This window comes from Exiguobacterium sp. MMG028 (assembly GCF_027947425.1).
GTDB lineage: Bacteria > Bacillota > Bacilli > Exiguobacteriales > Exiguobacteriaceae > Exiguobacterium > Exiguobacterium aestuarii_A.
In genome coordinates this window covers 57,502-115,172 of sequence record NZ_JAQJIN010000004.1, presented here as the reverse complement: position 1 = coordinate 115,172, position 57,671 = coordinate 57,502, and the positions used below count along the sequence as shown (strand labels likewise).

Annotated in this window: 61 protein-coding genes, 2 tRNA genes and 1 other annotated feature (2 of these 64 only partly in view); of the genes, 42 read left to right on the top strand and 21 right to left on the bottom strand. The window is 46.0% G+C overall.

Annotated elements, in window-relative coordinates; genetic code table 11:
• Positions 1–213, bottom strand: the 5' portion of a protein-coding gene (locus PJK55_RS12865; protein ID WP_214696868.1) for a methyltransferase family protein. It extends 342 nt beyond the left edge of the window; 213 of the gene's 555 nt are visible here — the first part of the coding sequence; its start codon is at positions 211–213; its stop codon lies beyond the left edge, outside the window.
• Between the two features lie 179 nt (positions 214–392).
• Here PJK55_RS12865 and PJK55_RS12860 point away from each other — a divergent pair, with 179 nt between their 5' ends.
• Positions 393–1,439, top strand: coding sequence for an NAD(P)/FAD-dependent oxidoreductase (locus PJK55_RS12860; protein ID WP_271306050.1), 1,047 nt, complete (start codon positions 393–395; stop codon positions 1,437–1,439).
• Positions 1,440–1,451: 12 nt separating this feature from the next.
• On the opposite strand, the gene PJK55_RS12855 is transcribed toward PJK55_RS12860, so the two are convergent.
• The gene (locus PJK55_RS12855) at positions 1,452–1,865 is read right to left on the bottom strand and encodes a VOC family protein (protein WP_371743058.1); all 414 of its coding nucleotides are present in this window, start codon (positions 1,863–1,865) and stop codon (positions 1,452–1,454) included.
• 102 nt (positions 1,866–1,967) lie between these two features.
• On the opposite strand from PJK55_RS12855, the gene PJK55_RS12850 reads away from it, so the two are divergent.
• Complete coding sequence (locus tag PJK55_RS12850; RefSeq protein ID WP_074033021.1) at positions 1,968–2,339, top strand: hypothetical protein; 372 nt, start codon at positions 1,968–1,970, stop codon at positions 2,337–2,339.
• Positions 2,340–2,405: 66 nt separating this feature from the next.
• Here PJK55_RS12850 and PJK55_RS12845 read toward each other — a convergent pair whose 3' ends face one another.
• Complete coding sequence (locus tag PJK55_RS12845) at positions 2,406–3,275, bottom strand: hypothetical protein (RefSeq protein ID WP_271306049.1); 870 nt, start codon at positions 3,273–3,275, stop codon at positions 2,406–2,408.
• Between the two features lie 274 nt (positions 3,276–3,549).
• Here PJK55_RS12845 and PJK55_RS12840 point away from each other — a divergent pair, with 274 nt between their 5' ends.
• Entirely contained in the window at positions 3,550–3,777 is a 228-nt protein-coding gene (locus PJK55_RS12840) for a hypothetical protein (RefSeq protein ID WP_214785729.1), read from the top strand.
• 185 nt (positions 3,778–3,962) lie between these two features.
• Here the strand turns inward: PJK55_RS12840 and PJK55_RS12835 are convergent, their stop codons facing one another.
• Positions 3,963–4,877 (bottom strand): hypothetical protein, encoded by a 915-nt coding sequence (locus PJK55_RS12835; protein WP_074033024.1) that lies wholly within the window; start codon positions 4,875–4,877, stop codon positions 3,963–3,965.
• Positions 4,878–5,073: 196 nt separating this feature from the next.
• On the opposite strand from PJK55_RS12835, the gene PJK55_RS12830 reads away from it, so the two are divergent.
• The 3 genes from PJK55_RS12830 to PJK55_RS12820 all read left to right on the top strand — a co-directional run bounded on the left by PJK55_RS12830 (position 5,074) and on the right by PJK55_RS12820 (position 7,323).
• Complete coding sequence (locus tag PJK55_RS12830) at positions 5,074–6,297, top strand: LCP family protein (protein ID WP_271306048.1); 1,224 nt, start codon at positions 5,074–5,076, stop codon at positions 6,295–6,297.
• 79 nt (positions 6,298–6,376) lie between these two features.
• The gene (locus PJK55_RS12825; protein ID WP_214696467.1) at positions 6,377–7,084 is read left to right on the top strand and encodes an NAD(P)-binding oxidoreductase; all 708 of its coding nucleotides are present in this window, start codon (positions 6,377–6,379) and stop codon (positions 7,082–7,084) included.
• 20 nt (positions 7,085–7,104) lie between these two features.
• Positions 7,105–7,323: a PspC domain-containing protein gene (locus PJK55_RS12820; protein ID WP_074033027.1), complete on the top strand. Its 219-nt coding sequence runs from the start codon at positions 7,105–7,107 to the stop codon at positions 7,321–7,323.
• A 37-nt stretch (positions 7,324–7,360) separates the two neighbouring features.
• Here PJK55_RS12820 and PJK55_RS12815 read toward each other — a convergent pair whose 3' ends face one another.
• Positions 7,361–8,215 (bottom strand): aldose 1-epimerase family protein, encoded by an 855-nt coding sequence (locus PJK55_RS12815; protein ID WP_271306047.1) that lies wholly within the window; start codon positions 8,213–8,215, stop codon positions 7,361–7,363.
• A gap of 74 nt (positions 8,216–8,289) precedes the next feature.
• On the opposite strand from PJK55_RS12815, the gene PJK55_RS12810 reads away from it, so the two are divergent.
• The gene (locus tag PJK55_RS12810; protein WP_271306046.1) at positions 8,290–8,856 is read left to right on the top strand and encodes a TlpA family protein disulfide reductase; all 567 of its coding nucleotides are present in this window, start codon (positions 8,290–8,292) and stop codon (positions 8,854–8,856) included.
• 49 nt (positions 8,857–8,905) lie between these two features.
• On the opposite strand, the gene PJK55_RS12805 is transcribed toward PJK55_RS12810, so the two are convergent.
• The 4 genes from PJK55_RS12805 to PJK55_RS12790 form a co-directional block, all read right to left on the bottom strand.
• On the bottom strand, positions 8,906–9,112 hold the full coding sequence (locus PJK55_RS12805) for a DUF3006 domain-containing protein (protein WP_015880796.1): 207 nt from the start codon (positions 9,110–9,112) through the stop codon (positions 8,906–8,908).
• A gap of 407 nt (positions 9,113–9,519) precedes the next feature.
• Positions 9,520–10,320, bottom strand: a complete 801-nt coding sequence (locus tag PJK55_RS12800; protein ID WP_271306045.1) for an MBL fold metallo-hydrolase — start codon at positions 10,318–10,320, stop codon at positions 9,520–9,522.
• A 156-nt stretch (positions 10,321–10,476) separates the two neighbouring features.
• Positions 10,477–10,550 (bottom strand) — tRNA-Gly (locus PJK55_RS12795).
• Between the two features lie 14 nt (positions 10,551–10,564).
• Positions 10,565–10,638 (bottom strand) — tRNA-Gly (locus PJK55_RS12790).
• A 130-nt stretch (positions 10,639–10,768) separates the two neighbouring features.
• Here PJK55_RS12790 and PJK55_RS12785 point away from each other — a divergent pair.
• The 3 genes from PJK55_RS12785 to PJK55_RS12775 are packed head-to-tail and all read left to right on the top strand — an operon-like array spanning position 10,769 to position 12,095.
• Positions 10,769–11,128: a hypothetical protein gene (locus tag PJK55_RS12785; protein ID WP_271306044.1), complete on the top strand. Its 360-nt coding sequence runs from the start codon at positions 10,769–10,771 to the stop codon at positions 11,126–11,128.
• A gap of 2 nt (positions 11,129–11,130) precedes the next feature.
• Entirely contained in the window at positions 11,131–11,685 is a 555-nt protein-coding gene (locus PJK55_RS12780; protein ID WP_224863319.1) for a hypothetical protein, read from the top strand.
• Positions 11,682–12,095, top strand: a complete 414-nt coding sequence (locus tag PJK55_RS12775) for a DUF3805 domain-containing protein (protein WP_074033032.1) — start codon at positions 11,682–11,684, stop codon at positions 12,093–12,095. The genes PJK55_RS12780 and PJK55_RS12775 overlap by 4 nt, the downstream gene beginning before the upstream one ends.
• A gap of 43 nt (positions 12,096–12,138) precedes the next feature.
• On the opposite strand, the gene PJK55_RS12770 is transcribed toward PJK55_RS12775, so the two are convergent.
• The 3 genes from PJK55_RS12770 to PJK55_RS12760 all read right to left on the bottom strand — a co-directional run bounded on the left by PJK55_RS12770 (position 12,139) and on the right by PJK55_RS12760 (position 17,260).
• Positions 12,139–14,481: an SH3 domain-containing protein gene (locus tag PJK55_RS12770; protein ID WP_271306043.1), complete on the bottom strand. Its 2,343-nt coding sequence runs from the start codon at positions 14,479–14,481 to the stop codon at positions 12,139–12,141.
• Positions 14,482–14,651: 170 nt separating this feature from the next.
• On the bottom strand, positions 14,652–15,560 hold the full coding sequence (locus PJK55_RS12765; RefSeq protein ID WP_271306042.1) for an alpha/beta fold hydrolase: 909 nt from the start codon (positions 15,558–15,560) through the stop codon (positions 14,652–14,654).
• A 14-nt stretch (positions 15,561–15,574) separates the two neighbouring features.
• Positions 15,575–17,260, bottom strand: coding sequence for a formate--tetrahydrofolate ligase (locus tag PJK55_RS12760; protein ID WP_271306041.1), 1,686 nt, complete (start codon positions 17,258–17,260; stop codon positions 15,575–15,577).
• 242 nt (positions 17,261–17,502) lie between these two features.
• Here PJK55_RS12760 and PJK55_RS12755 point away from each other — a divergent pair, with 242 nt between their 5' ends.
• From PJK55_RS12755 to PJK55_RS12655, 21 genes are all read left to right on the top strand, one after another.
• Positions 17,503–18,408 (top strand): carbohydrate ABC transporter permease, encoded by a 906-nt coding sequence (locus tag PJK55_RS12755; protein WP_074033036.1) that lies wholly within the window; start codon positions 17,503–17,505, stop codon positions 18,406–18,408.
• Positions 18,405–19,307: a carbohydrate ABC transporter permease gene (locus PJK55_RS12750; protein ID WP_083600080.1), complete on the top strand. Its 903-nt coding sequence runs from the start codon at positions 18,405–18,407 to the stop codon at positions 19,305–19,307. The genes PJK55_RS12755 and PJK55_RS12750 overlap by 4 nt, the downstream gene beginning before the upstream one ends.
• A 105-nt stretch (positions 19,308–19,412) precedes the next feature.
• Positions 19,413–19,653 (top strand) — a binding site (T-box leader).
• A 69-nt stretch (positions 19,654–19,722) separates the two neighbouring features.
• Positions 19,723–20,703 carry an aspartate--ammonia ligase gene (gene asnA / locus PJK55_RS12745; protein ID WP_271306040.1) on the top strand — a complete coding sequence of 327 codons (981 nt, stop codon included), beginning with the start codon at positions 19,723–19,725 and terminating at the stop codon, positions 20,701–20,703.
• A 161-nt stretch (positions 20,704–20,864) separates the two neighbouring features.
• Positions 20,865–22,157, top strand: coding sequence for an ABC transporter substrate-binding protein (locus PJK55_RS12740; RefSeq protein WP_271306039.1), 1,293 nt, complete (start codon positions 20,865–20,867; stop codon positions 22,155–22,157).
• A 180-nt stretch (positions 22,158–22,337) separates the two neighbouring features.
• Entirely contained in the window at positions 22,338–23,798 is a 1,461-nt protein-coding gene (locus tag PJK55_RS12735; protein WP_271306038.1) for an MDR family MFS transporter, read from the top strand.
• A gap of 37 nt (positions 23,799–23,835) precedes the next feature.
• The gene (locus PJK55_RS12730; RefSeq protein WP_271306037.1) at positions 23,836–24,933 is read left to right on the top strand and encodes a PQQ-dependent sugar dehydrogenase; all 1,098 of its coding nucleotides are present in this window, start codon (positions 23,836–23,838) and stop codon (positions 24,931–24,933) included.
• Positions 24,934–25,031: 98 nt separating this feature from the next.
• The gene (locus PJK55_RS12725; RefSeq protein WP_271306036.1) at positions 25,032–26,249 is read left to right on the top strand and encodes a M48 family metallopeptidase; all 1,218 of its coding nucleotides are present in this window, start codon (positions 25,032–25,034) and stop codon (positions 26,247–26,249) included.
• 100 nt (positions 26,250–26,349) lie between these two features.
• The gene (locus PJK55_RS12720; protein WP_271306035.1) at positions 26,350–28,101 is read left to right on the top strand and encodes a sensor histidine kinase; all 1,752 of its coding nucleotides are present in this window, start codon (positions 26,350–26,352) and stop codon (positions 28,099–28,101) included.
• Positions 28,098–28,808: a response regulator gene (locus PJK55_RS12715; protein ID WP_271306034.1), complete on the top strand. Its 711-nt coding sequence runs from the start codon at positions 28,098–28,100 to the stop codon at positions 28,806–28,808. Before PJK55_RS12720 ends, PJK55_RS12715 begins: the two co-directional genes overlap by 4 nt.
• A gap of 15 nt (positions 28,809–28,823) precedes the next feature.
• Positions 28,824–29,537, top strand: a complete 714-nt coding sequence (gene deoD / locus PJK55_RS12710; protein WP_074033044.1) for a purine-nucleoside phosphorylase — start codon at positions 28,824–28,826, stop codon at positions 29,535–29,537.
• A gap of 121 nt (positions 29,538–29,658) precedes the next feature.
• Positions 29,659–30,804, top strand: coding sequence for an MFS transporter (locus tag PJK55_RS12705; protein ID WP_271306033.1), 1,146 nt, complete (start codon positions 29,659–29,661; stop codon positions 30,802–30,804).
• Between the two features lie 149 nt (positions 30,805–30,953).
• Positions 30,954–32,339: an aldehyde dehydrogenase gene (locus tag PJK55_RS12700; RefSeq protein WP_271306032.1), complete on the top strand. Its 1,386-nt coding sequence runs from the start codon at positions 30,954–30,956 to the stop codon at positions 32,337–32,339.
• Positions 32,340–32,492: 153 nt separating this feature from the next.
• The gene (locus PJK55_RS12695) at positions 32,493–33,203 is read left to right on the top strand and encodes a Crp/Fnr family transcriptional regulator (RefSeq protein ID WP_271306031.1); all 711 of its coding nucleotides are present in this window, start codon (positions 32,493–32,495) and stop codon (positions 33,201–33,203) included.
• A 142-nt stretch (positions 33,204–33,345) separates the two neighbouring features.
• Positions 33,346–33,501, top strand: a complete 156-nt coding sequence (locus PJK55_RS12690; RefSeq protein WP_143406615.1) for a cytochrome c oxidase subunit 2A — start codon at positions 33,346–33,348, stop codon at positions 33,499–33,501.
• A gap of 24 nt (positions 33,502–33,525) precedes the next feature.
• The gene (locus PJK55_RS12685) at positions 33,526–33,996 is read left to right on the top strand and encodes a cytochrome c oxidase subunit II (RefSeq protein ID WP_074033048.1); all 471 of its coding nucleotides are present in this window, start codon (positions 33,526–33,528) and stop codon (positions 33,994–33,996) included.
• On the top strand, positions 33,997–35,682 hold the full coding sequence (locus PJK55_RS12680) for a b(o/a)3-type cytochrome-c oxidase subunit 1 (RefSeq protein ID WP_271306030.1): 1,686 nt from the start codon (positions 33,997–33,999) through the stop codon (positions 35,680–35,682). It abuts the gene before it with no gap.
• A gap of 50 nt (positions 35,683–35,732) precedes the next feature.
• Complete coding sequence (locus tag PJK55_RS12675; protein WP_271306029.1) at positions 35,733–36,323, top strand: kinase; 591 nt, start codon at positions 35,733–35,735, stop codon at positions 36,321–36,323.
• A gap of 139 nt (positions 36,324–36,462) precedes the next feature.
• Positions 36,463–36,855, top strand: a complete 393-nt coding sequence (locus PJK55_RS12670; RefSeq protein WP_214747253.1) for a GntR family transcriptional regulator — start codon at positions 36,463–36,465, stop codon at positions 36,853–36,855.
• Positions 36,833–37,513 carry an ABC transporter ATP-binding protein gene (locus PJK55_RS12665; RefSeq protein ID WP_214747250.1) on the top strand — a complete coding sequence of 227 codons (681 nt, stop codon included), beginning with the start codon at positions 36,833–36,835 and terminating at the stop codon, positions 37,511–37,513. Before PJK55_RS12670 ends, PJK55_RS12665 begins: the two co-directional genes overlap by 23 nt.
• On the top strand, positions 37,510–38,316 hold the full coding sequence (locus tag PJK55_RS12660; RefSeq protein ID WP_271306028.1) for a hypothetical protein: 807 nt from the start codon (positions 37,510–37,512) through the stop codon (positions 38,314–38,316). Before PJK55_RS12665 ends, PJK55_RS12660 begins: the two co-directional genes overlap by 4 nt.
• 9 nt (positions 38,317–38,325) lie before the next feature.
• The gene (locus PJK55_RS12655) at positions 38,326–39,432 is read left to right on the top strand and encodes a hypothetical protein (protein WP_271306027.1); all 1,107 of its coding nucleotides are present in this window, start codon (positions 38,326–38,328) and stop codon (positions 39,430–39,432) included.
• A 22-nt stretch (positions 39,433–39,454) separates the two neighbouring features.
• Here the strand turns inward: PJK55_RS12655 and PJK55_RS12650 are convergent, their stop codons facing one another.
• The 3 genes from PJK55_RS12650 to PJK55_RS12640 are packed head-to-tail and all read right to left on the bottom strand — an operon-like array spanning position 39,455 to position 41,738.
• Positions 39,455–40,099, bottom strand: coding sequence for a hypothetical protein (locus PJK55_RS12650; RefSeq protein ID WP_271306026.1), 645 nt, complete (start codon positions 40,097–40,099; stop codon positions 39,455–39,457).
• Positions 40,096–41,262 carry a DEAD/DEAH box helicase gene (locus PJK55_RS12645; protein ID WP_214790591.1) on the bottom strand — a complete coding sequence of 389 codons (1,167 nt, stop codon included), beginning with the start codon at positions 41,260–41,262 and terminating at the stop codon, positions 40,096–40,098. The genes PJK55_RS12650 and PJK55_RS12645 overlap by 4 nt, the downstream gene beginning before the upstream one ends.
• 53 nt (positions 41,263–41,315) lie before the next feature.
• Positions 41,316–41,738 carry a hypothetical protein gene (locus PJK55_RS12640; RefSeq protein WP_214790589.1) on the bottom strand — a complete coding sequence of 141 codons (423 nt, stop codon included), beginning with the start codon at positions 41,736–41,738 and terminating at the stop codon, positions 41,316–41,318.
• A 361-nt stretch (positions 41,739–42,099) separates the two neighbouring features.
• Here PJK55_RS12640 and pflB point away from each other — a divergent pair, with 361 nt between their 5' ends.
• A complete protein-coding gene (pflB, locus tag PJK55_RS12635) occupies positions 42,100–44,346 on the top strand; it encodes a formate C-acetyltransferase (RefSeq protein ID WP_271306025.1) in 2,247 nt (748 codons plus the stop codon).
• A 56-nt stretch (positions 44,347–44,402) separates the two neighbouring features.
• Complete coding sequence (pflA, locus tag PJK55_RS12630; protein WP_026826768.1) at positions 44,403–45,119, top strand: pyruvate formate-lyase-activating protein; 717 nt, start codon at positions 44,403–44,405, stop codon at positions 45,117–45,119.
• A gap of 38 nt (positions 45,120–45,157) precedes the next feature.
• Here pflA and rsgA read toward each other — a convergent pair whose 3' ends face one another.
• Positions 45,158–46,123, bottom strand: coding sequence for a ribosome small subunit-dependent GTPase A (gene rsgA, locus PJK55_RS12625; protein WP_271306024.1), 966 nt, complete (start codon positions 46,121–46,123; stop codon positions 45,158–45,160).
• Between the two features lie 245 nt (positions 46,124–46,368).
• Between rsgA and PJK55_RS12620 the strand changes: the two genes are divergently transcribed.
• The 7 genes from PJK55_RS12620 to PJK55_RS12590 all read left to right on the top strand — a co-directional run bounded on the left by PJK55_RS12620 (position 46,369) and on the right by PJK55_RS12590 (position 51,413).
• A complete protein-coding gene (locus PJK55_RS12620; protein WP_214696396.1) occupies positions 46,369–46,758 on the top strand; it encodes a lmo0954 family membrane protein in 390 nt (129 codons plus the stop codon).
• 22 nt (positions 46,759–46,780) lie between these two features.
• On the top strand, positions 46,781–47,425 hold the full coding sequence (locus tag PJK55_RS12615) for a PspA/IM30 family protein (RefSeq protein ID WP_271306023.1): 645 nt from the start codon (positions 46,781–46,783) through the stop codon (positions 47,423–47,425).
• A 78-nt stretch (positions 47,426–47,503) separates the two neighbouring features.
• Positions 47,504–48,193, top strand: coding sequence for a cell wall-active antibiotics response protein LiaF (gene liaF, locus PJK55_RS12610; RefSeq protein WP_015880836.1), 690 nt, complete (start codon positions 47,504–47,506; stop codon positions 48,191–48,193).
• Entirely contained in the window at positions 48,190–49,212 is a 1,023-nt protein-coding gene (locus PJK55_RS12605; RefSeq protein ID WP_074033063.1) for a sensor histidine kinase, read from the top strand. Before liaF ends, PJK55_RS12605 begins: the two co-directional genes overlap by 4 nt.
• Positions 49,213–49,214: 2 nt before the next feature.
• A complete protein-coding gene (locus tag PJK55_RS12600; RefSeq protein ID WP_015880838.1) occupies positions 49,215–49,850 on the top strand; it encodes a response regulator in 636 nt (211 codons plus the stop codon).
• Positions 49,847–50,386: a GNAT family N-acetyltransferase gene (locus tag PJK55_RS12595; RefSeq protein WP_271306022.1), complete on the top strand. Its 540-nt coding sequence runs from the start codon at positions 49,847–49,849 to the stop codon at positions 50,384–50,386. Before PJK55_RS12600 ends, PJK55_RS12595 begins: the two co-directional genes overlap by 4 nt.
• Before the next feature lie 97 nt (positions 50,387–50,483).
• Entirely contained in the window at positions 50,484–51,413 is a 930-nt protein-coding gene (locus PJK55_RS12590; protein ID WP_271306021.1) for an NADP-dependent oxidoreductase, read from the top strand.
• Positions 51,414–51,496: 83 nt separating this feature from the next.
• On the opposite strand, the gene PJK55_RS12585 is transcribed toward PJK55_RS12590, so the two are convergent.
• The 5 genes from PJK55_RS12585 to PJK55_RS12565 form a co-directional block, all read right to left on the bottom strand.
• Entirely contained in the window at positions 51,497–53,395 is a 1,899-nt protein-coding gene (locus tag PJK55_RS12585; protein ID WP_271306020.1) for an ABC-F family ATP-binding cassette domain-containing protein, read from the bottom strand.
• A complete protein-coding gene (locus tag PJK55_RS12580) occupies positions 53,392–54,093 on the bottom strand; it encodes a lysophospholipid acyltransferase family protein (RefSeq protein ID WP_271306019.1) in 702 nt (233 codons plus the stop codon). The genes PJK55_RS12585 and PJK55_RS12580 overlap by 4 nt, the downstream gene beginning before the upstream one ends.
• Positions 54,094–54,171: 78 nt before the next feature.
• Positions 54,172–54,432, bottom strand: a complete 261-nt coding sequence (locus PJK55_RS12575; RefSeq protein ID WP_026826759.1) for a hypothetical protein — start codon at positions 54,430–54,432, stop codon at positions 54,172–54,174.
• An 87-nt stretch (positions 54,433–54,519) separates the two neighbouring features.
• Positions 54,520–54,762 (bottom strand): hypothetical protein, encoded by a 243-nt coding sequence (locus PJK55_RS12570; protein ID WP_271306018.1) that lies wholly within the window; start codon positions 54,760–54,762, stop codon positions 54,520–54,522.
• A 129-nt stretch (positions 54,763–54,891) separates the two neighbouring features.
• Positions 54,892–55,044, bottom strand: coding sequence for a hypothetical protein (locus PJK55_RS12565; protein WP_015880844.1), 153 nt, complete (start codon positions 55,042–55,044; stop codon positions 54,892–54,894).
• Positions 55,045–55,332: 288 nt separating this feature from the next.
• On the opposite strand from PJK55_RS12565, the gene PJK55_RS12560 reads away from it, so the two are divergent.
• Together PJK55_RS12560 and PJK55_RS12555 are read left to right on the top strand one after the other, a co-directional pair.
• Positions 55,333–56,184: a CvfB family protein gene (locus tag PJK55_RS12560; protein ID WP_271306017.1), complete on the top strand. Its 852-nt coding sequence runs from the start codon at positions 55,333–55,335 to the stop codon at positions 56,182–56,184.
• Between the two features lie 170 nt (positions 56,185–56,354).
• Positions 56,355–57,671: the 5' portion of a DEAD/DEAH box helicase gene (locus PJK55_RS12555; RefSeq protein WP_251126649.1), read on the top strand. Its footprint extends 213 nt past the window's final position; only the first 1,317 of its 1,530 coding nucleotides appear in the window; its start codon is at positions 56,355–56,357; its stop codon lies off the right edge, out of view.

Genomic DNA, 57,671 nt, shown 5'->3' with positions numbered 1-57,671 from the left:
AGCAAGTATGCGTTGAGCCATTGATGGACGCGCCTCAACAAAGATTGAATAGATGATAGACAAAGAGAACATGACAATCATCGTCGACGCTACGAAATAAAAGCTTTTTCGCTCGACGGAACCGTCCGTTGCCTCTTTTCGATTACGAAATTTCCATGTCTCCACAAGCCAAAAACAGGACACGATGATCAATGCAAGATCCATCCACTCCATAGCGCACATCCTTCCTTTTGATTCATCTTTCCTTACCCGACCTTTGATGAAGAAAAACCAAAGGCGAATGGTGTTGGGAAAAAGTTTGTAAAAGACAAAGAAACGAGTTATCATCTAATGAGAATGATTATCATTTTTAAGGTGAGTAGATCATCTACATAGAAGGGAAGGATACGACGATGGGCGAAGAACAATTCGACGTGACGATTATCGGTGGGGGTCCGGCAGGATTATATGCTGCTTTTTATAGTGGATTACGAGGCATGAAAACAAAAATAATCGAATTTCAACCTCAACTAGGTGGAAAGCTGCACGTTTATCCAGAAAAAATGGTGTGGGATGTAGGGGGGCTCCTTCCGACGGCGGGAGCAAATCTGATCGATCAACTCGTCCAACAAGGCCTCACCTTTTCGCCGACAGTCATCCTAGGGGAGAAAGTGGAGTCGATTTCAAAACGTCAGGATGGATTATTCGGAATCGATACGTCGAATGGTCATCACGTATCCAAAACGGTGATCGTCGCAACCGGGAGCGGTATTCTGAAACCACATAAGATCGAAATCAGCGGAGCAGAGCGATTTGAATTGTCAAACCTTCATTATACGGTGAAGTCACTAGAACGATTTAAAGGGAAGCGAGTCTTGATTTCAGGTGGTGGAAATAGTGCCGTCGATTGGGCCAATGCACTCGAACCGATTGCGGAGCAAGTCATTTTGGTTTATCGAAAAGAAGAGCTCGGAGGTCATGAAGCGCAAGTCGAGAAGATTAAAGAAAGCCGAGTCGATTGTTGCCCCCAGTCAAAAGTCACGGACTTGATTTCTCATGATGGGCAATCGATTCAGCAAGTGCTGTTAACACAGATTGACACGGGAGAAACAAGTGTGGTCGATGTCGATGAGGTCGTCATCAATCACGGGTATGAACAAGATGCGGAACTCCTTCGGGACAGTGAATTGAACGTCGAAATGGTCAATGGATTTTATGTGAAAGGAAACGCGGGGAGTGAATCGTCCGTTCCGGGATTATATGCTGCAGGTGATATTCTGACGCATGAAGGAAAGGTCCATTTGATTGCAGGGGCATTCCAAGATGCGGCGAATGCGGTGAATCGGGCCAAAACGTATATTGACCCGAATGCGACCGCTACGGCAATGGTCTCTTCTCATAACGAACGTCTAAAAGAAAAGAACCGTCAAATCATAGAAAATACTTTCTTGAAGCAGTAAGAGCGACGTCTCTTACTGCTTTTGCGTAGGATAATCACAAAGCTCGGTGATGACACCGCCCGAATGACGTGGGTCCATATAGATCAAACGGCGACCCTTTGCGGTCGTACGTAGTGTGTCTTCTAAAAAAGTGATGCCATTTTGTTTGTGTGTAGCGATGGCGATGTCTAAATCTTCTACACGATATGCGATATGATGGACGCCTTTTCCTCGTGCTTTCATGAAACGAGCGATCGGACTCGTATTACTTGTTGGGCGCAACAATTCGATGACATCCTCGCCGATGTGAATGACAGCTAGCTCGGTTTCCACCCCAATGGCTGTATTCGTATAACGGTCAATCAGTTCTCCACCAAGCACAGTTGTATAAAATGTGATCGCTTCGTCTAAATCACGGACGGCGATTCCAGTATGATCGATTTGCATAAACATTCCTCCTCAACCTTCAGTTTGCCTAAAGTTGAACAAAATGTCACTTCACAACGTTTCGACCATATCCGATATAATAAGAGAGGGAGGGACAGCGAAATGAACGGAAAAATCACAATGGGATTGGTGGGCATGTTCGCCCTAGTATCATTTGTGTTTGGACTCTCGCTTGCGACGTTTGTCGATTATCGCATCAATGAAGAGCAAGTTGTGCTCGAACGGTTAACCACCCATAAACAGATTGGTCCGACGGAGTTGCTGTCTACCGAGGTCGATTTTCATTTGAATGGATCGAATTATGCGATTCGTTTCAAGGATGAACCGAACATCACGTATTGGTTCAGTGTCGTAGATCGCCAAATCAAATTTGATCGGATTGAATCGCTCGATTTGAGAGACACGGGACTTCGGACAGAACTGTTTAAGGAAATGCCGCCTTTGGCGATGGAGTCGACAACTGCTGCAGAATAAAAGACGTCGAATGAACAACTTTTTCGTGTGAGAACGAGTTGATACAATCGACGTCTTTTTTATTGATCAATAGAGTGGAGTCGGTAGCACTTGTTGTGTAAGCATATATATCCCGCCTGACGATACTTGAGCACCTTGCTTTCGAAGTGCAAAATTCAAGTCAGATTGCAGGTTGGTCGTAGAAATACGAGCCTCGTCGATATATCTGAATGCATCGTAAAACTTTTGTTGAAGAAAGGAAAGGGCATCCCGCAACATAGACTCGTCACAATCTAATTGAATTTCTTGGACGCACACGTGATACATATGTAGTCGTACTTTCATGATTCCGATTGGTTGGTGACACCAGTTTAATGTGTAGAACAGTGTTTGTTGCCGAGTTTCATGTGCGAATTGTTCATCCGTCATCGGGATGGCGCCCGGTAAGACATGACAATGCGCATTACGAAAAGTGAGCCAATCCGCTCTTCGTGAGTAATCCATCAATTCAAGTGTCCAGTACGTATGCGATACTTTCTCACAAGGAATGAATGGCAAGTGATACGTATTCGTTTGATGGAATACTTGAAACCCAGTTGCCTCATATATTCGAAGCTTATCTTGATTATGATAGTCCTCTTCCTGAAGATAATACGTAATCGGGTGTGTGGTTTCTCGACTTCGTTCATACATGACTCGGTCAAGTAACCCGCGAAACATATGACGATCAATATATGACACCTTTGAGAGTTGAATGATTTGGAACGCTTCTAGATGTTCGTCGTTCGCAAAGAATGCAGCTAACGGTATATCTTTATTTAAGGCGCTATACACGTGATGATGGGGAGGCAAGGAAAGAAGCGGGGGTGTCTTTGATAAAGGGTATAATGTTTGAATAGAGATACGTTTCTGAATAGGTAATTGCCTACATTCTACAAAGCGTAGTGCTCGTTTCAAGGAGAATCCTTCTTTCTGAATGAGTTAATAAGTACAATTAAATTGTAAGCGCTATCTCACTTGAAGTTGTATGGCATTCTCATGAAACCTGATTGATGAAAATAATCAACAACTTTCATAAAAACATGAAATTAAATAGATTGTAAGCATCCGATTCAGAAAAACTGATTAGTTACGCTGATGGATCTGTGAGTTTCGTCAAATGTCAGACGTGACGTGCGTCGAAGACATGATATACTTAATCACAATGAAACCAATCAATTAGGAGTTTATGATGAAATATATTTATCAACTGATTCTCGTATCTATGTTGTTCATGATTGGTGCGCCCACGACGGTTATGGCCGAAACAGAACCAGTAGTGATTCATGAGAACATCATTGTCGAAGAAGAGGTAGAAATTCACGAAGGATTTCAATCACCCAATGAGATGGTGTATGTCTTCGTATTAATCGTATTATTATCAGTCGTCGGTTTAGGAATTATGAATACGATCGAATAACGTGAAAACGTTCACAAAAATGCAATAAGTCATTTGGTAACGGTTACAATCGTTACTTTATACTTATATGTGTAGGAAGAAAGTTCTGCACCAACTTTCTGTCCTCCTTTTCAAATGAACACCCCTCGTTCATATCATGTATTGGAGTCAACCGATGTCATCGATTGACTCCCTTTTTTGTCTATCTAAAATCGAATACGTTTTTCTTTTGCTAATCGTTTTAATCGTTTTGTTTCATCCGTATGGCCATGGCTCTCTAAGAAATCGACGTAGACACGGAACGGTTCGGAACGATGTGAAAAGAAAGGGATATACTCTGAAAATAGCTTCTGTTCGGCTTCTTGTAAATTTCCTTCGGCGACGAGGAGGCGGAGCTCTAACATTTTAAGAGCTTGATAGTTTTCAAGTGCGGTATCTTCTGTCTGGGATTTTTCCAACATCCGCTCACACAGTTTGAGAATGCGTGCGTGAAGAATCTTTCTCGTGTTGGCTTGGCTGTGTTCAATCGGCAAGGTTGATAATAAGTCGATTCGTGTGGAATCCACGTCTTTTGGCACGTGGAGGGCAGTATATAAAGCGCGGTCAATCCAGACGGTATCAATGGGTGCGTCTAGTTGGTAGTAGTGGATGAGTTTTTGGAGCATCGTGACTTGTGAGATTTTCAATAGGCGAAACGGGTCGCTCGTTGAAAAGAGAGGTTCTTCTCCGGCTGACGTTGACAGAAGATAAAACATCTCTTCATACATCGTGCGTGCCTCAGTATATTCTTCGGCATAGTGGGCTAAATCACGGATGATTTTTTTGGCGTGGATATACCAATTTTTTTGATCACGGTCGGACATGACTTGATTGGGACGAATATATAAATGTTCATATGCTGAATCGACAAAACGTTCAGCTAACGTAATCGTTTGTGAGAGCGAATGACGCTCTTCCGAATGTTTTTTTTCTTTATAGCGTGTGAACTGGCTGATCATAAAATCAAAGTCTTGATCATCAATCACATCTTTTGGAGTATGACGATACATCTCGACCAATAAATCACGTAACGTCGCCTCACCATATTGCTCCAACAGCATGCGTAATTTTCCGATGCGCATCAGCTCTCCTCCTTTCATTCATACTTGTTGTATGCATCTCTGATTTGGGCAGACACCAATTAATATTCCTTTCCCGGATTTCATCTGAAACAATCATATGGTCTCATGCTTAAGACGGATTTTCCTCAGAAACGTTGTCAGATCAATGCGGGTTCGGGATAATAGAGAAAAATTGATAAAGTTGAGGATTGAAAATATGAAAGATGATCAACGTTTATCGCGTGTAGAACGTAGAAAGCGCGAACTCGAACAACAAGAACGTGAAGCGTCTCGTTTGAATGATGAGCAATCATCGAACGAGCGACCAAATATAAATGAAGTTTCCGAACGAAATCGACAACACGAAGGAACACCTCCTCAATCGGAGCATCCTTTCTTAAACGAAAAATCGTCAGAGTCGTCGAAACCAAATCAGGGAACATCGAAAAACCGGCGAAAACGGATGCCTCGAATGCTGTCATTCTCAAAACCAAAGCGCAAAACGTCTCGACCTAAGTCAAATCATGCTGCGCAGCAATCGAGACCGTCCAATCCGTCAAAACCATCAAAACGTGAAGTCGACCAATCACCAAAACCAACAAATAAACGAAAGCGTAAATGGAAAGGGAAAGTGGCCGTTTTTCTCATTTTGATGCTACTTGTTGGAGGATATGTGGCGACTTCCCCGTTCACGTTCCTCATTATGGGAAGTGACGCACGGGTGGGGGAATCCCTCTCGGGGTCCCGCACAGATTCTCTACAATTGATGGAATTTGTCCCTCGTTCACGTACTGTTCAAAACGTGTCGATTCCACGCGATACGTATACGGCCATTCCATGTGAGCCAGACCGGGATGGCGATAAAATCACCCATGCTTTCGCTTATGGTGGTGCAACGTGTACGGTAGGTGCTGTTGAAGGACTGACCGATGCGTCAGTTGACGGACAAGTCGTGATCACATTTGAGTCGTTCATGGAATTGATCGATTTGATTGGTGGTGTCAATGTGACAGCAACGCATTCATTCAGTGAGAAAGGGTTCAACCAGACGTATGAGTATACGGAAGGTGTCTCTTACGCGATGGATGGAGACATGGCACTTGCCTATGCGAGACACCGTAAGTCGGATACGGACGGTGCCCGTTCGAATCGTCAAACCGAAGTCATGACAGCCGTCGCTGAGAAATTGGCTAGTCCTTCGGGCTGGACGAAGATTCCGGCAACGTATCGTTTCATGAAAGAGGAAATGGGTCTTGAGATGAATGTCTTACAAATGGCGTCTGTCGGTCTGACGATGATCTCGAACCCGGACGTGAATAAGATGCAAGTTGAAGGACAAGATGCCTACATCAACAATGTCTATTACTACGAACCTTTAGAAGAGAGTGTGCAATCCATTCGGGACGCCCTCGATTTATCGATGTGGGGCACGGTCAGATAATTTTAAGAAAAGGGTTTGATTCTGACTTGAAAGAGGAATTTTAAACAAATGAACTACTCTTTTGAGGAGGGAAATTTGAATGAAAGTATTAGTCATTGGAGCAACAGGAAAGATCGGGAAACGTGTATTGAAAAGTCTAGCGAAAACCCATCAAGTGACCGCTTTAATTCGTTATCCTGAACTACAAGCAGAGTACGAGAAAATGGGTGCGCACGTATTGACGGTTGATGTCGAGAAAGAACTTGAGAAAAAAGTTCATGAGGCGACAAGTGGACAAGATGCAGTCATCATTGCGGCGACTGCCGGCGCAGACGGATCGAGTACCGAGATTGAACTGCTCGACCGAAACGTCGCGATGAACGCGATTGATGCTGCTAAAAAAGAACGAGTACGTCACGTCGTCTTGCTCAGTGCATATGGCGCGGACCAACCGAATGCCGCACCAAAAGAACTCTTTAACTTTCTGTCAGCAAACAACGCCGCCGACGAATACATCGAACATAGCGGTTTGAACTATACGATCATTTGCCCAGTGACCATTGTCGATGAACCGAGTAAAGGTTCCATCGAAGCATCTGAAGACTTGAACGATGCGGACGGTGCGACGATTTCCGAGACAGATGTCGCGACTGTCATCTCTGCATCTCTTGACAACCGTGGATTATACGGTCGCCGAATCGAAATCAAGTCGGGTAGTACGCCGATTAATGAAGCGCTTGATTTTGAAGGCCGTGGAGAAGTGGCAAACGGAGGTAGAACGACGTTACGCCGACCACAACGATCATAACGAGTTGAGGAGAAGATGACATGGAACGAAAATTGTATAAAGATCAGAATAATAAAATGATTGCCGGAGTCTGTTCGGGGCTCGGGAACTATTTAGGAGTGGACGTCACAATCATGCGTGTTCTGTTTGTGGCAATGGCACTATTAGGTGGTCCAGGGCTTCTGATTTATATCGTTCTGGCCATCATCATGAAAAAGCCGCCATCAGAATATGAGGCGGAACAAGAAGATCGTTTTTAACGAAAAAAAGCAATCCGACATGACTGTCGGATTGCTTTTATTTTTCGATGTATAAGGTGTAGCTTGCTTCGAACGTCTCGTCTGGGGCAAGGAGTTGAACTCCTTCTTTGTGTAGAAAATCTTTTCGGTGTCCTTTATAATCTGCGTGACCGAACCACGGTTCAAGACAAACGAATGGAGCATCCTTATGGGGTGGTGACCAAATGCCAAAGTGAGTAAATGAAGGGCTTTCCATCACGATTGCCGTGCCTGACGGCTGATGACGTAGTGCAGCGTACTCCACATTTTCGAAAATCAATGCATCGTCGTCAAATAGGGAATGGGTAAGCGGAATGTATTGCCGATCACCTAGTGGTTGATAGGCCCCTGTCAAATACGGTCCCTCTAATAGATAGCGGTCAAGTGTACGTACTTCTCCGAAGTCGATCGTATAGTCCTCGAACGCACCACCCTTGAAAGGGATGTTGAATGCGGGATGACCACCGATACTGAACGGTAACATGGTTTCACCCGGGTTATGGACACGATAGGTGACAATGACTTCTTCTCCTACAAGTTGATACGATACGTTCAGAGTAAACGGGAAAGGGTAATGTTGACGTGATTCAGGCGTATCTCTCAAGGTGAAACGAACGGAAGTTTCAGTCGATGATTCGATGTCGAAAATCGCATCACGAGCAAAGCCGTGTTGACTCATCGTATACGTGTTGCCTTCATATACATATTGATCATCCAATAATCGCCCGACAATCGGGAAAAGAATGGGGGCCTGTCGTCCCCAGTACGTAGGATCACCTTGCCATAAGTATTCCGTTTCGTCTACTTTCCAACTAGTCATCTCAGCACCCTGTGCCTTTAACGTAATCTGAACATTTTTGTTTTGAAGTTGCACAATACATACGCTCCTTTACGGTTTGTGATAAGTTAAGTGTAGAAATCTTAAGTAAAACAAACAAGGGGTAAATGATGCGCTTACAAAGAATCGTAATCGGAACGCTCATCCTTCTATTGATTGCTGGGCTTGCCTACAAGGGCTACGAAGAATATATGACGACACAAAAGAAAGAAGAAGCGGTTCCAATCGTCCAAAATGAATCGGTATTAGGAGGGCTCGAAGTGGGGCAACAAGCTCCGGAATTCACCTTGAATACGCTAGAGGGGGAGAGTCTGACCCTTTCACAGTTCCAAGGACAGCCGGTAGTCATTAATTTTTGGGCTTCTTGGTGCCCGCCTTGTCGAGATGAGTTCCCTGAACTGGTTTCGTTTGAAGAAGCGACAGGCATTCCGGTTCTCGGTGTGAATGTCACCAAAAATGAACGACGAGGAAAAGCGGACGTCGAGGCTTTTTTACAGGAGTACCCGGTTGATTTTCCAATCTTGTTAGATGAAGAAGCGGTCGTAGAGCAACAGTATCGTGTCGTCGCGCTACCGACAACGTACGTGTTAGATGAACAAGGAGTCATTGTGGCGAAGCAGACGGGTCCCGTCGACGAAGCGTGGATTCAGCAACAGATTGAAAAGACGTCAATGTGATATTTCAAAAAAAGCTGAACGATCTGCCCTTAATGGGAGGGCAGATCGTTCAGCTTTTATAGTGTTGCTTGATCAATGCATCAAAATTTGGGGTCATATCTTCTTCAAGATAATAATGATGATTGTCTCGAATGATTGTATCACCAACACGTGCTTCGGAAGGTAAGAATCGTCTAGGAATGAAACTTGAGCCGTTATTCCATCTCAATACGGCATATTTTCCCTCGATTCGCACCAATGTACCGTACTTAATCATGCCTCTTCCTCCTCGACGAGCAGCTTCTGTCTCTTTTTATCCTTACATCATGTATTCCCACATTCCACAAAAGCTACACATTTTTACGAGTGTCTGTCCAATCGGACAAGGGAAGTTATTCCAAGAAACGCAAGAGGATAAATTTGATAAATGTGAAGGAAGTTTGAAGAAAACGCTTTCTTTTTTTAAAATGGTCTTCTATAATGAAAGCACGGGGTGATTATGACGAAACTGTGAACAATGGGGGGATGGTCATGTTTTCTTCTGCAATGATTGGGTTACTCGCTCTGACGGGAGTAACGATCTATGGGGTTGACCGTATGTTCACGGTCCGCTCAGAACGCGTCACAAAGAAATAGGTCTACATAGGGGGAGATCGCAACGTCTTGGGGAGACGTTGCGATTTTTTAATAGTCTTGTTGACGAGACCGGCGATCGGTCTCTTTTTGTTCCACCATTTTTCGATTACGTTCATGGACACGGTCGAAAAAAGAATGTTCTGGCCACATAGGAGACCAGTGGCGCTCTTCGGGAAGTGCTAAGATGTATTCTTCTGCCGCACTCAAACGTTCAATCATTTGGCTACGATTGTCGCATAGGTCACCATGTCCAGGCACGAACCATTGAACTTCATGTTCATAAATGAGAGTTTGCAACGTTTGTAATGTTTCGAGATATGCGGTCGGATCATGCTCGATAAAAGGTGGCTCGATATTCGAACCGTAATCTCCGCATACGAGTAGGTGCATCGGCTCGATTAGAACAGATAGGTGAGTTGCATCATGACCCGGTGTCGGGATGAACGTAACGGGTAACGATCCAAGTAGAAGTGTCTGATTCGGTTGGACCACGATATCGATATCAGGCTTTTGAATCGGGCGATCGATGTAGTGCTGTTCATAGAACTCGCGAATCTCATCGAGCTGATCGGACGAGTCGGCATCTACAAATGCCTGTGAGGCAATCGTTGTCGCATCCTTAAAACCATAAGCCCCGATAATATGGTCGAAATGATGATGGGTGAAGATGACGTAAAGTGGGCGATCATCGCGTCTTAGCTCGATATCCCGACGAATCGTGGCAATTTCTTCAGGAAGCCACGTAGGGTCAATCAAAAGAATGGCGTCTGGTGTATCGATCAAGGTGGATGTCGTTCGCATCAATGCACTTTCATAAATCGTGAATGATTGAAGTTTCGCTTGAATCAAAAGAGTTCCTCCTCATCTGATTAGAGTCATTCACTCTTTTCCCCAAAACAATCAATGGAACAACAAAAAAGCAGAAAGTCAGAAGACTTTCTGCTTTTGCAAGGTCTCAACCGTGCATTGTATGTGTGCGAGAGGTTCTCGCGTATATGTCGATATTGGAGCGGGTGAAGAGAATCGAACTCTCGTCATCAGCTTGGAAGGCTGAGGTTTTACCATTAAACTACACCCGCATGAAGAAAAAATATGGAGCGGGTGAAGGGAATCGAACCCTCGTCATCAGCTTGGAAGGCTGAGGTTTTACCATTAAACTACACCCGCGTTACGTCTTAACGTTACTTTGATATAATAGCATATCAGATTCTATTTGCAAACCCTTTTTTAAAAAACTTTTTAGGTTGCAGAATCCTGTCCACAACGAAGATAATAGAAAAAAGGGGAGAAATCAAATATGAGTGAACGAAAATCATATTTACAACTGATGGGCGAAGGATTTCGAATGTTGAAGCAGTCCAAACAAACGGATCAAACAGTGTCTCTTCGAAGCTGGACGTTCTCGATTCATCATGACAACGAATGGTATGTCGTGTTACGTTCGAATCGGGTCAAGTGGGTCGGATTGCCGAGTCATACATTTAATATTGCTCTTGATTCGATTCAAATTGGGAATCTTCGAATTATACGTCACCCTGAATCGAACGAAGTACGTTTGACAATCGATGAAGAATGGGGATTGGAAAATAAGGTTGTTTGTGACAACCTAGAATGGGAAACATTCGTCGATGCGCTCAAACAAGTGAAGGGGGAGTAAGCGTGAGTGAAGAGAGGTTGTATCGAATGGAAGCGGAAGCACGAGGGAGTGCTTGGCGGGCCCGGGTTCTAACAGGAATTCAGCGATTTCGATTTTACAAAGGCGAATTGCTCGCACCATCGAACCGGCCGTATGTCGTATTGAGCATTTCGCAAGATGAAGGGTCTTTACCTGATCTGATTGAAACCGATATGGGCATCCTCTTGATTCATGAGCGAGTCAGTCCAATCTTTATGAATGTCTGTCCATATGACGTTCAGCTCGTCCGTGTCGAGCTTCATACAAGTACAGGGAAGACGGATCGGTATTGCGCGCTTAATGTGCTCCGACGCTTTGAAATCGAATACCTCGAACACTCGAACGAATTTCGCCCGTTGAGTACGGATCGATTCTATTTCCTATCTAATCAAACGGTTCGAATGAACTTATTTGGACATATGATTGCCCAAGATGTAAATAGCCAACGTCTGTATGTGACCGAACGACTAAAATATGCACTACAAGCAAAAATGGTCACAGGACTGGCATTTAAGCAAGTAAAGGAGAAAACAGCATGAAAGAGTATGAAATTGATGGGTGGTTCCGCCTGACGTATCCGGAACATTACGAATACAGTGAAGAAGAAGACTACGTGAGCTTCTATTCAACAGAAGAGGATGCGCAAGGAACGCTTCAAATCTCCATCTATGAGTCTGAGGATTCACAAGAACCAAGAGAAGCTGTCTTACGCGAGTTAAACACCTTTTTAGGAGAGTTCCCAATCGACGTAAAAATTGCGCCAAGCGTGACTGACGAGACAGGTGACATGACGACGGCTTATGCGAGCGGCATCGAAGATGGGATGCATTTAGATGTCTGGTCTTTGACGGACGGAAAACGCCTTTTATTCATGACGTACGTTGCCGATCAAGTGACGAATGAAAAAATGGAGATTGAATCGATCATCGACTCAGTCGAATGGACATAAAATGAGACACGACGCCAAGTTAGAGGCGCGTGTCTCATTTTTTTTATTGATATTTTGGAACATCGAAATTAAGTGTATAGGCATCGAGCGATTGATAGACGTCATAGATCTGTCTCGTTTGAATATCTGCCCAAGCAATATTCGTTGCATATTGATGCGTGCCTGGAGAATCAGGGTTATAACGCATCTTATAAAGTGTGTTTTGTTTGTAAGTTGGATGATTAATGTAGCTAGAACCAATCCAATAGGCTCCGCCAATAATAGCTTCTTTTGGAGAAAACCATTTCTGTTCGAAAGCATATTTGGCTCCATTTCCAAGAGGGTCGCTGTCTGTTGCTTTAATCCCATACATATTGTATACGGTTTTGGCAACAGGGCGTTCTGGATAGATACGTTCTCCCTTTGAATTAATTAGGGCGTTTCCATCCTTATCTACAGGAACACCGGAAGCAAGTAGTGAAGTACCGTTCCCTGTCTCATGGAGCGCATGTGATAATAGATATACCTCGTTTATATTGTATTGTTTACCAGCATCCACAAAAGCTTGCCCTTGACCATGGAGAGTTCCTTTAGACGCAAGAACTTTATTTAGTGTAGTTGAAGTGGTGCCAGCACTCTTTGAAAGATTTAAAAATTGATAAAATGATTGAGAGTTGATATCAATTTTTGAAGGATCAATATACGAAGTGATTTCATTCAAAGATGCTCGACGCCAGATTTGATCGTACACTTGAACGTTGTAGCCTGAAGGACGACGATATTCGATTGAGTAGAAATTTCCGATTTGTCCAGTTACTTTCACAATTTCTCCAGTGTGTAGTTTTCCATAAGAAAAAGCATCGTTATTCGTTGTTTGAAGAGCAGAAGCTGTTCCAATTAAATCTTTTGCCTGAATATAACCTGTCGAAGAATTATATCGGACTTTCAACCAAACCGTAGTGCCGACTTTAACACGTCCTACTCCTTCAACTATAGTACTAGTAGGTATTTTAGATACTGGTGTTGAGGTGACTTTAGGTTCTTTTTCAAAATTTACTGTCCTTAAAGTAACCATTTCCTTCTTTGTGATAATACCATTACTTCCGGTTACACTAATATATGCACGTGGGATGTAAGCAGGTTTATAACGATGAGCATCTGTCTGTGCAATATTATTGTATTGAATCCTAGCCATATCCGAGATTGATATTGGATATGTTGAATATTCAATAATTTGGGGAATTTCATCAGCGGAAGTTGGAACTGTGTAACCTAGGTGAATATACTTCCCCGCGTATTCTCCTTCTACAATCATCCCCCAAGAACTATTTAATAAGGATTTTACTTTAACAATTGTATTTGTGGGAATTGAACCCATTATTGAACTTGAAGTATTAGGTTCTTGACGTACATTTAAAGCGTAGGGCGATTCTGTGACGTTGATTTTCACTGTGATTTCTGGCCCATAATTTGAAGTTGGATTATTAGAGTAATCCCACGCTGCAGAATAGCCTACTTGACCGTTATACATAATTTTATACCAGGTGCCATTTGCGCCGTGCTTGGAGTAATAACTTACTTGTGCACCTTGTGGGATATTTGTAATTATTTTCGAGGTGGATATGGTTGATTCATATAAATTTGTAACCTTGTTAGCATATAGTGTAGAAGTAGATACTACATCCTTCCAGTCAACAGAAACATCCCATTTTGGAATATATCCTCTTAATGAATCATTCCTTACCTCGTACCACGTTCCATTCGAGCCATGAGAATTAATAAAAGTCAACTCATCTCCAGGCGAGAGGTTTTTGATAGGAGTAGATTTTGAGTATGCAGCGGAATACAAAGTTGAGCTTTTAATGGCGTATAATGGACTTTTTCCTATATTCCAGACCGGGACATATCCAATTTTTCCATTGTAGTCAATTTTATACCAGGTATTATTAGCTCCATGTGAAGATAAAACTTTTACTGCCTCATTCTTTTTAATAGTCGTGATGGTAGGAGCAGTGCTGACGAAATTGCTTTTTAAACTCACTGAATTTAATGTTATTTGAGTATTTGTCAAGTTAAGTGTTTGAAGGACCGATGGTGCTTTTGTTAGGTAAAATGAAGATACATAGCCTATCTTTCCTTCATATTTAACACGGAACCAGGTGTTATTCGCACCGTGTGAAGATAAATATTGAACTTCCTTACCTTTAGGAATAAGTAAGATAGTTGATGAGTAACGAGAATAAGAAGACCTCATATAGAGATTTTCGGTAGTGGTATACGTTGATGTAGTTGAAGCTGTAGTACTTTGCTGACCTGTAAATGCATACGATTTCTCTGGAGTGATACCGCCAAAAAGTGAAGTAGTGACGATAATAACTACACTTAATTTAAAAAAATTTGATTTCAAGTTTGATTTACCCCTTTCAAATATGTAGATAATTTTCACTATGCGGTCTAAGTATAACGTACTTAAATTTTGATAAGAAGGTTATCTTTTAAAAAAGAGGTGAATCCTTGAAGTGAAATGTATGAAAAATGGAAAATAAAAAAGCTCCTTCAAAAAGGAGCTTAAACCATTTAATGGGTTTTGTTTTGTTTCATCCACATGAGTATGTCTGACCATACTTGTTCCCGGTCCGCTTCACGCAAAATTTCATGTCGGGCATCGTCATATGTCGCAACGGACAGTTCAACGTCCGCCTTGCGATATTTTTCGATGATTCCGTTCAATCCCTCTCCGTCATGGATCACAGGGTCGTCCATCCCGGCGACGAGCAACATCGGAAGAGACTTCGGATGCTCATGAATGCGTGCGACGGTCGTGACATCAAGTGAGGCACGGGTCACTTCATGTAAAAATCCGAGTGAGGGAAGCCCCCCACAATTCGAATCATCGATATACGAATCAACTTCCTCGGGGACGCTTGATAGCCAGTCACTATCCGTTCGAGCAGGCAAAAACTTAAGGTTGTAGCGCCCGAACAAAAGGCGTTCAAAGAAACGTGATTGATGCGTGGCACCTTTACGTTTCATGACGGAAGCGATTAAACGATGCCCGACTTCGCCTGCAACCCCAGGATGTGGGGGAGGCGCGACGACAATCACTCCAGCCAAGGCATGCCCCATGATTTGACCAAGTCGACGAACGAGCAGAGAACCGAAACTGTGACCTAACACATAAGTAGGGCGCTCATCTTCGTAGCGGTTAATCAGATATTGAGCATCCTCGACAAGTTGCGGAAAGCCCTCGCCCGGAGAGAGGTGTCCGTAAGTCTGTTGTTCGTGAGCGCTTGAACCGGCCCCTCGTAAGTCACATATGAACACATCATATCCATTTTCTGTTAGAAAATGAGCGAACTCAATATATCTTTCATGGTGCTCAAGCATTCCGTGAAAGATGAATATTTTTCCAATGGACTGTTCTGCTCGAATTTCCATTACTTCTGTCTGATATCCGTCTGGATACGTCAACTCCGAAAGAACCATGTGTCATCCTCCTATTAGAAAAGTCCGATTGCTTTTCCAGATTCATCAATGCCCATGTTGAGGGCAGCCGGATGTTTTGGTAAGCCCGGCATCGTTAAAACGTTTCCTGTGAGAGCAACGAGGAAACCTGCTCCTACTGATGGTTTTAATTCGCGTACCGTAATGGTGAATCCTTGTTGATAACCGAATTTGGAAGGGTCGTCCGATAGAGAGAACGGTGTCTTCGCCATACAGATTGGTAAGTCTGCCCAACCTTTCTGTTCAATCTCAAGCATTTGTTTTTTAGCTTTTGCGGTGAATGTGACATCAGCCGCTCCATATACTTCCCGGGCAATCGTTTTAATTTTTTGTTCAATCGAATCGGTTAACTCGTAAAGTGGCGATAACTTACTTTCGTTTGATTCAACCGCATCAATGACGGCTTCAGCGAGCTGTTGGCCGCCCATTCCACCATTTGCCCACACTTCACTTAACGAAGCGCGAATCTCATGTGCTTTGCACCAGTCAAGTACTGTCGCAATCTCTTCTTCAGTATCTGAATTGAAACGATTTAAGGCAACGACGGTCGGAAGACCGAGTTTTTTCATCGTGTCGATATGTTTCGCAAGCAGTTTCATCCCTTTACCGACTGCACCTACATTCTCAATATGGAGCTGGTCTTTCGCCACGCCGCCATGCATTTTCAAAGCACGAACGGTCGCAACGAGTACAACTGCATCTGGATTTAACTCCCCGACGCGAGACTTGATATGGCAGAACTTTTCAGCTCCGAGGTCGGCCCCGAATCCTGCTTCTGTCACAACGTAGTCTCCTAGTTTTAATGCTGTTTTTGTCGCGATGAGCGAATTGCAGCCGTGGGCGATATTCGCGAACGGTCCTCCATGGACGAGGGCAGGGGTTTGTTCGATCGTCTGAACTAAGTTTGGTTTGAACGCTTCTTTCAACAGCAAAGTCGCAGCCCCAGCAGCGCCGATTTGTTCAGCAGTGATCGGTTCTTGTTGGTGATCATAAGCAACGACGATTCGCTTAATCCGATCTTCAAGGTCTTTTAAAGAGTCTGCGAGACAAAGGATCGCCATAATTTCAGAGGCGACAGTAATATCGAATCCTTCTTCACGTGGTACGCCATGAGCGGGGCCGCCAAGACCAACAGTGACGTGACGAAGGGCGCGGTCATTCAAATCAAGGACGCGTTTCCAAACAATCCGACGAACATCGATGCCGAGGTCGTTTCCTTGATGAAGGTGATTGTCGATCATGGCGCTGATCGTATTATGAGCTGACGTGATGGCATGCATGTCACCTGTGAAATGGAGGTTGATATCTTCCATCGGAAGGACTTGACTGAAGCCACCGCCAGCTGCTCCGCCTTTTAAACCCATCGTCGGTCCGAGTGAAGGTTCACGCAGACAGACGATTGCCTGCTTATTCAATTGGTTCAAGGCCTGCCCGAGTCCGACAGTCACCGTCGACTTTCCTTCTCCGGCTGGCGTTGGATTGATGGCCGTAACGAGTACAAGTTTTCCATCTTTTTTCGTCTTCACACGCTCGAGGACATCATAAGAAAGTTTGGCTTTATATTTGCCATAAAGATCAAGATCGTCTTCTTGTAGTCCGATTTTTGCTGCAATCTCTTTAATGGGCAATGTTTTAGCTTGTTGCGCGATGGTTAGATCGGATAATGGTTTGGTTGTTGTCATAGGAAAGTACCTCCGTTTTCGAACGATGTGTATTTATATGTTGGTTAATATTCGGTTTTAACGTTTTTAAGCACGGAACGAATCGATTGATATCCAACCCGTTCGTAATATCATTGATTTTATCATAACTCATCAGATCGTGAAATTCATTCATTCCGTTCAATATTTTCCACCCTTTCCGTCAAATGTATCCGTTTTCATAAAAGATTCTTCACGATACATTGATAGTGGAGGCGATACACATGACTGAAACTTCGAAACGGATGAAACGAAGACGAAATTGGAAGAAACCAGCGAGTTTTGTAGCATTTGTCGGACCTGCTTTTCTAGCGTTCGTCGCGATTGTTCTCATTCCGTTCTTCAATGGGATTTACTATAGTTTTACGGATTGGAACGGTGTGACCGGAGAATTGAATTTTGTCGGATTTGATAACTATCAGCGATTGTTCCTTGAAGATGAGCAGTTCCGCGCTTCATTTTGGATAACGACAAAATACACGATCATCTCTGTCTTACTGACGAACATCGTTGGATTCTCGTTGGCATTGCTGTTGACGATGAATATTAAAACACGAAATTTCTTGCGTACGATTTTCTTCATGCCGAATTTGATCGGTGGGTTGATTCTCGGATTTATTTGGCAGTTCATTTATGTAAAAGGCTTTGCCTCAATCGGAGCGTTGACGGGTTGGAGTTTGTTTGAACTACCATGGCTCGGGGATGCGCAAACAGCATTCTGGGGAATCGTCATTGTCGCCATCTGGCAAGGAGGCGGTTATGTCATGGTCATCTACATCGCGGCGCTACAAAATGTACCGACGGATTTGATGGAGGCGGCTCGGATTGACGGAGCCAACCGTTTCAAAATGCTTCGTCACATCACGTTGCCGATGATTATGCCGTCCATCACCATCTGTTTATTCTTGACGATTTCTTGGTCGTTCAAAGTGTTTGATACGAACTTATCACTCACAAACGGCGGACCGTTCAAATCAACAGAGATGTTAGCTTTAAATATTTATACGGAATCTTTTGTGAATAATAACTATGGCCTTGGGTCAGCGAAAGCGGTCATCTTCTTCTTGGTCGTAGCTGCGATTACGGTGACACAAGTGTACGTGACGAAAAAACGGGAGGTAGAAGCATGACGACTGAGAAATTGGAACATGTCGAGAGAAACATAGAGAAAACACCGAAGCGCGTTCCGCAACGTCCACTTCGCCCGGGAACATATTCTTGGAACCTTGGAATCATTGAGCTTGTCGCCATCTTGCTTGGACTTCTCTATTTGGTCCCGTTCTATTACGTTGTTGCCAATTCGTTTAAATCGATGGCTGAAATCTTTACGAACACATCGGCGTTGCCGAATGAGTGGTTGACGTCAAACTATACGGAAGCATGGGAAGCGATGAATTATGGACGTGTGTTTTTAAACTCGCTGTTCATTACAGTCGGGGCGAATGCAATCATCGTCATCTTCACATCGATGGCAGCGTGGAAACTTGTTCGGACGAAGCATTGGATTTCTACGATGATTTTCTTCTTATTCGTGGCAGCGATGGTCATTCCGTTCCAATCGATCATGATCCCGCTTGTGAAAGTCTCAAGCATTCTCGGGCTACTCAACAGTCATTGGGGACTGATGGTCATGTATCTCGGATTTGGTTCTGGAATCTCCGTGTTCCTATACCACGGATTCATGAAATCGATTCCCGAAGAGATTGAAGAAGCCGCAATCATCGATGGTTGTTCAACATGGGGCGTCTTTTGGCGCATCGTCTTCCCATTACTCAAGCCGATCACGGTGACGATCGTCATCTTGAATAGCCTATGGATTTGGAACGACTTCTTATTGCCATCACTTGTTCTCCGTGATGTGGAGTTGCGGACCATCCCGCTCGCAACGTTCTATTTCTTTGGGCAGTACACGAAGCAATGGGATTTGGCGTTAGCTGGTTTAGTGTTAGGAATCGTTCCACTTTTAGTCTTTTTCTTCGGTATGCAAAAACATATCATCAAAGGGATTACAAGTGGCTCGATTAAATAACCCTCCCAAGGGAATCCTCCGTTCGCTACACGGAGGATTAATTTTTTTGAAAAAAAGTCGTTGACATTAGTCTGAATATTTATAATAATGAACTCAATTCAATTGTGAACGACGTCGAAAGGACGAGTACACGAAGGTAGTGAGTCAAGCGATCCGGGGGTGGTGTGAGCCCGGTCTTAACCCTTCGTCGAAAAACTTCCTGGAGTCGCTACCCGAACGCTTTGCCAGTAGACGTAGCCGGACCGCTCCCCGTTATCGGAGTTACGAGATGATTGTCTCGAAAAAGTGAGTAGATTCGTCTACTAATTTGGGTGGCACCGCGGAACCGAAGTCTTCCGTCCCATGTTCAATGGGAATGGAGGGCTTTTTTTCATGGCTTCATTTTCAAATATTCCACAATTGGAGGAAACGGAAAATGACAACAGCAACAAGCACGATGAAGGAAAGACAGCAGACAATCGCAGCAGTAAAGGCACTTTTCGAGGAGAAGGTCTCACGTGAACTCGGACTCACGCAAGTGCAGGCACCACTATTCGTGGAGTCGGCAAGTGGTGTCAACGACCATTTAAACGGCGTGGAGCGCATCATTCAGTTCGATACGATGTATCCAGGACATGAACTTGAAATCGTTCAATCGCTTGCGAAATGGAAACGTGAGGCACTCGGACGTTATGGATTCGGAGTCGGAGAAGGGTTATACACGCAAATGCGCGCCATTCGCCGTGATGAAGAACTCGATGCGACACACTCTCTCTTCGTTGATCAGTGGGACTGGGAGCGGGTCATCGCTCGAGAAGAACGGACGATGGAATATTTAAAAGCAACGGTCGAGTCGATCTATGCGGCACTCCGTGAAACGGAATCGGAAGTGGAAACAACGTATGGCATTGAAGCGATTCTTCCGGAAGCCATCCATTTCATCACGAGTCAAGAGTTAGAGGACGCATATCCGACGATGACACCGAAAGAACGTGAGAGTGCCATCTGTAAAGAATATGGCGCCGTCTTTATCTCGCAAATTGGTGACCTTCTTGCATCTGGCGTGAAGCACGATGGACGTGCGGCTGACTATGACGATTGGTCACTCAACGGTGACATCCTCGTCTGGCATCCAGAACTCGAATCGGCATTTGAGTTGTCATCGATGGGGATCCGGGTAGATGAAACGGCTCTTGACGCACAGCTGAAGAAAGCGGATGCGGACGAGAAACGGGCATATCCATTCCACCAAGGTGTCCTCGAAGGCACGCTTCCACTGACGATTGGCGGAGGAATCGGTCAATCACGTGTGGCGATGTATCTCTTGCGTGCGCGCCATATCGGAGAAGTACAAACGTCGGTTTGGCCACAAGAAGTGATTCAGTCGTGTGAAAAAGCTGGCATCAGCTTGTTGTAATATAATAAGAAGAAACACGGACAGGACTCCAAAATATGAGTCCTGTTTTTTCTGTGCAACATTTTCCACCCTATTCGTCAAATTTGACACCTACATCATGGAAGCGTTTTCATTTAAAGTTGATTTTGTAAAGAATGGATCAGGTTAAGGGAGGAAATGAAATGAAACGGAAGTGGAAATTGTCGACTGCGGTCATGACGGCTGGGATGGTACTATCATTAGCGGCTTGTGGAGGAGGATCACTCACGGATGAAGGTTCTTCTGAAGGGAATGCAGATAGTGGTGACAAGAAAGACGTCACGTTAAATGTCTTCCAGTTCAAAGCGGAAATCGCCAAAGATCTTGAAGCAATGGCGAAAGAGTATGAAGAAGAGACTGGCGTCAAAGTGACCGTTCAAACGGTCGGTGGCGGTGCGGACTATGGTGCGGCCCTCAAGTCTCAATTCGCTTCGGGCAATGAACCGGACATCTTTAATAACGGTGGCTTCACAGAAGCACAGACGTGGAAAGACAAACTCGAGGACTTGTCGAGCGAGAAGTGGGTCGGTGATTTAACGGAAGTCGCCAAAGAGCCGATGACGATGGATGGTAAACTTTACGGAATGCCGATGAACCTTGAAGGATACGGTTTTATCTATAACAAGGCACTGTTTGAAAAAGCTGGCATCGATGAGTTACCAAAAACACTTTCTGAATTGACAACAGCGGCAGAAAAATTAGAGAAGGCGGGGATCACACCATTCTCTGTCGGTTATGCAGAGTTTTGGATTTTAGGCATTCATCTCTTAAATATTCCGATGGCGCAACAAGATGATCCGGATGCGTTTATTCAAGCATTGAACGAAAACAAAGCGAAGTTTGAAGACAATGAACAGTTCCAGGAGTTTTTGAAGCTGTTTGATTTGACGATCAAATACGGGAATAAGAATCCGTTGACGACAGACTATAATACACAAGTCACACAGTTCGCCCAAGGAGAGACAGCGATGCTCCAACAAGGGAACTGGGCACAACAGATGATTCTCGATGTGAATCCGGATATGGAGATGGGCTTTGTTCCAATCCCGATCAATGACGATGCCGAGAAAATGGACCGCCTACCGGTTGGTGTCCCGAACAACTGGGTCGTCAACAAGAACTCGAAGTATAAAGAAGAAGCAAAAGATTTCTTAGAATGGATGGCGACATCTGATACTGGGAAAGACTATATGGTCAACAAGTTCAAGTTTATTCCTGCATTCAAGTCGATTGAAGCGAACGACCTCGGACCGCTCGCGGATGACATCCTCGCATATTCGAATGAAGGAAAGACCATCTCGTGGAACTGGTTTAAGTATCCGGATGGTGCGGTGAATGAATACGGTGCCCTCATGCAGGCATATGTTGGTGGACAAAAAACAGGTGAAGAGATGCTTCAAGACTTCACGAAAGTATGGCAAGACAAAGTGAAATAAAAAGCGCGCAGACGGTGAAACGACCCCTTCACCGTCTGTGTTTTTTTGAATGGTTAAACATTCTTTTTCGAATCAGAAGATGACACTTGTCAAATGGACGTGGCTCGCACAAAATAATAGACAGTTGAAGTGGTGCTCGGAACCTTCCGACGCCACTATTTTTTTGGGGAGATGGAACGGATGAGAAAAAATGTGACGGTTGCCCTCTTATTGGCAACCTTTTTAGCGGCGATTGAAGGGACGGTCGTATCAGTTGCGACGCCTGTCATCGCCAGTGAGTTGAACGGGGCGACGCTCGTCAGCTGGGTATTTGCTGCCTTCTTACTATTTACAGCAGTATCGACACCGATATATGGGAAAGTGGCGGATTTATTCGGGCGGAAGCGTGTCCTTTTGTTTGGCATCGGGTTGTTCACGCTATCCTCACTCTTATGTGGGTTAGCCACGTCGATGGAACAGCTGATCGTCTTTCGGGCGCTACAGGGTCTAGGGGCAGGTGCCGTCCTTCCGATTTCGATGACGATTATCGGCGATCTATACAAATATGAGGAACGCGGAAAGATTCAAGGGATTTTAAGTGCCGTATGGGGCGTGTCGGGTGTACTCGGTCCGGTCATCGGAGGATTTTTAGTCGAAACGTTATCTTGGCGCTACGTTTTTTTATTGAACGTACCATTTGCGTTACTTTCGTTTATCATGATTATCATCTTCTATAAAGAGAAAGTCGCTGAGACGACTGAGCGGATTGACTTGAAAGGCGCGCTTTTGTTCGCAGGTGGGACGACAGCATTCCTGTATGCCTTAATCACATTCAGTGAAACGAATGAATGGACGACGACCATTGTTGCCAGTGGGGTATTCAGTATCATCTTACTAGTTGGCTTCTTCGTATCTGAACGAAAAGCAAAATCTCCGTTATTGCCGTTTGAATTACTCAAGCAACCGACGATTGCTGCCATCAACGGTTCGGTCTTTTTTGCGGCGTGGGTGCTCGTCTCCATGTCTGCTTACATTCCAATCTGGGCACAAGCTGTGTTGGGAAAATCGGCGACGGAGGCTGGGTTCATGTTGATGCCACTCTCGGTCGCGTGGACGTTCACATCGATTATTGGTGGGCGTACACTCGGAGTGGCTTCTCCGAGACGACGCGCCTTGATCGGGATGGGATTGCTCATCATCGGGACGCTGACGTTAACACTGTTATCCCAGTCGAGTTCAGACGTATGGGTGTATGGGGCAGTGGCGCTAATCGGTGTCGGATTCGGATTGTCTCAACCGATGTTTATCGTTGTCCTGCAAACTGTCGTCTCGTATCAACAGCGTGGAACGGCAACGGCGACCAACTCATTTTTAAGCACGGTTGGTCAAACGCTCGGTGTAGCGGTGTTCGGAGCAGTCTTTAACTTTGTTGTACTCACCGACTTTAAAGAGAGCAGCGCGTTATCTCAAGTTTCATTAGAAGACTTCTTCAATCAGAGCGTCACGGAGACGTTGAACGCTTCGGTGCGACTTCAAGGAGAACAAATCATTGCGACCGGATTGAACAGCATCTTTATCGGGGCGATGGTCGCCGCAATCATCGCGTTCGTCATCGCGTCCCGCTTGCCGGCTCGCCCACCGGAACCTTCACAGCGCTCGTGAAACAAGGGTATGATGAAGGAAAGGGAGGCGAACCGACATGAAACGTCAAATTGGGATTGTGACATTGTTGTTTCTGATGGGGTGTGCGCCAGAACAAACGAACGAAGGAACAGAACCACCTACTTCAGAAGAGACACGAAGTGAGTCAGAGACTGACAGTGAAACGAGTATGACGGAAGAGTCGAATCTTGAGATTGGAGAAGTGACCGCCATTGCCGAGAACTTGTCCATTCCGTGGTCACTCGCTCGAACAGAGGAAGGATGGCTCGTATCCGAACGCGGTGGTACCATCACCGTGATTGACGGTTCGGGTCGCGCAACCCGACAAGACGTGAATTTCAAGGAAAGTGTATTCGAGATTGGTGAAGGAGGGCTCCTCGGTCTTGCGTTAAGCGAAGATTTTGAATCGAGCGGAATCCTTTACGCGTATCATACGTATGGATCGTCAGGAAGAAACGTTCAAAATCGTGTGGTCGAGTTGACATGGGATGGAGAACGCTTTGAGGAGACGAATGTCTTGCTTGACGAGATTCCAGGTGCACGTTTTCATAACGGAGGTCGCCTATTGCTGGACGGTGAGCATCTTTGGGTGACGACGGGAGATGCGCTCGTGCCTGAACTCGCACAAGACGAATCATCATTAGCCGGAAAGATTCTACGAATCCCATTATCGGGTGAAGGTGAACCGACCGACTGGATCTATTCGCTCGGTCACCGCAATCCTCAAGGATTGAGTCAAATTGATGAAGTTCTTTATGCGAGCGAACACGGGGCGAGCGGACATGACGAGGTCAACGTGATTGAAGAAGGAAACAATTATGGATGGCCGATCATTGAGGCGAATCAGGAACAAGAAGGCCTTGTCACACCGTGGTTTGAAGTAGGCGAGACGTCTTGGGCACCTTCTGGTATCGCGACGGATGAACAGTACGTCTATATGGCGACGCTTCGGAACGAGCGGCTTGTTGCCATCGACCGTGAAACGAAACAAGTGACGACGATTGTCGAAGATGTAGGTCGGATTCGTGATGTGTGGTTAGAAGATGGCACCTTGTATTTTATTTCGAACAATACGGACGGACGAGGCAACCCACAGCCTCAAGACGATCAACTTTATCAAGTAACGATTCGCTAGAAACTGACGACTTTGTCAGTTTCTATTTTTTTTCGTTGTTTCTTCTGGAAGTAACGGTATAATTAAACATGTATTTTGGAAAAAGAAGGAGAAAATAGATGAATCATTCAAACTTGGTACATAAACGAGAAAAATTATACTTCTCACTCTTAGTTGCAGCAAGCGTGCTCATGTTAATCCTCGGAATCGTGCTGACAGTAGCCTCATTCGGTCTCTTTTTATGGATCATCGGTACAATCGTATCGCTCTCGCTCTTTACTCACTGGATTCAAATCGGGTACATTCGGACGAACGGTGTCAAAGTGACGGCTCGTCAGTTTACAGAACTTCATGAGATGGTTCAACGCGTCGGGGCAGATATGGGCATTCGCTTGTTGCCAGATGTGTATATTTTACAAGCGGGTGGTGCATTAAACGCTTTTGCCACACGTTTCTTCCAGAAGAATATGGTCATTCTGTATTCGGATGTCGTGGAATTAACACGGACGGGACAGACGAAAGAAGTGGAGTTTGTCATCGCACACGAGCTGGCACACATTCGTCGTAACCATGTCCAAAAGCAGTGGGTCGTCTTGCTCGGTAGTATCATTCCTTTCTTAGGTTCTGCCTATTCACGTGCTTGTGAATATACGTGTGACCGGATGGCTGCTCATTACATTCAAGACTTCGGGGCGGCGAAGCGTGCGTTAACGGTTCTTGCAATCGGAGGACCGCTCGCGAAAGAAGTGAATGAGTTCGACTATTTGTACGAAGCAAGTCGAGAGAACGGTTTTATCGCGAAGTATAGTGAGTTGTTGTCGACGCATCCAACGTTACCGAAACGAATCGCATCGATTGCAACAGCTGCAGGTGAAGAAAACATTCCAGTCTTCAAGACGGCTGGATATGTGAAAGCTTCTATCATTTCGATGATTTTATTGACGGTTATTGGAAACGGGGCACTTATCGCATTTCTCTTCATTAACGATGATTTGACGGAGATTGTATCTGCGGCGATGAGTGAGGACCTTGCAGATGATTGGGCGTTGGAATGGGAAGAACCAATCCAAGAATTGACGTATAATAATGCGAGCTATGAAGAGATCGAAGCAGAATTACAAAATGGTGCTGACGTGAATATTCAAGACGAGTATGGCGAAACGCCACTTCACAACTTGTTCTACAATGATGAGGTTGATGAAGAAACAGTTCAACTCTTGCTAGACAACGGAGCTGACGTCACGCTCCAAAATGATAGCGGGATGACACCGATTGATACGGCACGTGATTGGGGACATAGTTCTGAACTCATTGAATTGATGGAATCATATGAATAAAAGAAATTTCCTCGTTTCAAAAGAGACGAGGAAATTTTTTGTGGTTTTTTGCAAACGTTTGCATAGTGCGTGATATACTGTTTGGGTAGGAGGGATATCGGTGAATAGCATACGGACAAAGTTAACGGGGATGATTGCGTTGACCATCATTGTACCGGTCATTTTAGCGACGATTGTTTCATTTTGGTACGTGCAAGATCGGGAGCGTGAACGTGGTCTTGAGATGACCGAATGGTCGCTCGAACGGGGGACACGTCAGATGGAACGCTATATCTCTGATTTGAGTCGATTGCCAACGAGTTTATACGCTGATCGTGACGTATTAGACATTTTGGAGTATGGACCGGGGCTTTCGTTACGAGAAACGGAGATTGAAGTGCGGCGCGCGCTCCTCGCGATGTATCTGTCCCGAGAAGACGTGGCGCAAATTCAGCTGTTAATGCTCGAAGATATGGATTCGTTTGCGGCTTATAAAATGAAAGTGTCACCACGATCGAAAAAAGAGCCGAGCGCCGTCCAACAACAGCTCTTGGATAACTCGAAAAGTCGTGTCTTATTAGAAGCATCCCATCCACTTGTTGCCTATCATGATTTCGGACCAATCATGACACAAGAAGACGTCGTGACGCTTCATTTCAGGCTCGACAAGATTGAAACGGATGAACCACTTGCTATTCTTTCGCTCGATATCCCTGAAAATTTATTCATCGGGCAGCTGGCTTCTTTGCAAAATAGTCCAGATGAGAGTTTATGGTTCGTCGGTGAAGACAACCGTGTGTTTGCCCATCTCGGTGAGGGAGAAATTCCGTCTTCATTTCAGCCGAGATCCATCTCGACCGATGGAAAACATCATCAGATCACGAAAACATTCGAGTTCGACCATCAGCAGTTTTATGTCGGTAAATCAATTCCAGATGAACTCTTGACCGAACCGGCTTCACGAACGTCATTCATCATCTTGCTTGTCGGGATGGTCTCGCTCATTTTGGCACTGATCGGAGCGACCTATGCTTCGATGAAATTGACGACACCGATCAAGACGTTGACCTCAAACATTTGGCGAATCGAGCAAGGTGACATGACCGTCTCATTCGATTCCCTCGGAAATGATGAGTTCGGCGTACTCGGAAGACAGTTCAAGCGAATGATTGAACGGATCGATGATTTAATTCAACGAGAGTATAAGCTCGCCTTAGAGAATCGGACGAATGAGCTTCGTACGCTTCAGGCGCAAACCAATCCGCATTTCTTATTTAATACGTTACAGTCGATTGGAACATTGGCATTGAAGGGAGATGGCAAGACGGTCTATCGATTGATCACGCAACTGTCTTCGATGATGCGGTATACCATGCACCCAGAAGAGTCGATGGTGACACTGAAACGAGAGATCGAACACTTGAACTCATACATTCGTCTTCAAGACGTACGATTTCCAAATCAGTTTCAAGTGACCGTTTCAGTTCCTGAAGACCTCCATGAACTGATTGTTCCAAAAATGATTTTGCAGCCGTTGGCAGAGAACTTTTTCAAGCATGGGTTCGAGCGGGACGGCTCTGCTTTAGCGAATCGATTTGATGTGACGGCCTGGATGGACGGCACGTCACTCGTGATTCGTTGTGAGAACAGTGGTCGTTCGCTGACGACAGAAGAATGGGAACGAGTCATGTCACGGATTGAACAAAGTGATTCGACATTTTATGACACGGAAGGCACAGGATTACGAAACATTCGCGATCGACTCATGTTAAACTATAATCGGGAGGCAGAATTTATGTTGGCTACACCTGAAACAGGCGGTTTTCGAATTATGATGCGTTTCCCGGCTTCTTCTGAGGGGGTGGCGTCATGACGAAAGTGTTGATTGTAGATGATGAATCTCCGGTAAGGGAAGCGGTGAAATTACTCGGTGAATGGGAACGGTTCGGTGTGACGACGATTCTTGAAGCAACGGATGGGCGTGAAGCACAGGCGCTCATCGAACAAGAACGTCCAGCGCTCATCTTATCCGATATTCAAATGCCCCATTGTGATGGGATCGAGCTGATGGAGTGGGTACACGACCATGCTTCATTTTCTAAGCTTGTCGTGTTGACAGGATACGATGAATATTCGTATATGCGACGCGCCATCCAGTATGGAAGCTTTGATTATTTGTTAAAACCGATCGACCCGGATGTATTGAATGATACGTTGGCACGCGCGTTAGGGGACGTGGTGGATCGATCGAGTGAAGACCCGATTTCTCAGATTGGAACGTTCATTGAACAGCATTTTTCGGAAGAACTGAGTTTGCAAGGGATGAGCGAACGATTTTACTTAAGTCGAGAGTACATCTCGCGACGTTTTAAACAACAATATGGCGTGAACTTGTCCGAATACGTATTGACGATTCGGATGAACGAAGCGAAGCGCCTGTTAGAGACGAGTAGACAGCGTATCTATGAAGTCGCCCAAGCAGTCGGCTTTTCGGACGATAAATATTTCCGGAAGGTCTTTAAAAAACAAGTCGGTGTTACTCCGAACGAATTTCGGGAAAAGGTTCAACGACAAGCTTAAAGGAGGAATTCAAACATGAGTGTACACATTGGAGCTCAAGAAGGACAAATTGCAGAAACGGTATTACTTCCAGGGGATCCGCTTCGTGCCAAGTATATTGCGGAGACGTTTTTAGAAGACGTCGAATTATATAATGAAGTTCGTGGGATGTATGGCTTCACGGGTACGTACAAAGGAAAACGCATCTCGGTCCAAGGAACGGGGATGGGTGTGCCTTCGATGTCGATTTACGTGAACGAACTCATCATGTCGTACGGTGCAAAAAACTTGATCCGTGTCGGAACTGCCGGCGGAATTCAAGAAGACGTCAAAGTGCGTGATGTCGTCATCGCCATGAGCGCATCAAGTGAGATGGGGCAAAACCGTGTCCGCTTCAACGGAATGGACTATGCACCAACAGCGACGTTCGACCTCCTACATCGTGCGTATATGAATGCAGAGAAAGCCGGCATCCCGGTCAAAGTAGGACAAATCTTCACAGCGGACCAATTCTATCAAGATGACTTCCACCACTTCAAGAAATGGGCGGACTTCGGTTGCCTCGCAATCGAGATGGAAGCAGCGGGTCTTTACACGCTTGCGGCGAAGCATAAAGTAAACGCGTTGACAATCCTCACAATCTCTGACCACTTGTTGACAGGTGAAGAGACGACTTCAGAAGAGCGTCAGACGACGTTTGATGAAATGATTCGTGTCGCTCTCGATACAGCGGTTGAAGTGACGAACTAAACAGTTTTCCCTACAGTCTTTGGCTGTAGGGATTTTTTGTGTCCAAACCCATTCATCCCTATGAAACGGTTGGAGCTCCAGCTAGACTAAGGATAAGATACCGAGAAAGAGGAAATGTCTAATGAAAACTCCATCACGTTTTATATTATATGCAATTGTATTTTTTGCTTTTTTTGATCTGTTCGCCCAACTCCCAATCATGAGCACATTTGCGTTATCCGTTGGGGCATCTTCATTTATTGCTGGTTTTTCCATCGCGATTTATTCGTTGACGAACACGTTTGGAAATGTGCTGTCCGGTATATGGACTGACAAGAATGGTCCATATCGCGTATTGGTTCTCGGTTTGTTTCTGACGAGCTTAAGTTTACTCGCTTACCAATTCGTCGACTCGCCATCCATATTACTGCTTGTCCGGTGTGTCCACGGCTTTATGGCTGGACTGATCGTCCCGGCTGCGTTTACGTTGTCTGCGAACATCACCGCAATGAATCGTCAAGGGAAGAAAGTCGCCATCACCGGTAGTTTCGTCGGATTAGCGGCCATTATCGGTCCTGCGTTCAGTGGAATTGTCGCCAGTATCACATCACCACCGACTGTCTTTTTATTTGTTTCTTTATTCGGTTGGGTGATTCTGTTCGTGACAATCGTAACGATGCGACGGAATCAAACGGTGGATTCGAAGAAAGATACCCATACAGCACCGATAAAACCAGACCCGAAAGTGATTCGAGCCTATTGGGGGGCATTCTTCCTCATGTTTTCCCAAGGGGCACTTGCGTTTTTGTTACCGGTTCATGTGCAGGAGCTTGGCTATGATTCACGATTGAGTGGGACGTTGCTCAGTATGTTCGGCGTAGTCGCCGTCTTATTCTTTTTATTACCGACGAACCGATTGTTCGATCGATTTTCACCGACCAAATTGACGGCACTTGGGGTGGCGATTATTGGGACATGCCAGATGTTAATTGGACAAGCAGGTGTACAAACGAGCCTTTATGGGGTACTTGCCTTATATGGTGTTGGGTTTGCGATTCTTTTCCCGGCCATCAACACATTGTTGATACAATCAACTTCTCCTCAAAATCGAGGAAAAGCATACGGGGCATTCTATGCCTTTTTCTCTCTCGGGACGGTAGCGGGATCTTCTTTTTTAAGCGCTCTGCCACTTTCAGTCGTCGAGCAATTCACGCTGACTGGTTTGATTTTATGGGGGGCGAGCCTCCTCTTTCTTGTCAGTGTAGTAAAGGGAAGACGGATATTTTGACACGATAAAAGTAATGTATTACTCTATGGTTAAATGTTTAAACATTTAAACGGTTAGTGTAACTGGCATCGATGAAAGCGTTTTTTTGATTCACTTTTCACTCGATGATAAAATGAAATCAATGTGATGAATCATAAGGAGGAAAGTTCATGCTGGCACCGATTGAACAATTGACGATTGACGAGCTTGTCCAAAAACAACGTCGTTTCTTTAAAACACAGGCGACAAAATCAATGGCATTCCGTTTAAGTATGCTGACGTTTTTAAAGGAATCGATCAAGCATTATGAAGCGGATTTGCTAGAAGCGCTTAAAGAGGACTTGAACAAATCGGAGATGGATGCGTATACGACAGAAATCGGATTCATTTATGATGAGATTTCTCGGACGACACGCGAATTGAAACGATGGATGCGTCCGAAGCGTGTACGTGGAACTGCCATCCATCTTGGAATGAAGAGTGAAATTCAATATGAGCCATACGGTACGGTATTGATCATCGCTCCATGGAATTATCCGTTCCAACTAGCGGTCGCGCCACTCATTGGTGCCATTGCCGCGGGAAACACAGCGGTCGTCAAACCCTCAGAACTGACACCGAACGTCGCGCGTGTCCTGACACAGGTGCTAGAACGTGCTTTCACCGATCGATATATAGCCAGTGTCGAAGGGGATAAAGACACAGCCCAAGAGCTCTTGAATCAAAAATGGGACTATATTTTCTTTACAGGTTCGACGCAAGTCGGTCGCATCGTAAATAAGGCGGCAGCAGAACATTTAACACCCGTCACACTCGAACTCGGAGGGAAATCACCTGTCATCGTTCACGGAGATGCGAATGTCTCCATTGCGGCAAAACGTGTCGCATGGGGGAAATGGATGAACGCCGGGCAAACGTGTGTCGCGCCAGACTACGTGCTCGTACATGAATCGCAGCAAGAAGCATTTTTAGAGGCAATCAAACAAGAGGCGTTTGCGATGTTCGGGAACGGTGTCGGTACGAAACGATACACGCGTATCGTCAACGAATCGCATTTCGACCGTTTGTCTCACTATTTGACAGAAGGCGAACTTGCTTTTGGTGGGGAAACGAACCGAGATGAGCTAAAAATCGCACCGACCGTCATGACGAATCTCGAAGAAGATGCCGATGTGATGAAAGATGAGATTTTTGGTCCAATTTTACCGATCATTCCGTATCGTCAGCTAGATGAAGTGATCGAGTTCATCTCTGACCGCCCGCATCCGCTTGCGCTCTATCTATTTACAGAGTCGAAGGATGTGGAAAGAACGATTATGAAACATCTTTCCTTTGGAGGCGGGTGTGTGAACGATGTCATTATGCATTTAACGAACCCGAATCTACCGTTTGGTGGAGTGGGTGAGAGTGGTATGGGGGCCTATCACGGACGTACGAGCTTTGAGACGTTTAGTCACGCGAAGTCTATTTTGAAAAACACGACAAAATTTGATTTACCAGTTCGGTATCCGAACTTCAAACCGGCTGAACAATTGATTCGATTGATTCAACGATAAAGCTATAGAGACTCGGTACAAATGCCGGGTCTCTCTTTTTTTGAAAAAGATTGTTTGAAATGTCACATACTTTTCTGATACTCCCTGTCACACTCCTGTATAATAAAGTCATAATTGGAACGTACGAATGAAACGTGGAGGGAGCACCGACCTATGTCAATGCAATGTGGAACGACCCAACCGAACAGTTTTGTATTCTCAAATGAAACGAAACAATTGCTACTGGAAATGATGACGATTCAACATCATCCGAAAGCGAGTATCGTATGTTGGGAAGGTGAAAAGTGTGATAAGTTCTTTTACTTGAAGAGTGGTTCTGTCAAATTCACAAAAATCACGAAAAAAGGAAATCCACTCGTCATGTTCATGTATGGTTCGGATGATTTCTTTGGTGAGTTTGACATTGTCGAAACTTTCCCCAGCTCGTATAGCATTGAGACGACTGAGGAAAGTACCATCGGAACCATTTCAAAACGCGAGTTGGAATCGCTCATGCAACGTGATATCCGCTTTGCCGGAGAAATTTTGCGATGGACATCGATGATGCGCAAACATTCAGAGATGAAAGTACGCGACTTATTGCTATACGGCAAACCAGGCGCTTTGGCTTCGACACTACTCCGTATGGCAGCCATGCATGGGGTGGAGGAAGAGGGGACAATCGTCATTCCTCGTCATCCGTCAGATGGAGAACTCGGGCAGTTGATTGGAGCGCCACGCGAGACGGTGAATCGATTGATCAGTCAATGGCGAAAAGAAGGAGTCATCAGCACGACAGCCAAATCGATTGTCATTCATGATGTTGATTTTTTGAAAGAGCTTTGTCACTGCGAGGGTTGTCCTGCAGGAATATGTCGTTTATGAACCGCCTCATGTGAAGGCGGTTTTTTTGTGACCTACTTTTATCAAAATGTGAATTTTGTGTGTTGAAACTACGCAAATTTGATGTGATTGTCACTTTTTGAGTGACAAAAGTCACATATTATCCCTTAGGTGATTGCATACAATGAAAGTGGAAAAACAACCGAAAGGGGTCTTACACGTGGAACATAAAGATGGGCAAGAACCGAACCTAAAAGGAACGTTTACATCGGTCATGATCGTTGCAGGTGTCATCATTGCCATGTGGTCATCAGTCTTTTATTTATTCGTCACACGATAAACATGTAGGGAGGAGGGTCTCATCGTGCATATTCATAAACTAGAAAAGTATTGGCTTACATTTGGTATTATCCTACTCGCGGTCTTCTTGACTGTTCTCGGGGTATCGGCATTCGCGGCAGGGAACCAGCCAGCATCGGATGCGGATTTGATTGACCCGGCCAAAGTAAATCAGACGGCTCCATTCGACAAACCAGGACTTCATCAAATTGGTGAGAATGAATACGAACTCGTCATGATCGCACAAGCGTTTACGTTCACACCAGGGAATGTTGAAATTCCAAAAGGCGCAAAAGTAACATTCCTTGTGACGTCACCTGATGTCGTACACGGATTCCAGTTGACAGGTACTCCGGTCAACATGATGGTCGTGCCTGGACATATCAACTCATTGACGTACACGTTCGAGGAAGCTGGCGAATTTTTGATTCTTTGTAACGAATATTGTGGGACAGGGCATCACATGATGTCGACTAAAATCAAGGTGGTGGAGTAAATGAACGACGTATCATCTAAACTGAAACAATGGGAGATGGAGCGAGGGGTTCCTGTTCCAAGTATCGGAGCGAAAGAGGCGCGTCTTGCCTACGGACACGTTCTCGTATCGGTGCTCGCCATCTTGATTGGAGCGCTAGCCGGATTGACACAGACGTTGATTCGGACGGGTGTCATTCCTGAAATCTTTGGATACTATCAATTGCTAACGGCTCACGGTATCATGCTCGGGATCGTCTTCACGACGATGTTCATCATCGGTCTTTTATATGCGTTATTGGCAAAGTCGTTCGGTCGCTTTGAATCATTCCCGACACGTGTCGCTTGGCTCGGTTTTTGGACGATGATTATCGGTGCCGTCATGGTAACGGTCATGATCTTGGCTAACAAAGGGACAGTATTGTATACGTTCTATGCACCGCTCATGGCAGATCCGCTCTTCTATGTCGGACTCGTCCTGTTCGTAGTCGGAACATGGTTGTCGTCATTCGCGATGTTCCGTATGTATGCGGACTACAAACGCGACAACCCAGGCGTTCATCCGCCGCTCCCGGCTTATATGAGTATTATGACGATGCTTCTATGGGACATTGCGACACTCGGTGTCGCAGCAACGATTCTGTTCCAACTCCTTCCGCTCTCGTTAGGATGGACAGATACAGTCGGAATCGAGTTATCTCGTACATTGTTCTGGTACTTCGGTCACCCGCTCGTTTATTTCTGGCTCATGCCGGCATATATTGTATGGTACACAGTCGTGCCGAAAGTCATCGGTGGGAAGATCTTCTCGGATGCGTTGGCACGGATGGCGTTCTTGTTGTTCTTGCTCTTCTCATTCCCGGTCGGCTTCCACCATCAGTTGACAGAACCGGGGATTGAACCGTTCTGGAAGTTCGTTCAAGTTATCTTGACGTTCTTGGTCGTCATCCCATCGTTCATGACAGCATTCTCGCTCTTTGCGACGTTCGAACTTCGTGGACGTGCGCTCGGCGCGAAAGGATTGTTCGGTTGGGTGAAGAAAATGCCGTATGGTGATGTTCGTTTCCTCGCACCATTCATCGGGATGCTATTCTTCATTCCTGCCGGTGCAGGTGGGATCATCAACGCGTCTCACCAATTGAACGCGATGGTTCACAATACGCTTTGGGTCACAGGTCACTTCCATATCACAGTCGGAACGGCTGTCGCCTTGACGTTCTTCGGAACGGCATACTGGCTCGTACCAGTACTTCGTGGTCGCACGTTGACAAAAGCGATGAACAAGCTTGGATTGATTCAAGCAGGGACGTGGGCGTTCGGTATGGCCATCATGTCATATGCGATGCACATTTCAGGATTGAATGGTAATCCACGTCGTACGGGTCCAGCAACTTACTTCTCGGATGCATTGACGCGTGAATGGATTCCGTACCACGTCATGATGGCGATTGGAGGAACGATTTTATTCATCTCCGTTCTGATTTTCGTCTACTCGATGTTCAACTTGTCATTCCTCGCTCCAAAAGGCGAAGAGGAATTCCCGCTCGCTGAGACAGAAGAGGCGGCGATGGATACACCGCGCTATTTCGAAAACTGGAAATTGTGGATTACGGTAACGTTCGTCTTGATCGCATTTGCATACACGGTTCCAATTTGGCACTTGATTGAAAGTGCGCCTCCTGGAGCGCGTGGTTGGGTACTCTGGTAAACTAAAGTCAGCTCATTCGTGAGCTGACTTTTTGTGTGGGGAGGAACGATATGAACGTATTGGATGTGATTCGTTCTGCACGAGCGACGCACGCGGGGAATCGCCCGTTTGTCGTGGCGATTGATGGATTGAGTGGAGCGGGCAAGACAACGCTCGTCTCACGTTTGAGTGAAGAGTCGACTATACTTGTTCTTCACATTGATGACTATATTGTCGAACGAGACAGACGCTATGAGACCGGACAGCCTGAACCGACCGAATATTACGCACTCCAATGGGACGTGTCGCGACTTGAGCGTGAACTGTTTCGTCCATTGAGGAATGGGATAACGGAATTGACGTTACCTCGTTACGTGTATGAACGAGATGTCATTGTTGAAGAAGTGATCGATGTGTCATCTGCTTATACCATTGTCGTCGAAGGGATTTTTCTACAACGACCGGAATGGAGACCATATTACGATTACGTGATTTATCTCGACTGTCCCCGCGAGGTTCGGTATGAACGGGTATTGAATCGAGATACATATCTCGGCAACCCGGAGGAAAGGCTTGCGAAATACAAGCGGCGCTACTGGGCAGGGGAAGATCTTTATCTTCAACTCGTCGACCCGAAAAGAGAAGCAGATATCGTGCTCTGACTGAACGTTTCAACATCTGACGCATGCGTCAGGTGTTTTTATTTTGGAGAAAATTTGAAAAAATGATTGACGTTAAAGTGTATTACGCTAATAATACAGTTAGAAAGTGTATTAACCATGTCATACACTTAGAAAGGTGATGAACATGCAATTCAATACGAGGGCACCGGTTTACCTACAGGTCGTCGATTACTTCAAAAAGAAGATGGCGCTCGGTGAACTGAAAGCCGGGGATGAGATGCCATCTCGGCGTGAGCTTGCGAACGATTTAAAAATTAATCCGAACACGGTTCAAAAAGCGTTCAAGGAAATGGAGGACCAACAATTGATTACGACCGAACGAAATCGACCGAGTCGCGTGACGACAGATCGAACGGTATTGGCACAAATCCGCTCTGAAATCGTAGATGACGCGGTCGCCGTATTTGTAGAATCGATTCAAGAACTTGATGTCTCGGTAGACGAACTTGTTGAAAAAATCAAACGACAGTATAAGGAGGGTATGTACGATGATCGAAGTGTTGGGAGTTAAAAAACGTTATCGGCGGAAACAAGTCATTGAAGACGTGTCGTTCACAGCGAATAAAGGGGAAATCACGTGTCTCATCGGCTTGAACGGTACGGGGAAGTCGACGTTGTTGAAAGGCATCATGGGATTGACACCTTTCGACAAAGGTTCGGTATTGATCGATGGGAAACCGATTGATTTGAATCGTGTCGCCTTCGTCGCCGACCATGCGATGTTCCCGATTCACTTTACAATCGAACAATGTGAGGCGTTCATGAAAGATTTTTATCCGACATTTGATTCGGCATTATTTGCCCGTCTCGTCGATGATTTCAAGTTGTTTCCGGAAGATAAGTTGAGCGAGTTATCGAAAGGGACGCTCGCGAAAGCGAACCTCGCACTCGGGATTGCGCAAGACCCGGATTATTTATTGCTTGATGAACCGTTCTCAGGAATCGATGTCTTCTCAAAAGAACAGATTGTCGAACTATTTTCGAGCGAGGTCATGGAGAATCGTGGCGTGCTCATTACGACACACGAGATTGAAGATATCGAGTACTTGATCGACAAGGCCGTCATGTTGAATAACGGAAGAATCGTCCGTGAGTTTGATGTCGAAGATGTCCGATTCATTCATGGGAAGTCCATCGTCGATGTGATGAGAGAGGAGTACGGGGCATGAATCTATTGAAACTTTTGAGTTGGGAAATCGAGCGTGTCACAAAACCGTTTTTGATGTTAGTTACTGGCCTCCTCGTCGTCCAGTTTGGGTATCTCGGTTACTTTTTATGGGATGAGACGAACTTTTATGAACAGTTGAGACGTACAGGAAACGCGGACTATCAATTGTCATTTGCAGACTACCTTGGAGGTACGCCTTATCTCTTGTCGCTCGGCATTGCAGTCGCGGCGATGTTATTATACAGCGCCTGGATTTGGTATCGCGATTTTCAAGGACGAGGGACGTTCATGCTCCGACTCCTGACGATGCCACAAAAGCGCATGACGTTGTTTTTCGCCAAACTCGCTACAATTTTAATGATAACGTTGGGGCTATTTTCCATTGAATGGATTGCTCTTAAGTTACAATACATAACGTTCACGAGTTGGTTTGATGAAAAGATGATACCGATGAATGGATCATTTGAACGAGCTCTATCTTTCAATGGAATATTGGGCATGATGTATCCTACTTCAGCTATCAACTTTGTCATCCACCAATTATTTATTGTCATCGTCGTCCTATTCGTTTTCACATTTGTGTTGATTGAACGGAGTTTTTGGCAACGGACGATGTGGTCACCGGTACTTAGCTTATCGATTCTAGTTGTCATCTTGACCATTCCGATTTTAGGCTACGCGTTCCTGTCGAATCGACTGATTTATGATGAGACAATCATTTACGTCGGTGTGGTATTGGTCGTCTGGGCAAGTGTGACGATTTGGCTAGGTCGAAGATTTTTACAGACGAAATTGAATGTGTGAGGTGAGAAGATGAAACGAATGTGGAATGTGGCCGCGCTCGGTGCTGTCATCCTGATTGGGCTTGGGACGTTTGCCGTCGATGCGATGGAGCCGAAAGCGGAATGGGCGTTAAACATCAGTTCGAATCCATCTGTTTGGAAAGACACGGTCGTTGAATTTGGTTATAACACAGATGACGATGTCGCTCAAAGGTTTGAAGTCACTTCTGATGAGAGTCGTGTCACTTCGGATTTAAATTATATCGCTGAAGGAATTCGTTATCGAGAAAGTTTGAATGGGAACGAACGCTTGATGCACCGACAAATGAACGGATTGACGTTTGCACAATCAATTCAAACGGAAAATGGATTCATAGGAATTGGCCAAAATAGAAATGAAGAGCTCATAATCTTTAACCAGTTAGACGGAAAAGAGATAACCACTTATGAGTTCGATGCAAAGGATCGTCAAATCTACGAGATCTTGACAGGTGTGTGGGCAGGTTTGTTCATGTCCGATGGTCAACTCAATTTGATTTATCGGGAAGGCTTTGATGGCAATGAAACGACAATGCTTGCGACATTCAATCAAACGATGGATGACGTCACTGTCAAAGAAATAAAGATGGAAAATGGATTTATCACGCACGTAAGTGGAACAAGTCGTTTTTATGAAACAAGTGGATCCCCGTCCAAGTTCGAAACACGCTATGTCCCAGTCGGCGTCAGTGCCTATGAGACAATTAGAGAAGGGGAAGAGACGTACTATAGTGGAATTACGATGCCGGGCCAATTCGCTTACGATACGGAAACAGGACAAGTTGTCCAGTTGGCAGGAGACCAAGACTTTTGGGACTATTCAGTCTTCGAAAATACACTATTCACACTAAATGCGGATGGCGAAGAAACTGTCATTGATTTAGGTACCGGGAAGCAGATGACTCGGAAAGTTCTCGACTCAGTAGATCACGCCTTCTATTCAAACGGTCGCCTGTACCAAACGCGCCAAGCGAAAGACGGTGTCATCATCGACGTTTATGAGGATGGAAAACAAATCTCTAGTGCGGCGGTTACACCTGAAAACGAGGAAGCGCAAGCGATGCTTGATCAGGTTGACGTATACGTTAGACAAAAATAAGCAAAGGGCCGCGGCCCTTTGCTTATTTTGATGGTTTTGGTATGATGACGCCTTCTTCTAAATCAAGCAACAAGTCAATCAGTTCCGCGCAGAACTCCGGGAATTGCTCCAAAAAGGCACCGGGACCGACTTCATCCGTAAAGTCGATATATAGGTCGGCCACGTTTCCAGACATTTTCGCAGGTAAGGCGAGGAACGCCGAACCGAAGCGCCAACTGCCTCGGATATCGAGTAACTTCCCGAGGACGAGGTCACCAGTCTCACGTTCTTCCGGTAACTGGACAGCGTACGTCTCTTTCGACTCCCAGTCTTTCAACTGACCGTCTTCCGTCACTTCAAAGATGCTGCAACGCGGAACGGCAAGTCCACGAAGTGCGTGATAGAGGGCAGGTGACATATCGCTTTTATGGTCGGCCAAGTAGCGACCATGTGGCGTCATCCCCTCCTCGTCCGTCTCAAAGAAGACGGCCCAATCGATGAAGAGGTCGCGGAAGAGCTCGGCATCTTTTAAATGCCATGTCCCTTCCGATGCAATCTCTTGAATATAATTTGTCCATTGCGTGCTTCGCGCGAGAGCCGCTTGCTCATACAACTTTTTCAGTTCGGCAAGCAATTCGGACTCTTCGACGAGCAAAGGGAAGGGAATTACTTTCCGGTCTTTTTTCATCGGCGCGGTCCTCGCTTGTTCGCAGGACGTTTGACGACAGGAGGCTTCTCCTCGATTCGTTTCTCAATCACATCGCCACGATAAATCTCGAGTTCTTTCAACTCGACACCGAGTTGACGTGCGAATGATTTCAAGTGTGGCAAATCGTCTGTCGTCACGAGGGAGAGGACCGTTCCGCCTGCATTACCGCGAGCCGTACGGCCTGAACGGTGGATGAAGTCATCGATGGATTCCGGTAAGTCGAAATGGACGACATGTGTCACATCTTCGATATCGAGACCGCGCGCCGCGAGACCTGTCGTGATGAGGAGCGGGTATTCGCCTTTACGGAATTCACGGAGTGTCTCGACGCGTTCGCGTTTTCCTTTCAAGCTGTCAAGCATGCGATAGTTCACTTTCAACTTCTGAAGCTCTCCACGAAGTGGTGGTAAGAACGAGCGGTTATTGATGAACGCGAGTGCTTTCACGCCATCGACGTGCGAAAGACGGCGTAAGAGTTCTGGTTTGTACCGACGCGTCGTCAACATATAGCCGTATGTCACTTGATCGCTGACAGCACGCTCGATTTTGATGTGTGCTGGTTCGTCCATGAATGGTGCCGACCATTCTTTAAGTGAATCGGTGAGTGTTGCCGAGACGAGCGCAAGCTGACGTTCGTGCGAAGTATGCTTGATGATACGTTCCGCTGCCTCTGTCAAACCGCTGTCGATGATTTGATCGGCTTCGTCTAAAATGACGGTATGCGTCTCATGGAGTTTCAGTTTTTTCTTGTCGATCAATTCAACGAGACGTCCCGGTGTCCCGACAATCAAATGAGGCTTTTTCTTGATTCGGTCGATTTGGCGTTTCAATTCGACGCCACCGATGAATGAACCGATACGGACATCACCTTTTTCAGTGAAGCGCTGTGCGACTTGTTGAATCTGCATGACAAGTTCACGAGTCGGGGCGACGATGACGACTTGGATCCGTTCGTTCGATGGGTCAATCTTTTCAATCGCTGGAAGCAGGTAGGCGAGCGTTTTACCCGTCCCGGTCGGTGCTTCGATTGTCACATCTTTTCCATCTAATAGTAGGGGGAACGCTTCTTTTTGGACCGGCATCGGCTCGTTAAAGCCCATCCGTTCCCACGTTTCGTTAATAAAAGGTTTTGTAAAATTCATAATAGGTCTCCTTATCTTTAGGCAAAAACAAAGGAAGCGAAAGCGCTCCCTCATCAAATATAGCGAACATGCTCCTGACCATCTTCCATTGAAGAACGTAACGTCTGTGTGAACGTCTGACCGTCTTCGATGAGTTTGATGTGGGCGTCTGCACCTTCTGCTGTCAATTCAACTTTCTCAATCGTGAATCCTTGGTAGACGCGATACTGTAACTCGGACGTCATTTGCTCGAACGGTTTCAGTTCCGGATGTACCGTGATGACATGGATTGGACGCGACAAAAGTACGGCAAGTAACTGGTCGCGGTAATCGATAAAATCTTCATTCTCGATGTCATCGTCAAAGCGAATCCAAAACCCTCCGTCTTCAAATTCTGTGATAAATCCGTCACGCTTTTCACCAGCTTCGTCAACTTTCAGTGAGATGCGATCGCCGACTTGAAAGGCGTGGCTTGTTGTTAATGGTTCATACGTCATGAGTAGAACCCCTTCCTCTTATGCAATGTTCTGCCTTCATTGTGTCTGATACGACACAAAAATTCAAGTTCTAACCGAATGATGTGAGATTTATCACCCTAAAAACTGTATAGTTCGTCACAGAACAATCAAATTAGTACAGATGATCGTTTAACCCTATTCAAATGGGAATCAGCTGTTTCAAAATAGATAAACTAGTAGATGTAACAGTTTGTGAAACGCTTTCAAAAACGGCTGTTTCATCACGTTCATAAGATTGTTACAAGTTTCACAAGAATGTAAAACATATTGTTCACGTTTTCACGTACACTCACAGTATAGATAACACGCAGTTACTTTCGAGAATGAGGAGTGAATCAACATGGCAACTGAAATCAAATCCGCATGGTCAGGTTTTGTGCCTGGTCAGTGGACGAATGAAGTAAATGTCAGTGAGTTTATCCGTTTGAACCGTCATGAATACACAGGGAACGATACGTTCTTGGCAGGTCCGACAGAAGCGACAAACGTTCTTTGGAACCGTGTGATGGAACTGACAAAAGAAGAGCGTGAGCGCGGCGGCGTTTGGGACGTCGATCAACACACACCGTCGACAATCGTGTCGCATGGACCAGGTTACTTAAACAAAGAGTTAGAAAAAGTCGTTGGCGTTCAGACGGATGAGCCGTTCAAACGTTCGATTCACCCGAATGGCGGTATTCGCATGGTCGATGCCGCACTCGAATCATATGGTTTCGAACCAGATGAAGAAATTACAAAAATTTACTCAGAGATTCGTAAAACACATAACCAAGGTGTCTTTGATGCCTATACGCCGGAAATGCGGGCAGCTCGTAAATCAGGAATCATCACAGGTCTTCCCGATGCTTACGGTCGTGGACGCATCATCGGTGACTATCGTCGCGTCGCCCTCTACGGAATTGACTTCTTGATGGCAGAACGCAAAAAAGATTTGGCGAAACGCGGTGGGTTCTTATCCGAGTCGGATATTCGCGATCGCGAAGAACTGAATGAACAACTTCGTGCCCTTCAAGAACTTAAACAACTCGGGGACGCTTATGGATTTGACCTCGGTCGTCCTGCGGAAAACACGCAAGAAGCGTATCAATGGGTGTACTTGGCATACCTTGCTGCGATTAAAGAACAAAACGGTGCTGCGATGTCACTTGGACGCGTCTCAACATTCCTTGATGTGTACGCTGAACGTGACCTTGAAGCTGGTCGTTTAACAGAGTCAGACGTTCAGGAAATCGTCGATCACTTCATTATGAAGCTTCGAATCGTCAAATTCTTACGGACACCGGACTATAACGAATTGTTCTCAGGTGACCCGACTTGGGTAACGGAGTCAATCGGTGGGATGAGTGAAGATGGTCGCTCGAACGTCACGAAGAGCTCGTTCCGATTCTTGCATTCACTCACGAACCTCGGTCCTGCTCCAGAGCCGAACTTGACGGTTCTCTGGTCGACGAAGCTTCCAGAAGACTTCAAACAATACTGTGCGAAAATGTCGATTGAAACTTCAGCGATTCAATATGAGAACGATGACTTGATGATGCCGCAATTCGGTGACGACTACGGGATCGCATGTTGTGTGTCACCGATGAAGATCGGGAAACAGATGCAGTTCTTTGGTGCGCGCGCCAACATGGCGAAGGCCCTTCTTTATAGCATGAACGGTGGACGAGATGAGAAGAGTGGCGCTCAAATCGCTCCGTCTTGGGAAATGAATACAGAAGATGTGCTCACGTACGATAAAGTATATGCCGACTTTGACCGTACACTCGATTGGTTGGCAGAGCTATACGTCAATACGCTCAACGTCATTCACTTCATGCATGATAAATATGCGTACGAACGCATCGAAATGGCGCTTCACGATCCAGAAATCTTACGGACGATGGCTTGTGGGATTGCGGGTCTCTCTGTAACGGCAGATAGTCTTTCAGCAATCAAATATGCAAGCGTCAAACCCGTTCGTAACGAAGAAGGAATCATCGTCGACTTCGAAACGGAAGGCGACTTCCCGAAATTCGGTAACAATGACGACCGTGTCGACGCGATTGCCGTGGAACTCGTCGAATCGTTCATGGAAAAAGTACGAAAACATAAAACATACCGTGACGCGCTTCATACGCAATCGGTCCTCACCATCACATCGAACGTCGTCTACGGTAAGAAAACAGGGAATACGCCAGACGGTCGCCGTGCTGGTGAACCATTCGCTCCAGGTGCCAACCCGATGCATGGACGGGATACGAAAGGTGCGGCTGCATCGCTCTCATCTGTTGCGAAACTTCCGTTTGAACACGCACAAGACGGGATCTCGTATACGTTCTCAATCGTACCGAAAGCACTCGGAAAAGAAGAAATCGCACGTGAACTCAACTTGGCGGCACTTCTCGATGGGTATATGAGTGGAGAGCACAAAGGACATCATTTGAACGTCAACGTCTTCAATCGCGAGACGCTTCTCGACGCAATGGAACATCCAGAAGAATATCCGCAACTCACGATCCGCGTATCTGGATATGCGGTCAACTTCATCAAGTTGACGCGTGAGCAACAGATCGACGTCATCAACCGTACGTTCCACGGTTCGTTGTAAGTAAAGGCTTAGCGGCCTTCCACGGAGGGCCGCTCATTCGTTAGGAGGTCATTTCGATGACAATGGGATATGTACATTCGGTCGAATCATTCGGAACAGTTGACGGCCCAGGGATTCGCTTCATCGTCTTTTTACAAGGTTGTGCGTTACGTTGCCTCTATTGCCATAACGCGGACACGTGGGATTTCAAAAAGAATAACCACCGCTCGGCTGAAGACGTCATTCAAGAGGCGCTCAGTTACCGACCGTTCATGGAGGCATCGAACGGCGGCATCACCATCTCAGGTGGTGACCCACTCGCGCAACCTGAATTTTTAGAGGCACTGCTGCGTGAAGCGAAAAAGCATGGGCTCCATACGACACTCGATACGTCCGGTGCGCTCCGTCCTCCTAACTTGGATGCGATTTTAGATCACACCGATCTCGTCTTACTCGATATCAAGCATATCGACGACGACATGTGTAAAAAATTGACGGGACGTAGCAATGCCAACACGCTCGCGCTTGCCGAACACCTTTCCGAGCGCGGAACGAAAATGTGGATTCGCCACGTCCTCGTACCTGGATGGACGCTTGAAGAAGGGGCGCTTCGTCGTACCGCCGCGTTCATTCAAAAGTTAGACCATGTCGAGAAAGTCGAGATTCTGCCTTACCATGAGATGGGCGTCTACAAATGGGAGGCGCTCGGACTCGATTATCCGCTCAAAGGCACGAAACCCCCGACGTCTGATGAAGTCGAGTGGGCAGAAGGGATCTTGCAGGGAACTGTATAAAACAAGCGCAGACCGATGTGGTCTGCGCTTGTTTTACGTTATACTCGCTTTTTCTTCTTTTCTAAGACGCGGGCGTGCTCTGCCTGTTTCTTCTCCATATAGAGAAGTTCCCGTTCTAGTTTGACGTAGCTCGCATAGCGTTTCGCATCTAACGTACCGTTCGTTAGCGCCTCTTGGACGGCGCAACCCGGTTCTTTATGATGAGAGCAGTCGCGGAAGCGGCATGTCTCGGCAAGCGCTTCGATATCACGGAACGTCTCATCGAGATGCTCGCTTCCTTCCCATAGTCCGAATTCTCGCATCCCTGGTGTGTCGATGACGTATAAGTCATCGATTCGGAACAGTTCGCGGTGTGTCGTCGTATGTTTGCCGCGCTCGTCCTGCGCCCGGACGGCTTGCGTGACGGCAAGTGTCTCGTGGGCTAGGGCGTTCGTCAGCGTAGATTTTCCGACGCCAGACGAACCGACGAAGGCGATCGTACTTTCGCTCGGTAACGCGTGACGAAGTTCAGCCACACCTTCTCCCGTCACAGCACTGACAGGAAATACTTGAATTCCAGGTGCGTTTAGCTCAATGTCTTCGAGCAGTGTGTCGACCGATTCGACTTGGTCCGTTTTTGTCAGGACGATGACGGGGATTGCACCTGTGTCCCACGCAGCTAGCGTATAGCGCTCAAGGCGGCGGATGTTGAAGTCGTGTCCGCATGCCATCGTGATCAAGACGTAGTCGACGTTCGCGCAGATCAGTTGTTCACGCGTCTCGTTGCCGGCGGCCGCTCGTGATAGAACGGTCCGACGCTCAAGGAGATGGTGAATCGTACCTTGACCATGCTCGCGAACTTGAATCGTGACATAATCGCCGATGACCGGGTAATCCCGTTCGCTCGTCGCCTCATGTCGAAATTTTCCGGAAACCCCGCACATGTAGGCGTTTTCTCCGATTGATACAGTATAAAGATGTTGGAACTGTGCCGTGACACGTCCCGTTTCAGTTTGTTGAAACAAATTAGAATCCTCCTTTTAATGATGGAGGACGACAGCCCTCCGATTCGCTGACATTTGGTGACGTGCATGCATCATGTTGCTCATAAAACATCATCCTTTCATTGTTCGATAGCATCAGTGTACCACAGTTATTGGAAACGGTAACATCTCAGTCTAAAGACCGAGGCGAAACAAGCCTTCCGCTCGTCGACCTATACAAAATAACGTATTATGATAAGAGTGTACTTAACAAGGAGGGATGACAGATGAATCACCAAGTGAAAAAGGTGTTGTTCATCGTAGCCGCGATCGCTCTAGTGCTCGTGTTGATCGGTTCTTTACCGAATATGATTTTATTCGGATTAGGAGCGCTCTTGACGCTTTGGGCTGGAGTCCGTTTTCAGGCTGTGACACACATCGGTGCTAAAGTTGGTTTCGGGATCCTTGCCGTCATCGGGATTGGGACGATGCTCTCAAACATTTGGGCGCTCGTCGGAATCATTGTCGCGTGGTTGTTGTTTAAAGGGTATATGATGTATACAGGTGAGAAGCGCGACCCGGAAGTCGAAATTTTAAATGCCGACGGAACGCGTGCTAGCCGTAGCAGCTTCCAACAGTTCGATCAAGTTTGGCAAAAATTTGTTAATCGTCGTTAAGATTTCATAAGGAGGATTCACCATGAAGACACCGTTTGATCAGTTTCGTGAACTAGCGAATGAATTGACGAAAGAGATTTCAAAAGAAGTGAAGAAGTATCAAGATAAAGAGATGCCACGTTCGAGTGGAGAAGCGGAATTGAACCGTCATATCCGTGGAGCGGAGAAGGAAGCGCTATCGGTTGAGCGTCTCGTCGAACGTCAACGCACACTACTTGCAGAGCTTGCTGAAAAGCGTGATGATGCCAAAAAGATGGCAGATAAACGATATGAACAGACAGAACTGGCGAAGCAGGCTGGTGAAGAGAAGTTGGCAGAACGTGCAGCTCTTGAGTCAAAACACTACGGAGAACAGTATCGTTATTTCGAAGGGTTGATTGATGAAGGAGAGCGTGAATTGGATGCGCTAGAGCGTCGTGCACTCGAGATGAAACTCAAGCTCGATGAAATGCAAAACAAACGATATGAATTTGCGATGCGTGAAAATTTAGATCTTCTAAAAGGGGCACTTGACCAAATCTTCGGTCAAAACACGTCGAGGTCTCATCCGTTTACCGAGGAAGAGAAGAAAGAACAACCTGTTGAAGAGAAGAAAGACACGCAAGCAGATGAAGATGATTTTGAAGCAAAACTAAAAGAACTGGAGCGTCGCTTTAAACAAGAGTGAGGTGACGGTTCGGCGATGACCTGAACAAGGTCATCGCTTTCTTTGCTTCATACATATGAACAGAAAGGGGGAATGGACATGGAACGTTGGAACACACGTCAAATCATTGGATTCATGATTATCTTATTTTCAGTTGGACTCTTTATCGACATCGTGACGGGTGGGAATAGCGTCTTATTCAGCATGATCCTCCCATTGCTTCTTCTTTATATTGGAAGACGCTTCAGTCGTCGAGGTAAGCAGTCGGCCAGCTATATCTTTTACGCCATCGGAGGCATTCTCTTGATTGGCTTGATCTTCTCGTCAGCCGCGTTTGGGTTTGTGCTCTCGGGTCTGTTGTTGCTTTTCGGGTACCGACTCTATAAGAATCGACCGGTCGAATCAAAAATTCGGACACCGCTTCGTCAGGAACAAGCCTTCTCGTTCGGTATGAAAGAATCGGGACACTATGTGTTACGCGATACGAATGAGTTCTTTTTGCTACGTGATGTTGAGATGGATTTATCACAAGCCATCATTCCTGAAGGAGAGACATTTTTACTCCTAAACGGACTTGCGGGAGACATCCGCATCCTCATTCCAGCGGGTTACGATTATTCAATCGATGCGTCGATTGGATTTGGAAAAGTTCAAGTCGATGATTCGAACTATTCACCGGTTTTTAACCGTCGCTTCTATACGGCGTCTGATGATTATGTCCAGGCTACGCGGAAAGTTCGGATTCATATCGTGCTCATGAGCGGAAGTGTCGAGGTGATGACGGTATGAAAAAAGATTCTTATCCACGGACGGTCGTCTGGCATCAATTGTTCAGTAGCCTCTTGACGGCTTTCTTGATTACAGTGGCGTTTCTCATAGGTGACTCGACTTCACTGAGCGACTTGTTTTCGCGTGAAGAAGGGTTGCCTTTCGGTGTGTCCATTTTGGTGATTGCCGTTTTGATTGGCAGTATCTTTGGAGTCGCATCATACTTTTACTTACGTCGAGACTTCCGAGAGGTCGCGAACGCCCTTTGGAAACTAGAGAACCAAAAAGAAATCACGTTCCGACCGTTGTCGCCTTACCGAGACACGCTCGAACGAATCGTCCGCGTCTCAAAACAACGTCAAGAGATGATTGAGATGGCGAAGCGAGTCGGTGAGCGTCCAGTCAGTGTCGAAGAGGCGCGTAGTGAAGCGGTCGTCGAAGAAAGACGTCGCGTCGCACGAGAACTTCATGATTCGGTGAGTCAACAGCTCTATGCCATCTCGATGATGACGACTGCGGTCAAACAGACGATGCAGACGAAACCGGAATTAGCGAGTAAACAAATGGAGCAAGTGGAGCTCATGGCTCAAACGGCACAGGCAGAGATGCGGTCGTTACTCCTACAACTACGACCGGTGGAATTAGAGGGCATGACGTTAAAAACCGGAATCGAACGCCTATTAGAAGAACTGTCGCGTAAACAGTCGACTGAACTCGTCTGGCGTCTAGAAGAAGTGAAGCTATCACGACACACCGAAAACGAACTGTTCCGCATCGTCCAAGAGGCAATCAGTAACACATTGCGACATGCGAAGGCGACTCGCCTAGAAATTGAGATGCGAACCGTGCAACAGACGGTTATTTTAAAGATCAACGATGACGGAATCGGATTTAACGTGGACGATACACAAGTCGCCTCATATGGATTACAATCGATAAGAGAGCGCACGGCGGAAGTCGGTGGGACGTTACGATTGGTCAGTGTGCCGAATGTCGGAACACAAATCGAAGTACGTGTGAAACAACAAGTGGAGGGGTAATGATGATTCGAGTTGTATTAATTGATGATCATGAAATGGTCCGAGCGGGCGTGTCTGCCTTTTTATCGACACAACCGGACATTGAAGTCGTCGGTGAGGCATCGGACGGCGCGACGGGAGCGGAGCTTGCGATTGCGGAAAAACCGGACGTCGTCCTCATGGACTTAGTCATGGAACCGGTGGACGGAGTTGAATCGACGAAACGAATCAAAGCGAGCTGGAAAGAGGCTAAGATTCTAGTCGTGACGAGTTTCTTGGATGACGAGAAAGTATACCCGGTCATTGAAGCCGGCGCGATGAGCTATGTCCTCAAGACGGCAAACGCCAATGAAATTGCCGACGCGATTCGTCAGACGGCTGCCGGCAATCCAGTTATGGCTGCCCAAGTGACAGGAAAGATGCTAGAACGTCTACGTCACCCGGAGATGACCCTCCATGAGAGCTTGACTGCACGTGAACGAGAAATTTTGCAACTCATGGCAGAAGGAAAGTCGAATCAAGTCATTGCGGACGAATTGTTCATTTCACTGAAGACGGTAAAGACACACGTCTCGAACATCTTGACGAAACTTGACGTCTATGACCGAACACAAGCGGTCGTGTATGCGTTTCAACATAATCTGGTGAGTAAAGGATGAATCGGCTCCCGGTAATTGAAACGGAACGTCTTCGACTGCGCCCCCTTCAAATGGAGGATAGTCCACACGTATTCGCCATTTTTTCAAATGAACGCGTGCTCCAGCATTATGGGATGGAGCCGCATCAAACACTTGAAGAGACGGAGCAGATGCTTACCCACATGCTCGCTCAAATTGAGACGGGAGCCATCATCCGTTTTGCGATTGAACATCGAGAATCAAAAACGTTAATTGGAACAATCGGTTTTCACAATCGGGCGCCGTCACACCGTCGCGCCGAAATCGGTTATGAACTCAGACCAGAATATTGGCGTTCAGGTTATGCGACCGAAGCCCTCCATGCGGCCCTTCAGTATGCCGAGACATGTGAGATTGAACGTGTCGGTGCCATTGTCTATATCGACAATCTCGCGTCGCAGCGCATGCTTGAGAAGAATGGGTTCGTTCAAGAAGGTCGACTACATAATTACATGCGTCAGTGGGGACAAGCCCATGACGTCTATGTCTATAGCTATATGACACATCAGTCAATCTAAGCACATCGTCTAACGGGCGGTGTGCTTTTTCGTTTGTGAGACAAACAAAATGGGAACCGAGTAAAGGTGAGTTATTCGCTCAAAGGAGGACGATAGGATGAAAGCAGCATATATCGAACAGTATGGTGGATCAGACGAATTCAAAGTAGGCGAGCTTGAGCAACCGACAATCGGTGCAGATGACGTATTGATTGAGGTTCATGCCGCAAGTGTCAACCCGGTGGATTGGAAGTTGCGTGAAGGATACTTAAAAGAAATGCTTCATTTCGAAATGCCGCTCGTCATCGGATGGGATGTATCGGGAGTCATCAAAGAAGTCGGGGCGAATGTGACTGAGCTTGAGGTCGGCGATGAAGTATTCAGCCGTCCGGATATTTCGAGGCAAGGCACATATGCCGAATATGTGGCGGTCGATGCCCATCTCGTCGTCAAGAAACCCAATTCATTGAGCTTCGAGGAGGCCGCGTCACTTCCGCTCGTCGCGCATACGGCATGGCAAGTCATGTTCGAAGTGATGGACGCGAAACCGGGTGACCGAATCTTCATCGGTGCTGGTTCAGGTGGTGTCGGAACGGTTGCCATCCAGCTTGCGAAAGCACACGGATTGTATGTCGTTACGTCAACCAGTACGCCGAACGTAGACTGGGTCAGCGAACTTGGGGCCGACGAGGTCATCGACTATAAACGACAAGATCCATCAGAAACCGTCCGCGATCTTGACTTCGTATTCGATACGATGGGAGGAGACGGACAGAGCAAACTGTATCGAATGCTGAAAGAAAATGGGATGCTCGTCTCCATCTCCACACCACCGAATGAAGAAGAAGCCGAACAGGCGAATGCCCGCGCGGAGTATGTCTTCATGCAACCGACGGGGGAGCGCTTGAAAAAAATTGCGGAAGCTGTTGAAAAAGGCGAACTGAAACCTGTGATTGACCGTGTCTTTGATTTAGAGGACACGAAACTTGCTCATGATTATGGAGAAGAAGGGCATGCCAAAGGGAAAATCGTCATTAAAGTGAAGTAATAAAAAAAGAGGTGGATTTCCGGAACGCGCGCCGGAAGTCCACCTTTTGTTCATTTGATTTGAGAGGCTACCTCATGTGAAGGTCAGCCCTTTTTCTGTGCTTGTATCTGTTCATCGATTTCAGACAAGTACGTCCAACGTTCCATCTTGGCATCGAGTGATTCTTTCAGTTCGGCGATTGTTGCGTACAATTCATTTACTTTTCCGAGGTCGCTGCCCGCGGTCGCAAGCGTCGCTTCTTGTGCTTCAATCTGTTCTTCAAGCGCGGCGATGTCTTCTTCAATCGTGTCCCATTCCTTCTGTTCTTTGAAGGTGAATTTCACGACTTCCGACTTCGCCCGTTCTTTTTTCTCTTTTGGTTCTTTCTCTTTCTTCACTTGACGAACCTCTTCTTGGCGCATCGTCAAGTAGTCACTGTATTCTGCGTGATACACCTGGATGGTCCCGTCTTCAAATGCGATCAACTGTCCAGCAACACGGTCTAAGAAATAACGATCGTGGCTGACGGCGATGACGGTGCCAGGGAACGATTCTAAATAGTCTTCTAACACAGATAACGTTTCCGTATCCAAATCGTTCGTTGGCTCATCGAGGAACAAGACGTTCGGTTCGTCCATGAGAATCCTCAGGAGGACGAGGCGTCGTTTTTCTCCACCGGACAGTTTCGCAATCGGTTTATATTGCGCGTCCGGTGAAAAGAGGAAGCGTTCGAGCATTTGACCGGCCGTGATTGTCTCGCCGTCCGGCGTATAAATCACTTTCGCAATCCGCTCGATTTCGTCGATCACGCGTCGTGATTCGTCTTCAAACTCGACTTGTTGACCGTAATAGCCGAGATGGACTGTTTCCCCGTGCACGATGGTACCGTTTGTCGGTTCCAAACGCTTGGCGAGCAGGTTCATAAGTGTTGATTTCCCGCTCCCGTTCGGTCCAACAATGCCGTAGCGTTCACGGCGTCCGAAAATCCAATTGAACTGCTGTATGAGGAGAGAATCGTCGTATCCAAAAGACAAGTCCTCGACCTCGATGACCTTTTTACCGAGTCGGCGAGACCCGACAGAAACGTCGAGTGATTCCTCTTCAGCTAAGCTCTCTTGGTGCTTTAAGTCTTCGACGCGCTGGATGCGTGCTTTTTGTTTCGTTGTTCGTGCTTTTGCGCCTCGACGTAACCAAGCGAGTTCACGACGTAAAATATTTTGCCGTTTCTGTTCCATTGATTGTGCCCGTGCTTTTCGTTCGGCCCGCTTCTCAAGGAACAGCTCATAGTTCCCGTTATAGAAATAACTCGTCCCGTCTGCAATCTCTAAGATATGGTTTGTGACACGATTTAAGAAATAACGATCGTGGGTGATGAGAAGGATGGCTCCACGATAATCCGCAAGCATCGTCTCGAGCCATGCGATCGTGTCGGCATCAAGTTCGTTCGTCGGCTCGTCTAAGAGCAATAGGTCCGCTTCGTCGAGTAACGCTGCGGCGAGAGCGACACGCTTTTGTTGTCCACCTGACAAGGCGTTCACATCGACGGATACGTCAGGAAGACCAAGACGGTTCAAGATCGACTTCAGTTTTGCTTCCGTTTCCCAAGCGTCTGCGGCATCGACAGCCTGCTGAGCTTTCATGAAACGTTCGAGTAATTGCTCACTCGTTGGATCCGTTTCGAGCGCTTGGCGGGAACGTTCGAATTGTTTCAGTGCTTGAACGGACGGTGTATCGCTTGTGAACAAGGCGTCAAGAATCGTTTGACCTTCATCGAACTGAACCGTCTGAGTCAGATAGCGGATGCGATAATCGTTCGGATGTTGCATCGTTCCCTTGTCTGCCGTCTCGGCACCAGCGATGATTTTCATGAATGTCGATTTTCCAGAACCGTTCACTCCGATGATTCCGATACGGTCTCCTGGATGAATCGTCATTGTCACATCGTCAAATAAGACTTTGTCGGCAAACTCTTTATGAATGCCCTCAATCATTAATAAACTCATGCGTTCTCTCCTTCAATCTGTTGACGAATGGCTGCTTCGACCGTTGCAGCGATTTCCTTATTCGGTAAGTCAGCCGGATCGATCGCGGGTAAGAAAGTGACGTCAACCGTTGCCGGAGTGATTCGATTTTTAGCTTCTAACAGTTTGTAGCTCCCTTGAATGGCAACCGGAACAATCTTCGCACCGCTTGACGTCGCGAGTGTCAAACTCCCAGCTTTAAATTCTTTCATAGGACCGCCTTTTGAGCGTGTTCCTTCTGGGAAGACGATCATTGACTGACCGGATTGGATTGTCTCGACGCCTGAGCGAATCGCTCTAATTGATTGACGACGATCGCTTCGATCGATAAAAATACAGCCCATCAATTCCATCCAACGCGGGATAATCGGGAATTTCTGTACTTCAATTTTCGAAATGAATGCCTTTGGTCGTTTCGTGGCCGTCAACATGATGGGAACGTCAAAGTTTCCTTGGTGGTTTGATACGTAGACGACCGGTTCATCCGGAATGTGATCCTGTCCATGGACCCGAATGTCGGCACCGGCAATTTTCAACAAGAATTGTGCCCATTTATAAGCGATGTCTTGCACATAGCGATAACGCTTTGGTGGATCGATTTTTTTCGCCTTCTGTAAAAATGGGACGGTGATCGGTAACACCGCAAAAAATGAGAAAAACCATACAGCTGTTCGAATCATTTTATTTTCTCCTCTCATAATGACAACAAGAAAGAGTCTTCTTCTCTTGACGAGAATCCGACCCTTCGGCATGAATCCTTATTCCCAAAAGCGAGAATCGCTCTCTTCTTCCTCTTCCTCAAGCTCGAACGTAATGCGTTTATTCACAGGATCGACGACGAAATAAGCGCCGTCTTGTTCAATACTTTTAATTTGCATGGCTTGGTCGTTCCCGATTTCAAGGGTGAGGCGGATGCGATTGTCGTCATCGACAAGTAAGATTCCATCTTCCTTTAACCAAAGCTCCATGACGGGTGAATAACGAAGTAGCCATTCATTCGATAACGGAATTTCATTCATACGATTGTGTGCCTCCTGCGATTATAAATCCAATGTACGTTGTCTGTTCCTTCATAGAATACCAAATGTGGAGAGGGAAGACGAGCGTTATGTAGAGCGTTTCCGTGTCGTCGAATGCATTCTTTCCACGACGCGTTTGATTCGTTTCTGGTTCCGCCGTTCCACAAAGAACTCGCTTGCTTGCATAAAGAGTTGTTTGAAGGAAGACAGTCCCATCGCAATTAAAACAGCAAATAGAAAAGTCCCAATCGGATCTTTATACAGTTCGGACTGGAACAAGAAAGCGAGGCCTACAGTCGATAAGATGGTCGTAAGAAAATAGAAAATCATAGCGGAGTCTCCTTTTCTTATGTGGTAGTAAAGAAAAAGGCAAGGTCTTTTAATCGTATTCGACCTTTTGTAGGAAATTCCTGTTTGCGTTTGGCAAAGAAAAAACGCCTCCAGTAGCACGGAAGACGTTTACTCTTGCGTCATATAAGTCGATGATGACGATACGTTTGTATCCACACCGTTTGAAAAAATGAAGCTGAGTGATGCGAGTAATGCGAAAAAGGCGACGAGTAGCCCTTTTGTAAAACGTTTTGCAAACGAACGAGACTGTATATCAAACATTTATTATCCCCCGATCAATCCTAAATGAAACCTTATCTATACTGGACACTTCCTATATAATAACGTTTTCAAAAATAGGATACTAGAAGAAAAAAAGACGTTCACAAAATTGTCACAAAATTTTAATAAATCATCTACCTTCCATTTGTTGTGACGTTTTTCCCTTTCTTCTTTGCATTCACAATTTCGTCACATTTATTCAAAATGTTGAAAGAGAACATGATATGATTAGGAACGTGTGTAGATAGGTATACTGACAGTAATAGATTAGAAAAGGATGTGGGTGTAATGGCATTGCGCGCAGGAGAAGTAGTAGACTTGGTCGCGGAACGTTCTGCTGATTTTGGAGTATTCATTAGTAACGGTCGCGAAGAGGTACTCCTTCATCGAAAAGAACAGACGGAAGAAGTGACGGTCGGTCAAACGGTTCGTGTTTTTTTATATCATGACTCAGAAGGGCGTCTCGCATCAACGATGACGATTCCGACGGTCTCTTTCGATGAGTATGAATGGTGTGAAGTGACAGGCGTTCGATATAACACAGGTGTCTTCGTCAATATCGGGATTCAAAAAGATGTTCTCGTCTCGATGGACGACTTACCAGAGAACCGGTCATACTGGCCGCAAGCGGGAGACCAATTGTGCATTCGTTTGAAGTATGACCAAAAAGGACGTTTGCTCGGGGATCCGGCACCTTACGCATACTTGAACTTGTTGGCACGTCCATCGAAAGAAGAATGGAACAACCAAGATGTTCAAGCGACTGTCGTCAATAAACGTGAAGTTGGCGTCAACGTATGGGTCGAAGGAGAATCACTCGGTTTCTTACACGAAGCAGAAATGACACGTTGGCCACGTCTCGGTGAACAATTGACGGTTCGAGTGACCCAAGTGAAACAAGATGGAACGGTTCTCGTTTCTATGAAACCACGTGCCTATGAGGCGATTGACGGCGATGCGGCGAGCGTCCTCTCTTATATCGAAGAACGTGGTGGTCAGATGCCGTATGGTGACAAGACGGCTCCTGACATCATCGACCGTGAGTTCGGGATGAGCAAAGCCGCATTTAAACGGGCGCTCGGAAAACTACTAAAAGAAAAGCAAGTTGAAAAGCTCGACAACGGCTACAAATTGAAATAAGATAACTCATGTTCGGATGACATGAAAAAGTTTGAAAATGTATTTCTTTCATTTTAGGAATAAATACGTTATAGTTAATAAAGTTGACTATGAGGAAACATTGAGAAAACGTCTGTAGATCTGTCAAACTGAACTCAGACGTTTTTTGTATGAACAAAGGAGAATATAATTTGACAAAATTCCAAGATTTACAATTAAGTGAAGCGTTAGTAAAAGGTGTACACAAAATGGGCTTCGAGGAAGCTACACCGATCCAAGCTGAGACAATTCCTGTCGCACTCACAGGAGTGGACGTATTAGGACAAGCACAAACAGGTACAGGGAAAACAGCAGCTTTCGGTATTCCGACAATTGAGCGAATCGATTCAAAGGCACGTCAAGTCCAAGCACTCGTTCTTGCACCGACACGTGAACTTGCGATTCAAGTTGCAGAAGAATTAAACAAAATCGGAGAAACAAAGCGCGTATACGCACTTCCTGTTTACGGTGGTCAGCAAATCGACCGTCAAATCCGTGGTTTGAAAAAGAACCCACAAATCGTTGTTGCAACACCAGGACGTCTCATGGACCACATGAAACGTAAAACAATCAAACTTGATGACATTCAAACAGTCATCTTGGATGAAGCAGACGAAATGCTCAACATGGGCTTCGTTGAAGATATCGAAACGATTTTGGCAGGTCTTCCTGAAGCACGCCAAACGCTTCTTTTCTCAGCGACGATGCCACCACAAATCAAAAAAATTGCTGAGCGTTTCATGAAATCGCCGACAATCATCAAAGTAAAAGCAAAAGAAATGACTGTTGAAAACATCAACCAGCAATTCCTCGAATTGCGTGAAGGTCAAAAATTCGACACGCTTTGCCGTTTGATCGACATCGACTCACCGGAACTCAGCATCATCTTCGCTCGTACGAAGAAACGCGTTGATGAAGTGACAGAAGCACTCATCAAACGTGGATATACAGCAGACGGTCTTCACGGAGATTTGACGCAATCAAAACGTGACCAAGTGATTCGTCGTTTCAAAAACGGAACAATCGATATCTTAGTAGCGACTGACGTTGCTGCACGTGGACTTGATATTTCAGGTGTCACGCACGTTTACAACTTCGATGTACCACAAGACCCAGAGAGCTACGTACACCGTATCGGTCGTACAGGTCGTGCTGGTAAAACAGGTACTGCCCTCACCTTCATCACACCACGTGAATTTGGACAAGTGAAGGCGATCGAACGCGTTACAAACAAAAAGATGAACCGTCGTCACGTACCGACAATCGCAGAAGTACTTGAAGGAAACCAAAAGCAAGCAGCTGAAGAGTTGATCGAACGCGTTCAAGCGGGCGACTTCAAAGCTTACACGCAACTTGCGACTGAACTTCTTGAAGAGTATGAAGCAGTTGAAATTCTCGCTGCAGCCCTTCGTGGATTGACAAAAGAGCCGGATTCAACACCTGTTGAAATCTCGTACGCTGAACCAGTT

Coding starts and splice junctions, on each gene's coding strand:
- PJK55_RS12705 (WP_271306033.1), top strand. CDS start 29,659: ATGAAAACTCCATCACGTTTTATATTATATGCAATTGTATTTTTTGCT.
- PJK55_RS12805 (WP_015880796.1), bottom strand. CDS start 9,112: ATGATTAAGTACGGTACATTGGTGCGAATCGAGGGAAAATATGCCGTA.
- PJK55_RS12655 (WP_271306027.1), top strand. CDS start 38,326: ATGAAACGAATGTGGAATGTGGCCGCGCTCGGTGCTGTCATCCTGATT.
- PJK55_RS12855 (WP_371743058.1), bottom strand. CDS start 1,865: ATGCAAATCGATCATACTGGAATCGCCGTCCGTGATTTAGACGAAGCG.
- PJK55_RS12665 (WP_214747250.1), top strand. CDS start 36,833: ATGATCGAAGTGTTGGGAGTTAAAAAACGTTATCGGCGGAAACAAGTC.
- PJK55_RS12575 (WP_026826759.1), bottom strand. CDS start 54,432: ATGAATGAAATTCCGTTATCGAATGAATGGCTACTTCGTTATTCACCC.
- deoD (WP_074033044.1), top strand. CDS start 28,824: ATGAGTGTACACATTGGAGCTCAAGAAGGACAAATTGCAGAAACGGTA.
- PJK55_RS12810 (WP_271306046.1), top strand. CDS start 8,290: ATGCGCTTACAAAGAATCGTAATCGGAACGCTCATCCTTCTATTGATT.
- PJK55_RS12670 (WP_214747253.1), top strand. CDS start 36,463: ATGAACATGCAATTCAATACGAGGGCACCGGTTTACCTACAGGTCGTC.
- PJK55_RS12565 (WP_015880844.1), bottom strand. CDS start 55,044: ATGTTTGATATACAGTCTCGTTCGTTTGCAAAACGTTTTACAAAAGGG.
- PJK55_RS12785 (WP_271306044.1), top strand. CDS start 10,769: ATGAGTGAACGAAAATCATATTTACAACTGATGGGCGAAGGATTTCGA.
- PJK55_RS12840 (WP_214785729.1), top strand. CDS start 3,550: ATGAAATATATTTATCAACTGATTCTCGTATCTATGTTGTTCATGATT.
- PJK55_RS12830 (WP_271306048.1), top strand. CDS start 5,074: ATGAAAGATGATCAACGTTTATCGCGTGTAGAACGTAGAAAGCGCGAA.
- pflA (WP_026826768.1), top strand. CDS start 44,403: ATGACAATGGGATATGTACATTCGGTCGAATCATTCGGAACAGTTGAC.
- PJK55_RS12675 (WP_271306029.1), top strand. CDS start 35,733: ATGAACGTATTGGATGTGATTCGTTCTGCACGAGCGACGCACGCGGGG.
- PJK55_RS12620 (WP_214696396.1), top strand. CDS start 46,369: ATGAATCACCAAGTGAAAAAGGTGTTGTTCATCGTAGCCGCGATCGCT.
- PJK55_RS12570 (WP_271306018.1), bottom strand. CDS start 54,762: ATGATTTTCTATTTTCTTACGACCATCTTATCGACTGTAGGCCTCGCT.
- PJK55_RS12660 (WP_271306028.1), top strand. CDS start 37,510: ATGAATCTATTGAAACTTTTGAGTTGGGAAATCGAGCGTGTCACAAAA.
- PJK55_RS12680 (WP_271306030.1), top strand. CDS start 33,997: ATGAACGACGTATCATCTAAACTGAAACAATGGGAGATGGAGCGAGGG.
- PJK55_RS12595 (WP_271306022.1), top strand. CDS start 49,847: ATGAATCGGCTCCCGGTAATTGAAACGGAACGTCTTCGACTGCGCCCC.
- PJK55_RS12585 (WP_271306020.1), bottom strand. CDS start 53,395: ATGAGTTTATTAATGATTGAGGGCATTCATAAAGAGTTTGCCGACAAA.
- PJK55_RS12700 (WP_271306032.1), top strand. CDS start 30,954: ATGCTGGCACCGATTGAACAATTGACGATTGACGAGCTTGTCCAAAAA.
- PJK55_RS12850 (WP_074033021.1), top strand. CDS start 1,968: ATGAACGGAAAAATCACAATGGGATTGGTGGGCATGTTCGCCCTAGTA.
- PJK55_RS12755 (WP_074033036.1), top strand. CDS start 17,503: ATGACTGAAACTTCGAAACGGATGAAACGAAGACGAAATTGGAAGAAA.
- PJK55_RS12615 (WP_271306023.1), top strand. CDS start 46,781: ATGAAGACACCGTTTGATCAGTTTCGTGAACTAGCGAATGAATTGACG.
- PJK55_RS12860 (WP_271306050.1), top strand. CDS start 393: ATGGGCGAAGAACAATTCGACGTGACGATTATCGGTGGGGGTCCGGCA.
- PJK55_RS12760 (WP_271306041.1), bottom strand. CDS start 17,260: ATGACAACAACCAAACCATTATCCGATCTAACCATCGCGCAACAAGCT.
- PJK55_RS12560 (WP_271306017.1), top strand. CDS start 55,333: ATGGCATTGCGCGCAGGAGAAGTAGTAGACTTGGTCGCGGAACGTTCT.
- PJK55_RS12690 (WP_143406615.1), top strand. CDS start 33,346: ATGAAAGTGGAAAAACAACCGAAAGGGGTCTTACACGTGGAACATAAA.
- PJK55_RS12740 (WP_271306039.1), top strand. CDS start 20,865: ATGAAACGGAAGTGGAAATTGTCGACTGCGGTCATGACGGCTGGGATG.
- pflB (WP_271306025.1), top strand. CDS start 42,100: ATGGCAACTGAAATCAAATCCGCATGGTCAGGTTTTGTGCCTGGTCAG.
- PJK55_RS12835 (WP_074033024.1), bottom strand. CDS start 4,877: ATGCGCATCGGAAAATTACGCATGCTGTTGGAGCAATATGGTGAGGCG.
- PJK55_RS12650 (WP_271306026.1), bottom strand. CDS start 40,099: ATGAAAAAAGACCGGAAAGTAATTCCCTTCCCTTTGCTCGTCGAAGAG.
- PJK55_RS12600 (WP_015880838.1), top strand. CDS start 49,215: ATGATTCGAGTTGTATTAATTGATGATCATGAAATGGTCCGAGCGGGC.
- PJK55_RS12605 (WP_074033063.1), top strand. CDS start 48,190: ATGAAAAAAGATTCTTATCCACGGACGGTCGTCTGGCATCAATTGTTC.
- PJK55_RS12590 (WP_271306021.1), top strand. CDS start 50,484: ATGAAAGCAGCATATATCGAACAGTATGGTGGATCAGACGAATTCAAA.
- PJK55_RS12825 (WP_214696467.1), top strand. CDS start 6,377: ATGAAAGTATTAGTCATTGGAGCAACAGGAAAGATCGGGAAACGTGTA.
- PJK55_RS12750 (WP_083600080.1), top strand. CDS start 18,405: ATGACGACTGAGAAATTGGAACATGTCGAGAGAAACATAGAGAAAACA.
- PJK55_RS12735 (WP_271306038.1), top strand. CDS start 22,338: ATGAGAAAAAATGTGACGGTTGCCCTCTTATTGGCAACCTTTTTAGCG.
- PJK55_RS12580 (WP_271306019.1), bottom strand. CDS start 54,093: ATGATTCGAACAGCTGTATGGTTTTTCTCATTTTTTGCGGTGTTACCG.
- PJK55_RS12765 (WP_271306042.1), bottom strand. CDS start 15,560: ATGGTTCTTTCGGAGTTGACGTATCCAGACGGATATCAGACAGAAGTA.
- liaF (WP_015880836.1), top strand. CDS start 47,504: ATGGAACGTTGGAACACACGTCAAATCATTGGATTCATGATTATCTTA.
- PJK55_RS12645 (WP_214790591.1), bottom strand. CDS start 41,262: ATGAATTTTACAAAACCTTTTATTAACGAAACGTGGGAACGGATGGGC.
- PJK55_RS12695 (WP_271306031.1), top strand. CDS start 32,493: ATGTCAATGCAATGTGGAACGACCCAACCGAACAGTTTTGTATTCTCA.
- PJK55_RS12775 (WP_074033032.1), top strand. CDS start 11,682: ATGAAAGAGTATGAAATTGATGGGTGGTTCCGCCTGACGTATCCGGAA.
- PJK55_RS12715 (WP_271306034.1), top strand. CDS start 28,098: ATGACGAAAGTGTTGATTGTAGATGATGAATCTCCGGTAAGGGAAGCG.
- asnA (WP_271306040.1), top strand. CDS start 19,723: ATGACAACAGCAACAAGCACGATGAAGGAAAGACAGCAGACAATCGCA.
- PJK55_RS12640 (WP_214790589.1), bottom strand. CDS start 41,738: ATGACGTATGAACCATTAACAACAAGCCACGCCTTTCAAGTCGGCGAT.
- PJK55_RS12730 (WP_271306037.1), top strand. CDS start 23,836: ATGAAACGTCAAATTGGGATTGTGACATTGTTGTTTCTGATGGGGTGT.
- PJK55_RS12820 (WP_074033027.1), top strand. CDS start 7,105: ATGGAACGAAAATTGTATAAAGATCAGAATAATAAAATGATTGCCGGA.
- PJK55_RS12725 (WP_271306036.1), top strand. CDS start 25,032: ATGAATCATTCAAACTTGGTACATAAACGAGAAAAATTATACTTCTCA.